At 58.1% G+C, this 49,576-nt stretch carries 53 protein-coding genes and 1 pseudogene; 12 read left to right on the forward strand and 42 right to left on the reverse strand.

Features of this window, described 5'->3' with window-relative positions:
• Both QMC91_RS06895 and QMC91_RS06900 read right to left on the reverse strand, forming a co-directional pair.
• Positions 1 to 1,341 (reverse strand): S8 family serine peptidase (locus QMC91_RS06895; protein ID WP_300237087.1); only part of this gene is annotated, 1,341 nt, incomplete at its 3' end.
• 198 nt (positions 1,342 to 1,539) lie between these two features.
• Positions 1,540 to 2,280, reverse strand: a complete 741-nt coding sequence (locus QMC91_RS06900) for a cohesin domain-containing protein (RefSeq protein ID WP_300237089.1) — start codon at positions 2,278 to 2,280, stop codon at positions 1,540 to 1,542.
• Between the two features lie 419 nt (positions 2,281 to 2,699).
• Here QMC91_RS06900 and QMC91_RS06905 point away from each other — a divergent pair, with 419 nt between their 5' ends.
• A complete protein-coding gene (locus tag QMC91_RS06905; RefSeq protein WP_300237091.1) occupies positions 2,700 to 3,680 on the forward strand; it encodes a DUF1616 domain-containing protein in 981 nt (326 codons plus the stop codon).
• Here the strand turns inward: QMC91_RS06905 and QMC91_RS06910 are convergent.
• Genes QMC91_RS06910 through QMC91_RS06940 form a run of 7 tightly spaced genes read right to left on the reverse strand, consistent with a single transcriptional unit; the run spans position 3,661 to position 9,578 of the window.
• Positions 3,661 to 4,419, reverse strand: coding sequence for a hypothetical protein (locus tag QMC91_RS06910; protein ID WP_300237093.1), 759 nt, complete (start codon positions 4,417 to 4,419; stop codon positions 3,661 to 3,663). The genes QMC91_RS06905 and QMC91_RS06910 overlap by 20 nt on opposite strands.
• A complete protein-coding gene (locus QMC91_RS06915) occupies positions 4,416 to 4,703 on the reverse strand; it encodes a hypothetical protein (RefSeq protein WP_300237095.1) in 288 nt (95 codons plus the stop codon). Before QMC91_RS06915 ends, QMC91_RS06910 begins: the two co-directional genes overlap by 4 nt.
• The gene (locus QMC91_RS06920) at positions 4,703 to 5,938 is read right to left on the reverse strand and encodes a DUF58 domain-containing protein (RefSeq protein ID WP_300237097.1); all 1,236 of its coding nucleotides are present in this window, start codon (positions 5,936 to 5,938) and stop codon (positions 4,703 to 4,705) included. The genes QMC91_RS06915 and QMC91_RS06920 overlap by 1 nt, the downstream gene beginning before the upstream one ends.
• A 3-nt stretch (positions 5,939 to 5,941) precedes the next feature.
• Positions 5,942 to 6,916, reverse strand: coding sequence for a MoxR family ATPase (locus QMC91_RS06925; RefSeq protein WP_300237099.1), 975 nt, complete (start codon positions 6,914 to 6,916; stop codon positions 5,942 to 5,944).
• On the reverse strand, positions 6,913 to 7,722 hold the full coding sequence (locus QMC91_RS06930) for a DUF4350 domain-containing protein (RefSeq protein WP_300237100.1): 810 nt from the start codon (positions 7,720 to 7,722) through the stop codon (positions 6,913 to 6,915). The genes QMC91_RS06925 and QMC91_RS06930 overlap by 4 nt, the downstream gene beginning before the upstream one ends.
• A 3-nt stretch (positions 7,723 to 7,725) precedes the next feature.
• The gene (locus QMC91_RS06935; RefSeq protein ID WP_300237102.1) at positions 7,726 to 9,315 is read right to left on the reverse strand and encodes a DUF4129 domain-containing protein; all 1,590 of its coding nucleotides are present in this window, start codon (positions 9,313 to 9,315) and stop codon (positions 7,726 to 7,728) included.
• On the reverse strand, positions 9,312 to 9,578 hold the full coding sequence (locus tag QMC91_RS06940) for a hypothetical protein (RefSeq protein WP_300237104.1): 267 nt from the start codon (positions 9,576 to 9,578) through the stop codon (positions 9,312 to 9,314). Before QMC91_RS06940 ends, QMC91_RS06935 begins: the two co-directional genes overlap by 4 nt.
• Positions 9,579 to 10,725: 1,147 nt before the next feature.
• On the opposite strand from QMC91_RS06940, the gene QMC91_RS06945 reads away from it, so the two are divergent.
• Both QMC91_RS06945 and QMC91_RS06950 read left to right on the forward strand, forming a co-directional pair.
• A complete protein-coding gene (locus QMC91_RS06945; protein WP_300237106.1) occupies positions 10,726 to 10,977 on the forward strand; it encodes a hypothetical protein in 252 nt (83 codons plus the stop codon).
• A 29-nt stretch (positions 10,978 to 11,006) separates the two neighbouring features.
• Positions 11,007 to 11,204: a hypothetical protein gene (locus tag QMC91_RS06950; RefSeq protein ID WP_300237108.1), complete on the forward strand. Its 198-nt coding sequence runs from the start codon at positions 11,007 to 11,009 to the stop codon at positions 11,202 to 11,204.
• 121 nt (positions 11,205 to 11,325) lie between these two features.
• Here the strand turns inward: QMC91_RS06950 and QMC91_RS06955 are convergent, their stop codons facing one another.
• A complete protein-coding gene (locus QMC91_RS06955) occupies positions 11,326 to 11,934 on the reverse strand; it encodes a hypothetical protein (RefSeq protein ID WP_300237110.1) in 609 nt (202 codons plus the stop codon).
• Positions 11,935 to 12,098: 164 nt separating this feature from the next.
• On the opposite strand from QMC91_RS06955, the gene QMC91_RS06960 reads away from it, so the two are divergent.
• Positions 12,099 to 12,356 carry a hypothetical protein gene (locus QMC91_RS06960; protein ID WP_300237112.1) on the forward strand — a complete coding sequence of 86 codons (258 nt, stop codon included), beginning with the start codon at positions 12,099 to 12,101 and terminating at the stop codon, positions 12,354 to 12,356.
• Between the two features lie 2 nt (positions 12,357 to 12,358).
• On the opposite strand, the gene QMC91_RS06965 is transcribed toward QMC91_RS06960, so the two are convergent.
• From QMC91_RS06965 to QMC91_RS06980, 4 genes are read right to left on the reverse strand one after another with little or no spacing between them, the layout of a single operon-like run.
• A complete protein-coding gene (locus tag QMC91_RS06965) occupies positions 12,359 to 13,153 on the reverse strand; it encodes a protein-glutamate O-methyltransferase CheR (RefSeq protein WP_300237114.1) in 795 nt (264 codons plus the stop codon).
• 37 nt (positions 13,154 to 13,190) lie between these two features.
• Entirely contained in the window at positions 13,191 to 13,667 is a 477-nt protein-coding gene (locus QMC91_RS06970) for a chemotaxis protein CheW (RefSeq protein ID WP_300237181.1), read from the reverse strand.
• Between the two features lie 10 nt (positions 13,668 to 13,677).
• Positions 13,678 to 16,908, reverse strand: coding sequence for a methyl-accepting chemotaxis protein (locus QMC91_RS06975; RefSeq protein WP_300237116.1), 3,231 nt, complete (start codon positions 16,906 to 16,908; stop codon positions 13,678 to 13,680).
• A gap of 20 nt (positions 16,909 to 16,928) precedes the next feature.
• Positions 16,929 to 17,786 (reverse strand): AAA family ATPase, encoded by an 858-nt coding sequence (locus QMC91_RS06980; RefSeq protein WP_300237118.1) that lies wholly within the window; start codon positions 17,784 to 17,786, stop codon positions 16,929 to 16,931.
• A 489-nt stretch (positions 17,787 to 18,275) separates the two neighbouring features.
• On the opposite strand from QMC91_RS06980, the gene QMC91_RS06985 reads away from it, so the two are divergent.
• Together QMC91_RS06985 and ade are read left to right on the forward strand one after the other, a co-directional pair.
• Positions 18,276 to 18,689, forward strand: a complete 414-nt coding sequence (locus tag QMC91_RS06985; protein WP_300237120.1) for a hypothetical protein — start codon at positions 18,276 to 18,278, stop codon at positions 18,687 to 18,689.
• The gene (gene ade, locus QMC91_RS06990) at positions 18,686 to 20,341 is read left to right on the forward strand and encodes an adenine deaminase (RefSeq protein WP_300237183.1); all 1,656 of its coding nucleotides are present in this window, start codon (positions 18,686 to 18,688) and stop codon (positions 20,339 to 20,341) included. Before QMC91_RS06985 ends, ade begins: the two co-directional genes overlap by 4 nt.
• 493 nt (positions 20,342 to 20,834) lie before the next feature.
• On the opposite strand, the gene QMC91_RS06995 is transcribed toward ade, so the two are convergent.
• Together QMC91_RS06995 and QMC91_RS07000 are read right to left on the reverse strand one after the other, a co-directional pair.
• Complete coding sequence (locus QMC91_RS06995) at positions 20,835 to 21,584, reverse strand: heparan-alpha-glucosaminide N-acetyltransferase (RefSeq protein ID WP_300237122.1); 750 nt, start codon at positions 21,582 to 21,584, stop codon at positions 20,835 to 20,837.
• Positions 21,585 to 21,594: 10 nt separating this feature from the next.
• Positions 21,595 to 21,753 carry a hypothetical protein gene (locus QMC91_RS07000; protein ID WP_300237124.1) on the reverse strand — a complete coding sequence of 53 codons (159 nt, stop codon included), beginning with the start codon at positions 21,751 to 21,753 and terminating at the stop codon, positions 21,595 to 21,597.
• A gap of 124 nt (positions 21,754 to 21,877) precedes the next feature.
• On the opposite strand from QMC91_RS07000, the gene QMC91_RS07005 reads away from it, so the two are divergent.
• Positions 21,878 to 22,735, forward strand: coding sequence for a methanogenesis marker 8 protein (locus tag QMC91_RS07005; RefSeq protein ID WP_300237125.1), 858 nt, complete (start codon positions 21,878 to 21,880; stop codon positions 22,733 to 22,735).
• Positions 22,736 to 22,741: 6 nt separating this feature from the next.
• Here the strand turns inward: QMC91_RS07005 and QMC91_RS07010 are convergent, their stop codons facing one another.
• From QMC91_RS07010 to QMC91_RS07020, 3 genes are read right to left on the reverse strand one after another with little or no spacing between them, the layout of a single operon-like run.
• Positions 22,742 to 23,440, reverse strand: coding sequence for an HAD-IA family hydrolase (locus QMC91_RS07010; protein ID WP_300237127.1), 699 nt, complete (start codon positions 23,438 to 23,440; stop codon positions 22,742 to 22,744).
• A complete protein-coding gene (locus QMC91_RS07015; RefSeq protein ID WP_300237129.1) occupies positions 23,404 to 24,411 on the reverse strand; it encodes a hypothetical protein in 1,008 nt (335 codons plus the stop codon). Before QMC91_RS07015 ends, QMC91_RS07010 begins: the two co-directional genes overlap by 37 nt.
• The gene (locus QMC91_RS07020) at positions 24,408 to 24,938 is read right to left on the reverse strand and encodes a hypothetical protein (RefSeq protein ID WP_300237131.1); all 531 of its coding nucleotides are present in this window, start codon (positions 24,936 to 24,938) and stop codon (positions 24,408 to 24,410) included. The genes QMC91_RS07015 and QMC91_RS07020 overlap by 4 nt, the downstream gene beginning before the upstream one ends.
• A gap of 324 nt (positions 24,939 to 25,262) precedes the next feature.
• Between QMC91_RS07020 and QMC91_RS07025 the strand changes: the two genes are divergently transcribed.
• Positions 25,263 to 25,889 (forward strand): superoxide dismutase, encoded by a 627-nt coding sequence (locus QMC91_RS07025; RefSeq protein ID WP_300237133.1) that lies wholly within the window; start codon positions 25,263 to 25,265, stop codon positions 25,887 to 25,889.
• A gap of 114 nt (positions 25,890 to 26,003) precedes the next feature.
• Positions 26,004 to 26,507, forward strand: coding sequence for a regulator of amino acid metabolism, contains ACT domain protein (locus QMC91_RS07030; protein WP_300237135.1), 504 nt, complete (start codon positions 26,004 to 26,006; stop codon positions 26,505 to 26,507).
• On the opposite strand, the gene QMC91_RS07035 is transcribed toward QMC91_RS07030, so the two are convergent.
• From QMC91_RS07035 to QMC91_RS07055, 5 genes are all read right to left on the reverse strand, one after another.
• Entirely contained in the window at positions 26,500 to 26,985 is a 486-nt protein-coding gene (locus tag QMC91_RS07035) for an HDIG domain-containing metalloprotein (RefSeq protein ID WP_300237137.1), read from the reverse strand. The genes QMC91_RS07030 and QMC91_RS07035 overlap by 8 nt on opposite strands.
• On the reverse strand, positions 26,978 to 27,499 hold the full coding sequence (locus tag QMC91_RS07040) for a transcription factor (RefSeq protein ID WP_300237139.1): 522 nt from the start codon (positions 27,497 to 27,499) through the stop codon (positions 26,978 to 26,980). The genes QMC91_RS07035 and QMC91_RS07040 overlap by 8 nt, the downstream gene beginning before the upstream one ends.
• 85 nt (positions 27,500 to 27,584) lie before the next feature.
• A complete protein-coding gene (locus QMC91_RS07045; protein ID WP_300237141.1) occupies positions 27,585 to 28,667 on the reverse strand; it encodes an ATP-grasp domain-containing protein in 1,083 nt (360 codons plus the stop codon).
• Positions 28,664 to 29,188 carry a tRNA (cytidine(56)-2'-O)-methyltransferase gene (locus QMC91_RS07050; protein ID WP_300237143.1) on the reverse strand — a complete coding sequence of 175 codons (525 nt, stop codon included), beginning with the start codon at positions 29,186 to 29,188 and terminating at the stop codon, positions 28,664 to 28,666. Before QMC91_RS07050 ends, QMC91_RS07045 begins: the two co-directional genes overlap by 4 nt.
• Positions 29,189 to 29,193: 5 nt before the next feature.
• Complete coding sequence (locus QMC91_RS07055; protein ID WP_300237144.1) at positions 29,194 to 29,469, reverse strand: MarR family transcriptional regulator; 276 nt, start codon at positions 29,467 to 29,469, stop codon at positions 29,194 to 29,196.
• A 74-nt stretch (positions 29,470 to 29,543) separates the two neighbouring features.
• Here QMC91_RS07055 and QMC91_RS07060 point away from each other — a divergent pair, with 74 nt between their 5' ends.
• Positions 29,544 to 29,936 (forward strand): hypothetical protein, encoded by a 393-nt coding sequence (locus QMC91_RS07060; RefSeq protein WP_300237146.1) that lies wholly within the window; start codon positions 29,544 to 29,546, stop codon positions 29,934 to 29,936.
• Between the two features lie 12 nt (positions 29,937 to 29,948).
• On the opposite strand, the gene QMC91_RS07065 is transcribed toward QMC91_RS07060, so the two are convergent.
• The 7 genes from QMC91_RS07065 to alaS form a co-directional block, all read right to left on the reverse strand.
• Positions 29,949 to 30,665 (reverse strand): UPF0280 family protein, encoded by a 717-nt coding sequence (locus QMC91_RS07065; protein WP_366944386.1) that lies wholly within the window; start codon positions 30,663 to 30,665, stop codon positions 29,949 to 29,951.
• A complete protein-coding gene (locus tag QMC91_RS07070) occupies positions 30,662 to 31,060 on the reverse strand; it encodes a 4Fe-4S binding protein (RefSeq protein ID WP_300237150.1) in 399 nt (132 codons plus the stop codon). The genes QMC91_RS07065 and QMC91_RS07070 overlap by 4 nt, the downstream gene beginning before the upstream one ends.
• Positions 31,057 to 32,565, reverse strand: a complete 1,509-nt coding sequence (locus tag QMC91_RS07075) for a homocysteine biosynthesis protein (RefSeq protein ID WP_300237152.1) — start codon at positions 32,563 to 32,565, stop codon at positions 31,057 to 31,059. The genes QMC91_RS07070 and QMC91_RS07075 overlap by 4 nt, the downstream gene beginning before the upstream one ends.
• A 403-nt stretch (positions 32,566 to 32,968) precedes the next feature.
• Entirely contained in the window at positions 32,969 to 34,237 is a 1,269-nt protein-coding gene (locus QMC91_RS07080; RefSeq protein WP_300237154.1) for a PEGA domain-containing protein, read from the reverse strand.
• Between the two features lie 648 nt (positions 34,238 to 34,885).
• Complete coding sequence (locus QMC91_RS07085; protein WP_300237156.1) at positions 34,886 to 35,485, reverse strand: DUF2179 domain-containing protein; 600 nt, start codon at positions 35,483 to 35,485, stop codon at positions 34,886 to 34,888.
• A 137-nt stretch (positions 35,486 to 35,622) separates the two neighbouring features.
• Positions 35,623 to 36,270, reverse strand: coding sequence for a helix-turn-helix domain-containing protein (locus QMC91_RS07090; RefSeq protein ID WP_300237158.1), 648 nt, complete (start codon positions 36,268 to 36,270; stop codon positions 35,623 to 35,625).
• Complete coding sequence (gene alaS, locus QMC91_RS07095; RefSeq protein ID WP_300237160.1) at positions 36,260 to 39,007, reverse strand: alanine--tRNA ligase; 2,748 nt, start codon at positions 39,005 to 39,007, stop codon at positions 36,260 to 36,262. Before alaS ends, QMC91_RS07090 begins: the two co-directional genes overlap by 11 nt.
• A gap of 178 nt (positions 39,008 to 39,185) precedes the next feature.
• Here alaS and QMC91_RS07100 point away from each other — a divergent pair, with 178 nt between their 5' ends.
• Together QMC91_RS07100 and QMC91_RS10010 are read left to right on the forward strand one after the other, a co-directional pair.
• Positions 39,186 to 39,359, forward strand: a complete 174-nt coding sequence (locus tag QMC91_RS07100; RefSeq protein ID WP_300237162.1) for a hypothetical protein — start codon at positions 39,186 to 39,188, stop codon at positions 39,357 to 39,359.
• A gap of 212 nt (positions 39,360 to 39,571) precedes the next feature.
• On the forward strand, positions 39,572 to 40,330 hold the full coding sequence (locus QMC91_RS10010) for a transposase (protein ID WP_366944387.1): 759 nt from the start codon (positions 39,572 to 39,574) through the stop codon (positions 40,328 to 40,330).
• An 18-nt stretch (positions 40,331 to 40,348) separates the two neighbouring features.
• Here QMC91_RS10010 and QMC91_RS07110 read toward each other — a convergent pair whose 3' ends face one another.
• The 11 genes and pseudogenes from QMC91_RS07110 to QMC91_RS07160 form a co-directional block, all read right to left on the reverse strand.
• Positions 40,349 to 40,672, reverse strand: a complete 324-nt coding sequence (locus QMC91_RS07110; RefSeq protein ID WP_300237165.1) for an SWIM zinc finger family protein — start codon at positions 40,670 to 40,672, stop codon at positions 40,349 to 40,351.
• The gene (locus QMC91_RS07115) at positions 40,669 to 41,379 is read right to left on the reverse strand and encodes a Nif3-like dinuclear metal center hexameric protein (protein ID WP_300237167.1); all 711 of its coding nucleotides are present in this window, start codon (positions 41,377 to 41,379) and stop codon (positions 40,669 to 40,671) included. The genes QMC91_RS07110 and QMC91_RS07115 overlap by 4 nt, the downstream gene beginning before the upstream one ends.
• A gap of 250 nt (positions 41,380 to 41,629) precedes the next feature.
• Complete coding sequence (locus QMC91_RS07120; protein ID WP_300237169.1) at positions 41,630 to 42,655, reverse strand: two-component regulator propeller domain-containing protein; 1,026 nt, start codon at positions 42,653 to 42,655, stop codon at positions 41,630 to 41,632.
• Positions 42,640 to 43,131, reverse strand: coding sequence for a chemotaxis protein CheD (locus QMC91_RS07125; protein WP_300237171.1), 492 nt, complete (start codon positions 43,129 to 43,131; stop codon positions 42,640 to 42,642). Before QMC91_RS07125 ends, QMC91_RS07120 begins: the two co-directional genes overlap by 16 nt.
• A 19-nt stretch (positions 43,132 to 43,150) precedes the next feature.
• A complete protein-coding gene (locus QMC91_RS07130; protein WP_300237172.1) occupies positions 43,151 to 43,765 on the reverse strand; it encodes a chemotaxis protein CheC in 615 nt (204 codons plus the stop codon).
• Positions 43,766 to 43,776: 11 nt separating this feature from the next.
• Positions 43,777 to 45,738: a chemotaxis protein CheA gene (locus QMC91_RS07135; protein ID WP_300237174.1), complete on the reverse strand. Its 1,962-nt coding sequence runs from the start codon at positions 45,736 to 45,738 to the stop codon at positions 43,777 to 43,779.
• Complete coding sequence (cheB, locus tag QMC91_RS07140) at positions 45,731 to 46,765, reverse strand: chemotaxis-specific protein-glutamate methyltransferase CheB (protein WP_300237176.1); 1,035 nt, start codon at positions 46,763 to 46,765, stop codon at positions 45,731 to 45,733. Before cheB ends, QMC91_RS07135 begins: the two co-directional genes overlap by 8 nt.
• A gap of 2 nt (positions 46,766 to 46,767) precedes the next feature.
• Positions 46,768 to 47,130 carry a response regulator gene (locus tag QMC91_RS07145; protein ID WP_300237178.1) on the reverse strand — a complete coding sequence of 121 codons (363 nt, stop codon included), beginning with the start codon at positions 47,128 to 47,130 and terminating at the stop codon, positions 46,768 to 46,770.
• Positions 47,131 to 47,201: 71 nt separating this feature from the next.
• The gene (locus QMC91_RS07150) at positions 47,202 to 48,008 is read right to left on the reverse strand and encodes a CheF family chemotaxis protein (RefSeq protein ID WP_300237185.1); all 807 of its coding nucleotides are present in this window, start codon (positions 48,006 to 48,008) and stop codon (positions 47,202 to 47,204) included.
• A gap of 46 nt (positions 48,009 to 48,054) precedes the next feature.
• Entirely contained in the window at positions 48,055 to 49,116 is a 1,062-nt protein-coding gene (locus QMC91_RS07155) for a hypothetical protein (RefSeq protein WP_300237180.1), read from the reverse strand.
• Positions 49,116 to 49,576, reverse strand: a pseudogene (locus tag QMC91_RS07160) (flagellar assembly protein FlaJ); the annotation flags it as partial. The gene QMC91_RS07155 and the pseudogene QMC91_RS07160, both read right to left, overlap by 1 nt.

Below are 49,576 nucleotides of genomic sequence, written 5' to 3' on the forward strand. Positions count from 1 at the left end.
CGAGGCGCCCTGCCCCGTCCCGGTGAAGGTGAGCAGGGTATCCCACTCTCCGGTCTCCTGGTTGTAAACCTCGACATAACCGTAATCCCAGTCATCCTCGATGTCGTACCAGGAGGTGATCTGGAAGGTGGCCGACTCCACCCCGGTCAGGTTGAACTCCCGTGTCAGGGTGTTATAAAGATAATTGTCTGACCCCGACCACCACACATGGTCGCTTGCGTTGAGCGAGGGGTTCTCTATACGGAGCGTCCAGGTACCCGGAACGAGCGGAGCATCCCCGATGTACTTCACCATCCCCACATAGGTGGGCACCGGAGTATCCCACCAGTCGCAGTCCACACCCGGGTAGACCGTCCCATCAGGCTTCTTCATGGTGACCTCAAGCCCGGAATAGAGCGGTGCCTCCACCTCGACAAACATAAAACCAGGGTCAAACCCATCGTTCGCATTTACAACGGGGATCTCAATCTCGATGCCGGAGGTATTTATGGCCTGGTAACCTCCTCCGTCATCGGAAAACCCGATGCTCCCACCGCTGTAAGATATGACATCCGCCCCAAGTTCCACGGCACGCTCAAAACCGCGGATGATGGTAGAGGTGTTCGCTGTCCCATACGAGTTGAAGACCTTGATCCCGATCAGGTCAGCGCCTGGCGCAACCCCCGTCTTTGTCCCGGATGCACCCGTCCCGGCGATTGTCCCGGCACAGTGGGTGCCGTGACCGTGATCGTCATACGGGTGCGGAAGGCCGTTTACAAGGTCATCCCACGCGACCACCTTACCTGCAAGGTCAGGGTGGTCGGCATAGATCCCGGTGTCAACAACGGCCACGGTCACCCCGGTGCCGTTAACCCCGTTCTCCCAGACCTCGGGCGCCTCGATCCAGTCCACGCCCCAGGCGATATCCTCTGAGGACGTCGACGGTGGGTTTATGTAATCGATCACCTCGCCCGCAGGTTTGTAGAAGTTGATGCCACGCTCGCCCTTCTCCGAAGGGGCGGCGGCATCGATGGTAACAACCCGGTCAGGTACCACCATGGCAACGTCACTTCGGGCAGCGATCTTTTTCACTTCCTCAGGGCTGAGGGTAGCGGCAACGGCATTCACCGACCATAGCGGTGTCACATCTGCAGCGCCCATCTTCTCCAGGGTCGCTATCACGTCTCCCTGAGACTGATCGGCAAATGCCGCAAGTTCAGCAGGCCCCGCGCTGGCGGGGGCCTGCTCTTTCATCACGATTATCACATGCTGCGCCTCACCGGTGAACGGTGCAGCAGACGCAGCCCCTACCAGAAGCAGGGAAAGCAGAATGAGGTGTAGCATAGCACGCACGGCAACCACATCTACGTGATTGAAACACCTTATTGGTATTAAAACATTTCATTCACCGAGCGTGAGCATCTCCACATGGGGCAACCACCATGTTCTTTTAAGAAGCGTTAATTCACCTCAAAAATAGTGCAGCAAACCCTGGCCAGAATACCGGCGTCACTTCCGCATGCACCCCCCCGGGCATTACATTCTATAAAAAGGGTATGGTTATCGTCTGTAAAAGATACAGAGCGCAAACGATATAATAAGGGCAACGACGGTTACAACCGTGGAGAGAGGCACTGGTGCAGGGGTTGCCGCGGTTTCATCACCCTCACGAGTTTCAGTGGTGGTCACCACAGTTCCAGAGGTCACGGTCTCACCAGCTCCGGGTGGCACGGAGGTCACCACAGATGCAGGTGTCTCACCAGTTCCAGCAGTCACGGTGGTGGTCGCCGCAGGTGCCGGCGTGGAGATCTCACCACCCCCACCGCCACCGCTCGTTACCGCCGTCGCTGTGCCGGCAGTAACCCCGCCTGCGGCAACGCTCTCAAACGCGATCGAAGAGAACGCCGGGAAATCGCTCCAGCGGGCATCTTCGAGTGTCAGAGAACTGGACCCACCCCCCGCCACCGAGAAGGCCACCTCCACCACCGCTGTCGGGGACGGTATATTGACCGGGTCAGGGAAGATCACCAGCACCCTGGCCCGCCCCGCTTCGTTTGTGTTTACGGTCATCGAGGCACCGGCATACGCGGGCGCCAGCTGAATCCCGTCAAGAGTCACAACAGCTGGGTCATACCGGAGATCGAACTGAACGCTTGTGGCCTGAGAGATGCCCGAGACCATCACAGGCAACCATGTCCCGTCCGCCGACCCGGAAGGCGCCTCAAGCAGGGATGCCGCCTGCACGCCGCCCACAAGGGAGACGCAGAGTAAGAGGAAGATTGCAATGGTTCTTGTTTGCATGATATAACACCATTGTGCGAGCGTATAAAAAATCTGCTGCTATGAACGAGGCACGTCGAGGATGGATCCAGCGAGCAGATTCACTATCCAGATATGTTCCAGACTCAATTGCGGTTGGAGAACGATGCCTGGGAAAACATAATTACATCACTACCATAGGAGCCCTAGGTGAATGGTCACACAAGAGACGTCTTACACGAAGAGGAAAAGACAGTGGATTCTCGTCGGGAAACCATCCAGAAATCCCGTTCACCCAGCAACAGGTATTCCAGCGTGCCATGCCACCTACCCATGGATAAACCTCCGGCAGGTATACAGTCTCTCCGCGAAGCCACCACAGACACAGACCGCGCAACACCCCCTATCGCTCTCGCAATCTTGATACTTCTACGGCACAAAGAGACCTGAACGAATGACCCATGGACACCCCTGAAGAACAGCCCCTGATCGCACAGGCCGCCGGGGAGATCCCCGGTGACCTGGTCGCGGTCGTCGTCGCGTGCATTGCGACCATACTTTGCGTCTACGTCCCGATTTTAAACGAGAGTTTCCTCCGGATCGTCTTCGGCGTGGCGATGGTCCTCTTCATCCCCGGCTACGCCCTGATCGCCGCGCTCTTCCCGGCGCGGGACGACCTTGACGGTATCGAGCGGGTCGCACTCTCTTTCGGGCTCTCGATCGCGGTCGTCCCTCTCATCGGGCTCGGGTTGAACTACACACCCTGGGGAATCCGGCTCGACCCCATCCTTGCATCGCTTACCCTCTTCACCCTGGCGATGGCCGCCGTCGCCTGGTACCGGCGCCTCCTCCTCCCGCCTGCCGAACGGTTCCGCGTCCCTGCCCGGGAGATGGTTGCTGCCGCTTGGGCCGAACTCTACGACCCCGGGGCCTCCCCTCTCGACCGTGCGCTCTCGGTCATCCTGGTGATCTCGATCGTCGCGGCAGTCGCAACAACGGTCTATGTCATCGTGGTGCCAAAAGAAGGAGAGCACTTCACCGAGTTCTACATCCTGGGGCCGGGTGGGAAGGCCGCCGATTACCCGACCGATTTCCCGGCCGGCTCAATCCAGACGGTGATCATCGGTGTAGGAAACCATGAGTACCGTAACATCACCTACACCATCGAGGCCCTCCTCCTCAACCAGACGTTTGATACCCGTACAAACACCTCGACCATCCACGCCGTCGAACCGCTGGACAGGTTCAGCCTCACCGTCCCCCACAACGAGACCCGTGAGGTTCTCTGGAACTTCTCGGTCGCCTCCACCAACTACAACCGGCTCGAGTTCCTGCTCTTCAACGAGACGGTACCGGACGACTCGGTCACGGGCAGCGACCGGATCAACGCAAGTTACCGCGACCTCCACCTCTGGATCCGTGTCAGGCCCCGGGCCTCGTGATCACCCGGAGCGTCCCCCTCTTCTCATCGACGCTGACGTGCTCGATCTTTGTCGGCTCCCCCGTCCCCAGGGCAACGATAGAGGCGATCAGGCTGCAGACCGGGCAGGCAACCATCGTGCAGCACTTCGGCGATGCCGCCCTGACCGCCCCACAACCAGGCATAAGACGATAGCCAGCGAGGGTGACGACGATACTCTCGCCGTCGCGAACAGCCCTGGTCTCATCCGCAATCTCGAGGAGGTCGTCACAGACCTCGGTTATGCAGGCAAGGAGCCCGGCCACCTCACCCGGGACCTCTAGGGCGTGCTTCTTCCGGAGTCGCTCGAGGAGCGGGGCGCAGGTAGGGGTGATCCGGACGGCACACGACCCCTCCTCTGTTATGAACGAGTAGTCGTCATCGGTTACCGCCGGGAGTCTCTCACCGACAGGGATGACCTGGACAACCGATCCATCCTCACGCGGGACGAACCGGCCGTCACCCTGAACCCCGAGGTCGGCGCAGAGGGTCGCGATATTGACCGTCCCCTGGGCTGGGAGGAGAGCAAATAGCCCGGGGTCCAGGGGTTCGCCCTTGTAGAGCGCGAGCAGGAATACCCCTGCGATGAAACACCCGGTGCCCGCCAGGACAAGGGTTGCCGTGGTGATATCCCCCCTACCGGCGATGGTTGCAAGGATCAGGAGAACGGCGGCCGCGACGATGAGGAGAAAACCTCCCAGGTATGGGTTGTTCCAGTTCATGCCTCACCCCGCGCCATGAGGCTGAGTCGGTAATCGTAGAGGCTGAGAGCGAGGTATCCGCAGACGAGCACGGCTACCAGGACCAGGAGAGCGACAACGCCACCGAGAACAACAGTAGCAGCAAACAGGGCGGTGGCAACCGCATAGACAGGGTAGCCCCGTCGGTCCTCAAGGTACAGTGCCAGAACGATGACCTGGATTATAAATGCAGCGACGATGTTCCCTGCGGCGACGACCAGCACCTCGCCGGCACAGAGGAGAAGGAAACGCCGGTCAACCTCCATCAGATCACCTCCATGGCGTCTACGCCCGGGATTCCAGCGGTCATACCGGCGGGGGCAAAGACAACGACCCGCATGCCCCTGACCTTTGCCTCCCCGACGACCTGGACGAGGTGGCTCCTGTCCCCCGGCGGGAGGAGAGAGTATACGCGGAGTTCCATGGCGTCCGCCAGGGCGAGCGCCTCCCGCACCACTGCCGCAAAAGGTGATCCGCTCTCCCGTACAAACGCCGCCAGGACGGCGCCAGGCCTCTCCCCGCAGGCTGTCTCCCTGCTGATACCCCGGGCGCGGGCCGCAAGAACGGCCGGACCCGGCGCCCGGTAGAGCGAGAGCCGGGGCTCGGTGGGTTCAAGCCCGGCAAGGGCGGAGAATGCATCCCTCACCTCCTCCGTCCGCGGTATGAAACGAACGATCTCCGGGCCGGCAATCACCAGGATGGAACAGCCATCACGGGACGTGATCGCAGCCTCGACTGCACCCGAGACAGCCGCCATGAACCGGACAAAGGTCTCCCGGTCATCTGCCCTGGCCGGAAGGTCAACCAGTATCAGCGGCGCTCCACCTTCAAGCCCGGTCAGCTGCCGCACGTAGTAGGTGCCGCGCCTGGCGGTGATCTTCCAGTCGATCTGCGCGGGGTCATCCCCTGCCACGTAGGGCCGGAACCCTCTGACGCTCTGCCCTGCAAGTGCCGTCCGGCGGTCGACCTCGACCTCCCCGCCTCCAGTCCCCTTACCGCCGCCGTCAACAGACCTCGTCCCCGCCGGAAAGACGCGGATGTACGGGCTACGCAACCTCCGGTCGATAAGGTCACGGGAGAAGAAGGTGTCCCTCGCGGAGACCACAACCCCCCCAAACGAGGTCTCCCCGGGCGCCATTACCCGGATCGTGTAGGTCGCCGTTCGACCGGGTGGATAGAATGGTGGTTCAGCGGTTGCAACCGCCGGGGGGATGTCGCGCAGACGAACCTCCACCCCCTGCGGAATGGTGCAGTCGGCCCGCACCATGACAGTCACGGTCGCCCCCTGCCGGAGGATCGTCCGCTCGACAGTCCGATCGACCGAAAGAGTGTTGATGACAACTGCAAGATCCCGCTCAAACCGCCAGCCACGCCAGAGGAGGAAGATGGCCAGGGAACCGGCGGCCAGGGCCGAGGCAGGATTGGCAACCAGTATCGCGACAACGGTGAGCGCCAGGGCAAGGGCCGCAACGCCCTCTGCCGTCCGGGTCGGCCGGATCATGCCTCAGGACACCTCGACGCTCTCCAGGATCTCGTTGACGATCGAGTCCACCGCCAGGCCGGTGATCGTCGCTTCGCGGGTGAGGAGGAGGCGGTGCCGAAAGACCGGGAGGGCGAGTACCCTGACATCGTCAGGGATGACATAATCCCGACCGTTCAGGGCTGCCAGGACCCTCGAACCCCGGACGAAGGCTATCGATGCCCGGGAACTCGCACCGAGCCTGATGTCGCTGTGCAACCGTGTGGCAGCGACAAGGTCGCGTATGTAGGTCATGACCGACTCATCAATCCGGATCTGCCGTACGGTTTCAGCCATCTCCGCCACGTCCTCTGGGGTGATGATCGGTCTGATCCGGTCGTGGTAGATACTCCAGTTCAGTTCCCCTGCCCGCTCCCGCCGGATGACCTCGAGCTCGTTCTCCGCATCCAGGTGCGTCAGGACGGCGCTGAACATGAACCGGTCACGCTGCGCCTCGATCATGGGGAACGTCCCCTCGGCCTCGTGGGGGTTCTGGGTTGCAATGACAAAGAATGGTTGGGGAAGGGGGTAGGTCAAACCGTCAATAGTCGCCTGGCCCTCGCTCATCGCCTCAAGGAGCGCGCTCTGGGTCTTCGGGGTGAGGCGGTTCATCTCGTCGACCATGAGGAAGTTTGCAAAGATCGGGCCTTTCTGGAGGATAAACTCGCTCGTATTCTGGTCATAGACCCGGACGCCGATGATGTCTGCCGGCTGGACATCCACAGCACCCTGTATGCGCTTGAAGTCGTAGCTGATCAGTCTCGCAATGGTCTTGCAGATGGTGGTCTTCGCCGTCCCGGGGACGCCCTCGATCAGGAGGTGACCGCCGCTGATCATGGTGACAAAGATCGCCCTGATGAGATGCTGGTTCCCGACGACCATCTGGCGGGTGGTCTCCTCGACGGTTCTGTAGGTGTTTGCAATCTTTTCGATGCGTTCGGTCAGGTTGTTGTTGTTCATTCTCTCTTCCTCCCAAACCGCCAGGCAACCGGCAGGATGGCCAGGGCGGCCAGGGCGGCCACGGCCGGCGGTCTCTCCTCTATCCAGGTCAGGGTGTTGATGATCGGGTTTCTGCTGCCGGTTCTGCTGTGGACGGCGTCGATCTGGACCGGCTGAAGGTTCTCTATGAACTTCGTGTTCTCGGGGAGCATGGCATTGATAAATAAGCTTGCATCGCCGAGAACTATGAGGTTTCCCTCACGGGCGCATACAACACGCCGCCCGAAGGTCTCGCCCTCACCCACGTGGCCGTCACCGTCGATGTCGTCCCAGGTAAAGACCGATGTCTCGACGAGAGGTTCGCCACCCTCGACCGCCGCAGGACGGTTGAGGAGGACGGTCTCGACCCCGGCAAAGAGGGTGTCATTCTCGACGACGTAGCCCTTGAAGAGGCCGGGGTGGGCATAATCACGCTCAAGGCTCGAGAGATTCCCCGGCCTGACGCGGATCTCACTTTCCAGGTCAACGAGGAGAGGGTTTGCAGCCCCCTCCTCGTCGGCGATGATGATACGACCACCGCCGTCCAGAAACGCCCGCAGGTAACCGACCTCAGCAGCTGTGAAGGGCCGGTCGGGCGCGAGGATGAGGAGGGTTGAACCGGGGTCGAGGCGCGAGAGGTCGCGGACGTCCTCCGCGGGGAGATTGGATGTGCCGTTCCAGCCGATGTTGTGCCGGCTGAACTCCTCGGTGGTGGTGGTGATGTGGAGGTAGAGTGCACCGCCGGCCAGGAGGAGGACGAGGATGACCACCCAGGTCTCACGCTGCATCAATCACCCCCTCCCGAGTGCTTCCCGCTCCATCGAACGGAGTTCTTCTTCTGTGGGGACCTCTCCTGCATAACGGATCCGTTCGTAGCGCTCAAAGAACGCGGCGTGATCGGGGGCGAGCCTGGCGCACTCCCGCGGCGTCTTTGAGGCGGGGATGCCGAGCCTCTCACGGAGAGCCCGGAATAGGAGGGTTGCGGCTTCCCGCGGCGGGAGGCCTTCGATCTCCACCGACGGAACCGTTTCTGCAATCTCCGGCGGCGGTTCGATATCGGGCTCTTCCTGGACTGGATGTTCCTCCGGCAGGCCCCGCCGCCGGATGTACCAACCGGCACCGAGCGCGGCAGCAATGGCGGCGATGAATGGGAATGGCGAGAGCCCCTCGCCCCTGACCTGGAGGGTCTCAACCTGGCTCCTGGAGGAGTTCAGGGGGTAGCCTGCGGCGTTGAACTCCGCCCGGATGGTGTGCTCCCCCCCCGTAAGGACGAGCGTTCTTGCGTATGTGCCGTTGCCGTCGGTCTCTGTGCTGATGAGCGTCTCGCCGTCCACACGGAGGAGGACCGGAGCCTCCAGGACAGGCCGGCCATCCTCCGTTGTGAGGTTTCCGGTGCAGGCAACGGCCGTCCGGTTCACCTCCACGACGGCAAGGCTGATATTCGTGTCCGCGGCCAGGACGTCGAATGTCGTGACCTCAGAGAAGATGGTAGCCGCGGTGGCGTAGACCAGGTGCGGTCCTGCCAGGACACGACCTATCCTGTAGGGGTATTCGTAGGTAGCGTTGCCATCGAGTGTGGTGTTTCTGGCGATCCTGCTGTCGATGTAGATCGTGACCGGGGTTCCGGGAATACCACCCCCATACGTCCCGTTGATGGTGAGGTTCTCCCCGTAGCGCCCCTCGCGGGGTGTGATGGAGATGGTGAGAGGAGAGCGGGGGGCACCTGAAGATGTCCCGTTCCCTTCCTGCCACTCCTCCGCAGCGCCGACGACCTCATCCAGGACATCAACACTCTCCTCATAGGAGGTAGCGTTCGCGCCGTAACGCGTGGCGATCCTGGCCGTCTCGGGCTCACGGTTCGCGTAGGCGGTGTAGGTCTCTTTCATCTTCTGCCGCAGGGCCTCGCCTTCGTAGATTACCGCCATCCGCTGGTCTCCATCCAGAACCTCAATCTCGAGGCTTTTTAGTTCGTCAAGCCGCTGGCTGTCGTTCAGGAGCGCCGCCATGGCCTCCTGATTCTGCCGGTTGCTCTTCTGGAACTCGGCGATATCGGTCTCCGAGAGGTCGAGTTTGACGACAAGCCGGTCAAACTGGCTGGAGAGTTCCGAATACCGGGCGAGGTCGCGTTCGGCGCTCTCGTAGTCTTTGACCTTGATCGTGAGGGCGAGAGTCCCCGTATGACCCAGGAGTTCATCCATCAGGGGGACGACGGATGCAGCATCGCCCGGAGAGCGTTTCTCGATGGTCGACGGGTCGGCATGGGCGGCGGTCGATATGTTCTCCGCTGCGTAGAGGACGGGGTCGACCGCTTCTCCGGCAAGGAGGAGGATGAGCAGAACGGCTGCCGCCGCCAGGATGATATGGGACGCCCGGGGTCTCATGCAGCAATGATCTCCAGGATTTTCTCTGCGACGATGTAGGCGAAGATAGCAACCTCCACGACGATAAGGTAACCGATGTAGCGCATGTAGCGCGGCCGCGAGAAGGCTCCGTCGATCAGGACGGCGACAACCAGGAGGCCTATCAGCGAGAGAACGAAGAATACCTCAAGGTCAAGCGTCCGATTGAGGATCATAAAGAATGTGACTATGATAAGCCATACCGCAAGCACGGCCGCTGCATAGTATTTCTTCGCACCCGCCATTGTGATAAATTGTGGCGTTTTTGATAGATAATAATATTGAAAACCTTCAGCCCCATGAAGCGAGGATCTTAAAGCAGGGGGGCGGCGACAAGAATTGGGAGAACCCGGTAAACGCTCCCGGCAGAGACCGTCGCCAGAATTCAGTCGATGGTAAAGTAGCAAAGCAGTCCTGCTAATCGCCGGGCAAATTTCACCCCCCCGCGGATAATCGTTGATCCTGATTCGGGGGGTCTGGACCACCACTGGAGCGGGTAGAGGAGGAACACCTCACCAAACATGTAAACGCCCTGCTCAAATCACACCGTGGCTCTTCAAAAGAGAAATGGATACTATCCGGGCAACATGATAACCAGCCCCCTCCAGAACCACCTGGATCTTCAGCCTTATTTTGCCGTTATATCCACACTTCAAGGCTCAAAGATCGCTCCACTTGTAAAACTACACTCGCTCTGTGGCCTGATATTAGATCCTGGTAGTTTAAAATCGGAAACACGGGGGAGACTCCGGAGAAGACCCATGCACGGCCATCCCTGGTTGGTGGGGATGGTCAGCGAAGGCGGTTCGACCTGAATGCAGGAGACAGGGCGATTCTCCATCCGATACACTGTCCTGGAGGGTGTCTTTCCGGATCGTCTCGCTCACGCTCCCCTGAACACGGCCATCCCTGCTATCGCCACCCACTGCCCGCCCCCTCGCAGGGGGCGGGAGGAGGCCGCGATAGCGGCCGGGTGGTGGGGGTGTTCTACATCAAGGGAAAAGAGTGTCTGTGTGACACGAGAATTATGCTATTATTTTCCGGATAATTGTAAAAATACCGCTGTTGTGAGTGTACTTCTGGCGGGGGTGACCATTACACCTGGCGTTAAACAGAAGACGAAGACTCAGAGGGTGACTGAATGGTGAAATCTGGAGGAGTCTGATGGTACTTCATGAGGATGTGAGACAGAGATGGATATTTGAGCCTCCCCGCTATCTGACTCCCGGATGGAAACACTCCTTGAGGAAACACTCGACCGAGGGATGATCCTCCATGAAACTTAAGAGACTCAAAGAAATCGCACACCATCAACGAGATTAGCCGCTTTCGATAGGGAAGTTTTATAACGATCCAGGCAAAAACAAACCCTCACCACGGGGGTGAGAACCGATGTCAGCGAAGAAACCTATCACGGAGAAATACAGCGAGGCCCAGAGGAGGATCCTGCACCACCTCAAGGCAGGGTTACGTGCAGGCAAATACTACTTCAAGTCCAAGTATATCGCACTCGATCTCGGCCTCTCTCCAAAAGAGGTCGGCACCAACCTTGCCATCCTCTCTGAGATCTGCGACGACCTGGATATCAAGCGCTGGAGTTACTCAAACAGTACCACATGGCGGGTGACCCCTCGCCCATCATAATTTAATCCTGAAAAGCTCACTCTTTCTGTATGAAGATCGTGGAGTTTGAGGCAAACATCGAGTTTGTGGCAAACATCAATGAGCACAAGGACTGTCTCATGTCCCAGGACAAGAACTACGAGAACCCGGAAGTGCTCTGGTTCAACATCGACGTCCCGAAAGGTCACGGTGTACGGGCCGGTGACCGCGTCCGGGTGACAGTTGAGAAGATCCAGGACTCCTCGTAGCAGCAGCCACAGGTTATCCTAACCTCGCTCTTTTTGACACCATACCTGATCAAAGGACAGCCTGGCGCACGATTTGACCCCCTTCAAAACCCCGGCAGGCCTCCCGGAGCACTTTACGGCTTTACCCTGTAGCCGGCAGATACTCAGGGAGCGTCTCCAGGGTGATGCGATATGAATCGACATTGTCCACACTTACTATGAGATAAAACTCCTTTCCCCCCCTCTCGACATTTCTGATGATCTTCCCAGGATACTGGAGTTCAGCCCCTTCAACTATCGTCCCGCTCTCAAGTTCAACAAGAGCCATCCGGAAGTGTGCCGCCTCGGGCCTCACCGTTGCAGAGACGCTGCAGTTAAGCCTCCAGACCGAATATGGCACGTAGAACGTCTCCGTGATCCCGCCCATGCTCTCCTCTATATAAGCAAACGGTATGGCCCTGTCAGGTCCCTTCCAGGGGGGGTCGGAACTCCCATACCGGGTAAGGTTCTCCGGGAGGTAGCAGACGGGATAGTCCCAGACGTTAGTGGTATAGGTGATCCTGAACGGTTCAGGCAGAGAGATGGTCGATCCCGGCGTGGGGGTCGGTGTGGTGACGATAGGTGTGGGCGTCGGAACAGGGATCTCCTGGATCCCTGACCCCGGCTCCCCTGTCGGCGGCCGAAAGATGAGTGCTACCGCGGAGACGATGATCAGGGCAGCAATGATACTGAGGAGATCGCCTTTGTCCACAGATTTAAGAGGGTGTAGACATTAAAAAGACCTTCGGGTTTACCACACGGTAGCAACCGATTCGAGCCCCCAGGATTCGGAGCAGTATCAACCTCATCTCAGAATATAGAACGTGAAACGTAAGCGTTAATATCTGGGCCACACCAGCGTCTTGATGGAGGAGCATGGACGTCACTGAAGTGCGCACCTGGGTGATCTTTTACCTGCTATCGTTTGTGGTGCTCCTTGTGGCAACATTCATCACATCCCGGGGCAGCCAGCTCTGGATCAGTCTAATGCTCATCATCATCGTCGTCGGTGTAAACCTCTTCCTGCTCGCCAGCGAGTTAAAGCGCTACCAGGCGAGGAGAGCGTTCCTGGAACGGATCTCAAAGATGGTCAGGGATAGTGAGACAGAAGATGGCTCCGTCCCACCAAGATAGGTTCAGGCGACCTTCCTGAAGATCTTCTGTGCACTGTTATATGGCACAAAAAGGTGTTCAACCTCTCTTCCAAGGTACTCAGTCTTGCCCATGACGTAGTAACCGCCATCAGCAAGTGCAGAGTAAAACAGATGCGTAAGATCGTTCTTCTGCTTCTCGGTAAAGTAGATGGTGACGTTTCGACAGGTTACAATGTCCAGGTAGCGGGCGACCGGCTCCCCTGACATCAGATCGTGCTTACGGAACCTCACAAGGCTCTTGACATGAGGGCGGACCTCGAACGTCCCATCATCATGGCTGATAAAGTGCTTGCGGATCCTCTTTTCATCCACGTTCTCAAGCGCTTTAACATCGTAAACCCCGGCCATGGCTTTCTGGAGAGCAACGGCGTCGATATCCGTCGCATATATTGTCACACCGATATCCTTACGAAGGGCAAGCAGTTCGTGAACCAGTATGGCTATCGAGTAGGGCTCCTCACCTGTGGCACAGCCCGCACACCAGATCTTTATCGAGTCCCTGCGACGTGCAAGATCCGGCAGAATCTCCCGGCGTAGCACCTCGAAAACCTCCGGGTCGCGGAAGAATTTGGTGACGTTTATGGTTAGAGCATTACGAAGGAGTTCATGCTCCTGTGGGTTTGCCAGCAGGTAGCGATGGTAAGCCTCAAAATCAGCGGTGTTTGTAAGGCGCATCCGGGAGAGGAGACGCCGTTTTATGTAGTCTTCCTTGTAGTTCGAGCACTTTATACCGAGCAACCGCTCGATGGTCTTCTGGAGCGAGGCAAAGTCATCCATGGGGCTGTTTCACACTCGTGCCGGCATGCCCGGTCTACTAAGCGCTCTGATAGTTTCCAAGATCGTTGATCACCTTCTGAACATCAAGCCAGATTATGAGATTCTCCGTCTTTGCGCTCTCTGCATCCCCGATCTTGATGATCGCCTTGATGTAGGAGCTGATTGATGAGGTGATGCTATCGTTGATCCGCTCGATCTGATCCTCACGTACGGATATGACGCTATGAACGTCATCGACGATTATACCAACATTCGACCCGCCGGCCACCTCCGGCATCAGTACCACAATCTTCCGGTTCTCAGAATCTCCGGAACCGGGGAGGCCTAGAAGGTTGCGCAGGTCGATTATGTTTGTGATCTCGCCTCTGAGGTTGATGATGCCCGCAAGGTAGCCGGGTGCACGGGGAAGGGGGGTGATCGGCATCATCTCCACGATCTCCCGCGCAATCTTGATGTCCAGTGCATAGTGCTCCTTCCCGAGCTGGAACTCCACCACATCCACGGACGCTGCCATCATCTCCCCCTCAGTTTAACTTGAACTGCATCATCGCCTTTCTGAGCTGCTCGGCCATGCTTGCCAGTTCGTGGGAGGCGCTCCCAACCTCCTCGGTGGAGGCGCTGACCTCTTCAGCGAGAGCTGCCATATCCTCGGTGCGGTCCAGACTCTCTTTGGTCATGTGAGTGAACTCATCCATCTTCTGCATGACACTGTTTGTGGATGTGGCCTGGTCCTCGGTGGCCTTGGTGATCTCGCTGATGCCATGAGCGACGACCTCCACGCTGTCGACGATCCGGTTCAGGCTCGCGATAACCTTGTTGACGCTCTCGATGCCTGCCTGGATCTCCTGGTGGGACGCCTGCATCGACCCGGTAGTCCTCTCGGTGCTCGCCTGGATCGTTCGGATCAGGTCCTCGATATCCTGACTGGCCCGCTTTGATTCGCCTGCAAGGTTCCTGATCTCCCCGGCAACCACGGCAAAACCGCGGCCATGCTCTCCCGCACGGGCAGCCTCGATTGCGGCGTTCAGTGCCAGCAGGTTGGTCTGGTTGGCGATGTCAGCGATCAACTTGACGATGTTGTTGATCTCGCGCATCTGACTGTTGAGGGTGTTGATCTCATCGACAGTCTGTTTGGAGATCCCTTCGACCAGTTCCATCTTCTTTGCCGCAACGTCACCGAGAGAGGCGGCCTCGTTTCCTTCTCTGGCAGATTTTGTGGCCTGTTCCATGACAGTCTGCGATGTGCTTGCAATCTCCTCGATGGAGGCTGAGAGGTCGTTTATATCTTTCCCGATCTCTTCGATCTTCTCGAGCTGACGGCGTGCGTCCTCAGACGACTGCTGTGTTGAGACAGCGACCTGCTCTGTGGCACGGATGATCTCATCGGTACTCTTGCTGACCTCTTTAGTCGTCATATCCACCTGCTCAACCGCCTTTGCCACGTCGGCAAGGACCGCCCGGATGGCTGTCAGGGAGGTGTTGTAATCCTTCTTGACACGATGGAGCGGATCGTCGCTCTCCGCCTCCACAAACGTCGTCAGGTCACCCTTTGACATGGCGGAAAGGGCGTTTCCGAGGGCTTCGGCACTTGCGGCAAGCCGCTCGCTCTCCTTCTTCGCCCTCTCCATCAGTTCTTTGATCTGCTCCTCCCTCTGCCGCTGCTCGGTGACGTTGTTGTAAACTGTAAGAACCGAGTCCAGGTTACCTGCACGGTCAAAAAGGGGGATGTTGTAGCGGTCAAAGATGTATACACCAGCAGGGAACTCTACCACAGCCTCACCGTGACCTGCCTGCCGGGTCCGTATGGTGTCAAGAAGCCCCTGGCCTGACTGGGAACGGTACTTGATTATCTCGTTCACGCGGTGATTTACCACCTGGTCTTCTGTGTAGCCCGAGAGTTTCAGGAACGCCTTGTTTGCCATCCGGAGGGTCGTATCCGGGTTCCAGAGGAGGAGGGGGATCGGGTTTTCCTGAATTATCGCTTCGGTCTGTTTCTGCAGTTCCTTGACCCTCTCCATCTCTTCCTGCTGCTTTGTCCAGTCGTTCCAGACGTAGAAGGCAACATCGATCTCCCCCTTCTCGTCCAGGATGGGGATGGCGTTCAGGGTGAGATACTTACGGACACCGTCAGGCCACTTGACCATGACATCGGTTCTTGAGAGTTTCTTCGTCTCGTAGCAGGCGTAGAAGTGGTCGCCGTCAAGGATGGTGATGTCGTAGTCGTAGAGTTTCTTAGCAAGCGTCTCCTCGCGCGTACCACGCCACATCTTCACATAAGCATCGTTGATATCGATACGGCTCTTGTCCGGGGCCAGGATCGCGATGGCAAGCGGGTTGTGCTTGATCATCGTATCAACGCGGCGTTCAGTCTTTCTGACCTCCTCCTCCTTCTCCTTGAGTTCAGTCCAGTCGTTCCAGACGTAGAAGGCAACATCGATCTCGCCCTTCTCGTCCAGGATGGGGATGGCGTTCAGGGTGAGATACTTACGGACGCCGTCAGGCCACTTGACCATCACATCGGTTCTTGAGAGTTTCTTCGTCTCGTAGCAGGCGTAGAAGTGGTCGCCGTCAAGGATGGTGATGTCGTAGTCGTAGAGTTTCTTAGCAAGCGTCTCCTCGCGCGTACCACGCCACATCTTCACATAAGCATCGTTGATATCGATACGGCTCTTGTCCGGGGCCAGGATCGCGATGGCAAGCGGGTTGTGCTTGATCATCGTATCAACGCGGCGCTGCACCCGCCGCACTTCTTCCTCTTTCTTGCGCTCCTCAGTGACGTCGTTGTAGACGATCAGGACCCGATTCAGTTCGTTCTTCTCGTCAAATAGCGGGATCCCGTACTGCTCCAGGGTATAGATGCCGCTGGGGAACTCGACCGTCACTTCACCATAGACCTGCCCTTTCCCGGTGAGAACTTTCTTGATCCCCTCTCCCGTCTGCTTCAGGACCCTGAAGTCCCGCAGGCTCATGGTGGTGATACGCGATTTATCAATCCCGGTCAGTTTCAGGTATGCCTCATTGGCGATCTGGATCTTCATCGCGGTATCGACGACCAGGATTGGCATCGGGTTCTGCTGGATGATCGTATCGGACTGCCGCTGCAACTCCGCAATGTCTGCAATCTGGGATTTGATCTCCTCCTCCCACTCGCGCTGCCGGGTGACGTCGTTATAGACTATAAGGATGCTCTCGACCGCGCCCGCATTGTCAAGCAGGGGTATACCGTACTGTTCAAGAATACGGGTGCCTGAAGGCAGTTCGACGACGACCTCAGCCTGTACGCGTTTCTTCTCCTGGAGCACCTGTCTGAGCCCGGAGCCCTTCTGCGACTTTATCTTGAAGTCCCGGAGGCTCCGGCCGAGCACCTGCTCCATAGAGATCCCGCTCATCTCGGCGTAGGCGGCGTTTGCCATCTTTATCCTGAACTGCGGGTCGACGACCAGCATGGGCATCGGGTTCTCCTGGATGATCGCATCAGAACCCCTGAGGAGCATATTTGCCTCATCCAGCCGTTTCTTGAGACGCTGCTTCTCCTCCCGCTTCTTCTCGATCAGCGCATTGATCGAGGCGGCCAGCGGCCTGTATGTCTCAGGAATAGCGGTGGTGTCGATATGCGCCGCGTCATCACCGGCAAGCACCGCTCCAATTGCAGCCTCTATTGACGGTGGGACGGCCACCGCCACCTGTTCCTGTCCTGTCATACCCGGCACAACCGGTCCGGTGAATAGTGCTTTTCTTCCAGGTTTCTCGATCATCGATCACACATCCTCAATCTTCATCTATCTTTAAGGCTCTCCAGCGCAGTTGCCACTGCCCGGTAATCTCTGCCAGGTTTGCTCTCAGGTGCATAGTGAGAGATCGGTAGTCCCTTCTGCTGCGCCTCATATATTAGAGGCGAATAATGGACTACAAACACCTGCCTGAACTTCTTTCTCACCTCAGACTCGAACGCCTCAAGCCGCTCCTTCTCTCTCTCCTCCTCAGCAAAGGATGCAGGCGAAAAGATACGCTTCAGGAAGAGCGCAAACCCGCCGCCGGAGTCATCAGATCCTTTCCAGCGCGTCAGGATGGCAAAATCTGCGTTGACATCCTCGCCGATCATCTCCCGGATGTCGCTAAAGATCGTCGATAGCGCTTCCATGCCGTTCAGAGCAAAGGTGCCGGCATCGAGGGTGACGACGGTATGGTCCGCTGCGACAAGACCGTTGATGACAAACTGACCCATGCTCGGCGGTGTGTCGATCAGGATGAAGTCGTAGGTGCCCCGTACCGGGGTGAGCACCTCCCTGAGTATCTCCGCCCGGTCATCTATGCCGTAGAGATAGGGCTCAACTCCCACCAGGTCAAGGGTAGCGGGGGCGAGATAAATCCCCGATGCTGTGGGAAGGATGATATCACCGATCCCCACATCGGGAAAACCCTCAAAGATGCTCATAAAGACGTCATACATGCTCTGCTCGAGGCTTGCGGGTTCGACGCCAAGCCCGCTGGTAGCGTTGGCCTGCGGGTCACAGTCCACCACCAGAACACGTTTCCCATCCTTCTGGAGGTAACCTGCAACATTGAGGCAGGAGGTAGTCTTTCCTGTACCACCCTTATGGTGGGCGAACGCTATAACCGTAATGTCCAGCACCCCTCATTACCTCTTTTGGAACCTGTGATATTAAATCTATTTTTTATAGTATCACAACCATTCCAATACCGGGGCCTTTTTTGAGATATTGTTTCTTATATCGGAGAGATACTGAAATTTTTTTTCCACACGCCCCACCCGGAGCGGGGGAAACTATCTCCATAACATCCCGGAAAAACGAGGAGATGTAAGAGCGCCAGGATCTAAAGAAGAGAAGGTGCCCGGCCTATCATGAAGTGAAAGGGGTTTTTGCATGCTTCAGAAACCAGGTCGCTCACTTCTGCTATACCATACCGGGCCGTAGCCATCCTTTCGAGGAAGCGGACGTCAGGCGATAACCTCCTGGTTTAACTTGCGGGGTGGAAGGGTGCGGAGTGGGAGGTTCCCCGTCGAGAGGCGCGGGGTAGTTCACCACCCACCTCGATCTTCGCTGTTTTTCACAATATTTTTCACAATATTTTTATAACAAAAGCCAGAATTGTGAATAAAATGGATGAGAGTGGATCTGGTGAACCGGGAGGTGGTCGGTTCTCAGGGCATATGTCAGGCAGATATACAGGTCTTCTGATACTGGTGACCCTTGTGGTCCTCGCCACATCGGCAGGCTGCCTTACCACCGCAATAGGGGAGGTGACCTACGACGGCGAGGCCCTGCAGATTGCTGTGGAGAACACCGGTGATCCAGTCGAGAACGCCGTGCTCCAGGTGAAGATCATGGAGGTAGACCACTTTGAGCAGAAAGAGGTCTTCTCCGAAGCGCGGTATATCGATCTCGATACCGGGGAGAATAACTACTCGACCGAGGTAGACCTCCAGCCCGGCAGATACAGGGCCTTTCTGATCATATTCATCGGTAATGAGCGGAGCGCGTCTGTCATCCGCGACCTGGAGGTAACCGTCTGACCCTTCCGGGACTGGCAGCGGCGCGTGGACTCGAGCCTGCGGATGCCGTCTTTACCGGTGCCGAGGTCTTCAACCCCTTCTCCTCCACATTTGAGTGTGCAGACTTTGCGGTGAAAGACGGCTACATCATCGGTCTCGGGGACTATGAGGGGAAGAAAGAGCACGACCTCTCCGGCACCTATGTGGTGCCCGGGCTGATCGACGCCCACGTCCACATAGAGAGTTCGCTCCTTGCACCGGCGGAGTATGCGCGGGTTGTCCTTACACACGGCACAACGACGGTGATCGCCGATCCCCACGAGATAGCAAACGTCTGCGGGGTGGCGGGTATCGAGTACATGCTTGCCGGTGGGGCCCGAACACCGCTCGACATCCTGATCATGCTCCCCTCCTGCGTCCCGGCAACACCCCACGATATGGGCGGTGCCAGGCTTACAGCCGCCGACCTTGCCCGGTTCCGGGGGCGGGAGAGGGTCATAGGGCTTGCCGAGGTTATGAACGTCCCCGGCGTCCTGACCGGGGATGAAGATCTCCGGGCAAAGATGGATCTCTTTGAGGTTATCGACGGCCACGCGCCGTCCCTCTCCGGGAAGGACCTGAACGCCTACATCCATGCCGGCGTCCAGAGTGACCACGAGTCAACGACGCTTTCTGAGGCCCTTGAAAAACTCCTCCGGGGGATGTATGTCATGATCAGGGAGGGCTCGACAGAGCAGAACCTCCGCGACCTCCTGCCGCTCGTTAACAGGTGCACAGCGCCGCGGTGCTGTTTTGCAACCGATGATCGGCATGCCGGGACGCTTGTCCGGGATGGACATATAGACGACTGTATCAGAAAAGCAACCACTTACGGTCTCGAGGTCGAATTGGCGCTCCGGATGGCGACCCTCTCCGCCGCTGAACGGTTCAGGCTCCATGACCGGGGCGCCATTGCACCAGGTAGGCTCGGTGACTTCTGCGTCATTGACGACCCCGACCGCTTCTGCGTCTTACGGACGTTCAAGCGCGGTGTTGAGGTGATCGACCGGGGTTATCGACCGCCAGAGGTTCCAGTGGCTCCAATGCACGCCCGCGTTCCGGTGCAAGATGAGATCCGGATAACCGGGGCGGGGGAGGCGCGTGTGATCGGGGTCGTGCCCGGGCATATCACAACACGCGACCTCCGCTGTCCGGTCGATGCCGCCGCGATCCCGGATACCGGGCGCGATATCCTGAAGGCGGTCGTCACCGACCGTTACCGCGGGCGCGGGTCTGGTGTGGGACTTGTCCATGGCCTCGGGTTACAGGAGGGAGCGATCGCCGGGTCGGTCTCCCACGACTCCCACAACATCGTCGCCGTCGGCGTCGATGACAGAGATATCATCCGTGCCATCGCCGAAGTGGTCAGGCTCGGCGGGGGGCTTGTGGCTGTCTCCGGAAACGAGGTGACAACGCTACCCCTGGAGTGTGCCGGACTGATGTCCGCCCGCCCCTACGATGAGGTTCTCCGGCGGTTGGCGGCAGTCGAGGCGCATGCGGGAGAACTTGGCGCGATCGAGAACCCTTTCATGTATCTATCGTTCCTGGCACTGACCGTCATCCCCGAACTCCGGGTCACGGAGCGGGGGGTCTTTGATGTCGGGGCGTTTTCGGACGTGCCGCTCTTCTGTTGAATGAGATCAGCCCGGATAGGCCTGCCTGAGGGAGGCACAGCGTTTCCCGCTCCCAGGGGACGGGGTTTTCAGGGATGGAGGGAGGCGCTGAAAGAGTTGAAAGGCCTGGGTGGTCGACGCTATGAGAAAACCAGTAACCCGGAACCATGCCCGGACAGGGCAGGTGAAAATTCCTTCCCCACCCCTGTTCTGCGATTCTCCATAGATAAGGTGTCAGGATCCCATCTCACCGGGTTATCCTGCTCCCTACCTGGCACGGTCTTCCAGGTTTATTGCCGCAGACTGCCCGCCCCTCAAAAGAGGCGGGATCAGGCGCGGGTGGTCAAAGATACGAGAGACGCCATCCTCGAGACGCCTGAAAACAGGCGGAACTTCCCTTTTCTGCGGATCTCCCTCATTATGGTGCAGCGGAGGAGGAGAGTCTCCCGGGTTCTCTGCGAAAAACTACCCGTCCCTCCCCCCATCGCATCATGCGTCCTCCACGTCCCCTCCCTCACCCGAAGAACTCCACCGCCCCCGGTGCGAGAACCGCGATCAGAACCAGGATCAGGGGCTGGTGGAGGAAGTAAATGAGGAGCGAGTGCCGACCCAGGAACTCGAACGGTCGTGATACCGCCGGCCCCGGGTCGTTGACCCGAAACCCGCGCCTCCCATCCGTGTAGAATGTATGCCCGCAGGCCATCCCGGCAAGGACGATACCGAACCATGGAAACAGCGGGACGTAGTCCAGACTCGCAAAGGATGCCGGATGGATGCCGAGCCAGAGGAGAGGCCAGGGGCCGTTGACGAGAGTTACGGCGTAACCTGCGATGAAACATGCCACACTCGCAACGACGAGTCTCCTTGCGTCCATCCGGACAAAGAGAGGTGCAAGCAGGATCGAGACCCCTATGAAGTGAAGGATCCCAAAGACGATGCAGACCGAGGGCAGGAGCAGCCAGGTTACACCGGTTATTACCAGACCGCAACCGAAGATGAGCAGACCGCGCCGGATGTATTTAAGCGCGAGATCACGCCCGGCGAGATGCCGCCTGGCGCGGGCATAACTGATCGTAAAGGAGAGACCTACCAGGAAGATGAAAGTCGATGCGGTCAGACGGGCGAGCAGCCAGAGAAACCCCCCGGAGACCTCAAGCGGCAGAACGCCGAAGAAGTTGAGGTCGAAGGCCGAATGGAAGATGATCATCGTCACCACGGCAACACCTCGAGCTAGATCGATCTCCCAGTAGCGCGTCCCGGGCATGGCGTCCCCCTCAGAAGGATCTCCGCCGGACGGGCGCACCGCAATCAGGACAGGTCGTCATCGCGGTTATCTCGCGAAACACCTCTTCTGTCGGCTCGTTGTAGATCCGGGAGAAGCCGCACTGCCGACTGCACTCTATCACGATGAACTGGCTACAGATCCTGCCCACGTCCAATCACCACCCCTGCCGCTGACGTAGCATGAGTTACCTCCATCAAGATGGTGGGGTCACCCGATAAGTAGTTTGACCCCCCGTAGCGCACCATTATTCTCTCCCCGACCCAGATCTCCGTATGAGCAAGCACGACGAACATATCATAGAAGCCATCGGAAGATGCCAGGTTGTGATCCGGAACGGCCAGGTCGTCGAGGTCGGAAGACCCGTCATCCATGACTGCCCTCTGGCGCGGCGGTTTGCCTGCCCTGTCGAGGATATGACACCGGAGGCGATAAAACGCAACATCGAAGCGCGGATCAGAACATTTGGCATGTGTACCCCCGAACGGCAGGTTCTCGCCGGGCCGGACTTTGTCATCTTCGGAGCCTCGGAACTCCTCAGCAGCGCCGTGCGCAGGGGAGACCTGGACGCCGCAGTGATAGTCTCTGACGGGGCAGGGACGATCGTTGCGACGAACCCGGCCCTCATCCAGGGGATCGGCGGCCGGATGTCCGGACTCGTGAAGACATCCCCGATCCCTGAAGTGATCGCGCGGATACAGGAGAACGGAGGGGTGGTCCTGGACACGGCGACCGCCACGATAGACCAGGCCGCCGGTGTCGCGCTGGCAAGAGACCTCGGCCACCGCCGGGTCGCAGTGACCACCGCCGATGCCACAGAGGCGGCGACCATCCGGGAAGGGTTTCCGGAGGCTTTTATAGTAGCCGTCCACACCACCGGGATATCACGAGAGGACGCAGTCGCGCTGGCCGGGGCCGCCGACCTGATCACCGCCTGCGCATCGCGGCATATACGTGATGTGGCTGCAAAGAAGGCGCTCCTCCAGGCAGGCACATCCATCCCGGTATTTGCGATGACACCGGCGGGAAAGAGGATCATCCTCGGGAAGGTGGCTGAGACCGACCAGCAGATCCTGGTGCAGGGGGCGCGCCTCCCGGTGGATGGGGCACAGTCGCCCACCCCGCTCTACTGAGGGGGTCTACCCTTTCCCGGGTATGCTGAGGAATCTTCTGAGTTGTGCAAACTCCGAGAGTATTATATCCGCCCCGACATCCGCCACGCGGCTCTCTCGCCAGTCACCGTAAGCGGCAAACGCGGTCACCATCCCCAGTCGCCGTCCGGGCGCGATGTCGCGTACGGCGCTGTCGCCAACCATCATCGCCCCTCTCGGCGCCACACCAAGTCGGCGGAGGGCGTAGATGAGAGAGTCAGGTTCGGGTTTCCGTCTGCCGGAGAGATCCGGTGTCACGATCGTCTCGAAGTAATCTATTAGCCCGGTCTTCTCAAGCCGTCGCCGTGCCTGGAAAGACTCCGCATCGGTCACAACAGCAAGCCCAATCCCGCCGTCCCGCAGGCTCTGGAGCGTCTCCTCGACGCCCGGGTATGCCTCGACCAGATCGAGTTTGACGTCCTCGTAGATGCGGCAGCAGACCTCGAACGCCTCCCCATCGTAGATCCCGAGATCGTGGAGGTAATCACTTATGTTCTCATGGTCCTCAAACCCGTGAACCCCCCTAAGGAACTGCGAAAAGAGGGTCTCGGGGTCGCCTTCCCCCAGGTAGTCGATCACAGAGCGGCACGCCTCACGCTTTGCTCGAACAAGGTCAAAGAGGGTGTTGTCCATGTCGCAGAGGACAGCCTCTACCGCGTAATGCCGAGTTCTGCAAGTCTCCTGCATATATCAAGTTCCCGCCTGCATGCATGGTATACCTCATCGTCCCGGAACCTGATCTTCAGTTCGTCGATATCGTTACCCTTTCCGCCATACTCACCGAAGATTGTGAACCCGTTGCAGTCTACAAACCCGAAGACGGCAGCGATGTTGAAGAGCAGTCGCCGGAACGCCGGTGCCGTGCAGGTTGTTGCCTCAAGTCTGTATGGGCGGTCAAAGTAGAAATATTCAAGCCCCTCTGTCATGCAGAGGTCGACCATGTAGATGTCGGCGGTCAGGAGAACCGGAAGAGCGTAGCGTTCCTCCTCGAACTTCCGGAGCGCCCGGACGATGTTACGGTCGTTCTCCTCTGCAAGGTGAGTGTGCGGCCCCGACGCCGGGATCTCCGTTGCCCGGTCGCGGACGGAGCGATACTCTTTCAGCGCCAGATAGGCCGCTTTCCGGGAGCGTTTCATCCGTTTGTTCTCAAGTTCTGCGAGATGGTTCCGCCACTCCGGCGCCAGTGCTATCATCTCCTCGATCATCTCTGACCGGTACTTCCGGTTGACGGCATATGAGATCTCGTCGCGGACTGTCTCAACGATCAGGTATGAGGCAGGGTCGATCCCGGGGTTGTTCGATGCAAACCCGTGGTAGAAGAGGTTTGTATCCAGGCCGAAATAGACAGCTTTTTTGAGGCTCCTGTAGGATACAAGCATAGCATCGAAGGCGGCCTGGTTGGTGTAGCGGGCGATGCCGGCTGCAAACACGCACTCCTGAAGGTCGGCATAAGATGGAAGTTCGGCTGCAATCGGTTCATATGCAGCAAGCCAGTCGCGGAAAGTCTCGCGCGTCGCAGGCACCTGAAGCGAAAACCCGGTTCCTTCCGGGCGCGCAACCAGGATCTCCCCCTCGTAGAGCGGGTATGAGAGATGAACCTCGTCGATAAAGTTGATGAGAACCTGGAGTTCGTCCTCCCTTATTATGAGGTCGTTCATGCTGAAATCGCCCCTGCGTCCTCGACGAGGTCGTGGATCCTCTGAACCTGATGCGGGATCATCATGTAGGGCTTTGCGATATCATCGGTGGTCTTCATGGCCAGGTAGTAGATGTGCCGGATATCAACCCCCTCAACAGAGAGCGCGACGAGTGCCCCGGCGACCGTGACCTTCCTGCCGGAGGTTATGTCGATCGCGGCGTCATACCCCTGCTCTATGAAGTCGACTGCGAGAGAGCGGATCGTCTGCCCCGACCGGACGAAATCTGCTTCAGGCAGGATCTCCACCCGGACGGCCGGAGAGAAACCATACCCCTCCGAGACTATACCGACCGCTACCGCCGCGATGGACGCCGCCTCTGCATACGGCTCTTCGGTGACGATAACGACCTGTTCAGGACGCAGGCCTCTCTCCCGCACCACAGCGTGATACGCGTTTACAAGCGCCCATGTCGAGCGTCCGAGAAGCGTTATATAGGCATCGCCGGCGGCGGGTCTCCCGGGGAGGTTCACTGTCTCAAGACTCAACCCCGCTGCTATATAGGCTTTGTCGGAACTGGCCTGATGACGATATCCAGTATAAGAGGCGATGCGTGATGATGACACCCCCAGAACTACGGACTCACCCTGGTAGAGCTATGCGGAGATGTTTGGACACTCAATCCAATCCACACCACCTCCTATCCGAAGAGACGCCATCCGGGGCTCCCGCCAAATTCACGAGATTACCTCCAGTTTAAGTCAGCGCTATGTGCCCGGGCCGGATCATCCAAGTGGGAGGGTAAACAGCGCCGGGCAGCGAGAGCACCGACACCATAAAATAGATCGCCTCCCATCTAACGATCGATAACCATGGCTGTAGAGATGATGACAACCCAACGGAAATACGAACTTCCGCCGCTGCCCTATGCGGCAGACGCACTCGAGCCACAAATATCAAAAGAGCAGATCAGCATCCACCACGACAAACACCACCAGGGCTACGTGACGGGGGCGAACGCCAACCTTGAGAGACTTGAGAAGGCGAGGCAGGAAGGCGCCGAACTCGACATGAAAGCGCTGCTGAAGGAACTCTCGTTCAACATCGGCGGTCATGTCCTGCACACCCTCTTCTGGCCCACGATGGCGCCGGCCGGGAGGGGAGGTGGCGGGACACCCGGCGGCGCCCTTGCCGACCTTATAGAGAGAGAATGGGGTTCCTTCAACCGGTTCAAGGCCGAGTTTACAAAAGCGGCCGCAAGCGTCGAGGGGTCGGGCTGGGCTGCCCTCGCCTGCTGCCCCATAACCGATCGGCCCATCATAATGCAGATCGAGAAACACAACACCAACGTCTACCCCTCGTTCAGGATCCTGATGGTGCTCGATGTCTGGGAACACGCCTACTATCTCGACTACCAGAACAACCGGGGACAGTTCATCGATGCGTTCTGGAACGTTGTGAACTGGGATACGGTAGACAAAAGGCTGGAAAATATCTGAAAAACCCTCTTTTTCCCCGGCAACCTGCATAGACCGCTCCCGAACGGATATGTACCATAACGCACCATGATCGTCATCGGTGCATATATATGCAGCCGGTTACAAGATCATCCCATGTGGGCTGACATCTCACAGGAGTTTGCCGACTCGCCGTCACAGAGCAGGGTGGTTCGTTTCCTGATTGAGAACGGGTTTGGCATAAACGAAGAAGGCCGCATCGTCTGCAATGGCATCGAGATCCCGGCCACACACATAGGGAGGGCTATAGAGACCGACCGCAGGGTTGTCGACGCCACCGCCCGCCGCATCCTTGAGAAACCAGAACTGCGGGAGATCTTTACACGTATGCGGGCCGTGCCCGACCTCTCCGGGGTTGCCGAGGGGCTCGGCCTCTCTGTCATCACGCTCTATCCAAAAGACGCACACCAGAAAGGGATCGTCGGCGCAGCGGTCGGCGTCCTGGTCGATCATGACCTGCCTATCCGGCAGATCTATGTCACCGACCCCTACCTCACAGAAGAGCCAAGACTCGTTATGATCGTGGATGAACCCCGGATCCCGGCATCAGTCTACGAACGCCTGCGTGCGCTCCCGCAGGTGAAAAAACTGGTTATCTGAAGAGTTCCACCTCAAGTCCAAGCCTGTATATTCGCCGTCTCTGCCCCACCGGAAGGTCGATCGCGTGCAACAACCGCTCATCGAGCGTTATAACACGGGTTCCCTTCACCAGGTTGTCCGCGTGGGCAACGATCTTCTCCTCCGCCGTCCGGGGAATGCAATCGCGAGGAAGAAGATTCAACAACGAACATTCGTCGGCCGTCAGCCCGGCACCGATATGCCGCTCGACGATAGCGACGACCGCCTCATCCAGGCCAAAAGACCGGCAGATCTCGGCACCCACTTCGGCATGGTGGATATCGTGCGTCACCCCGCGGCCGATATCATGAAGGAGAGCACCGGCCTCGACCAGGTCACGGTCTATCAGGGGATCGGATGCGTAGGTGAGCGCAAGGTCGCGCACCGCCCGACAGTGCGCGATGACTCCGGGAGAAGATCCCGCCTGCCGGAGGAGGGCGATACAGTCCTCTTCACGCACTCCCGAGGCTCTCCCTGATCTTCTCGACCCTCTTTCTGAGGGCGGCTACAAGAAGTTCGTTGTCGAAGTGTTCAAGCGTGGCGTCACAGTTCGGGCATGTAAAACTCCAGTCTGCCGCGTCTGCAAAGGTGTAGATGACGCTGCAGTCCCTGCACATGTAAAAGTCGTTCGTCTCCTCATAGGCGAGTCGGGCGCCAAGTTTCTCGACCGCATCACGGAGATCTTCCTCGATCACGTCATAAATGCGGTCCAGTCGGAGATGCCAGAGATAGGTGAGCCAGCCGGTCTCGACGTTCTTCAGCCGCCGATACTCGGCAAGACGTTTCTCGTAGAGAGTGTAGAGGGTGTGGCGGACGGTGTTGAGGTTGATCCCGGTGATCTCTGCAAGTTCCTCATCACTGTGTTCCTCATCCCCTGGAAACCTCCTGAGAACCTCGATTCCATCATCTCCGATCATACGCCGTAGGTAAGCGTTGATCGCCGGATCATCCAGCAGTTCGGCTACAGACACCATACTCAAAATCTCTCCCGGTTTAACCGTAAGTATGTGTACACAAAAGTCTTGATACCCTGCATAGTCTCTCCTCCATACCTTAACACTATCCCTTTTGCTCCCCCAGCCGTCTCCTGACGAGCGCGAGTGTCCTATCAAGGTCGACATACGCCTCATCCTCCGATCTACCGCGGCCGTAGACGCTCAGTAATGCCTGACCCTCCTCGAACTCGGCTCCCGGCCAGGGGATGTCAGCGATGCGGGGTGCAAGGTCAGAGAGATCGGCATCAAGCCGCATATCTCGTTTTGCAAAAAGGATCTGCCTGACCGCAACCTGCCGTGCAGGAGGCCGCATTGCCGCTATAACCCCACAGCAGGCGTTCATGTGCATCTCAAAGACGCTCTCTCCTATCGCCATCTCAACGGTATCCAGGGTTGCCTGGAACCGGGGATTGATCTCGATCGCCCACGGCCTCTCGCCTGCCACAAAATCGATCCCGACCGAACCGACAGAACCGCTTGCAGCGGCAATCTTCTCCGCCACAGCGATCATCTCCCCCGCAAGAGGGTGGAAAAACGGGGTGAGCGAGCCTGCAAACCCGTGAGCACTCTCTCCCTCACCCCGCAGGATCTGGCGGTTGACTGCGATGGCCCGCGCACGCCGGCCGTCCGTGATGCAGGAGACGCTTGAGGGGAGACCGTCAACGAGCGTCTGGACGACGTAGGGGACGTCTGGCCAGGCCTCCTCCCAGCGGTGGAGTTCCTCCTCTGTCCTCACAACCGCGTTCCTCCAGCCCCCTGCTCCACGACGCGGCTTGACCATCGCCGGGAACCGCCCATCGGCAAGCGGCGGGACCGGAACGTCCAGCCCCTCAAAGAATCGCTGGATCTCAAGTTTGTCCAGCAGTCGCTCCACCTTTGCGGGAGGGGTTCCGTAGAGGGGGATCGTCGTCCCCACGGTCTCGGCACCCGAGGTGACAACCAGCGCGTCAACCGGGTGTCGGGATGCAAGTTCAACGATCCTGTCAGGGAGGTCGGCGAGTTCATTGAAAGCCAGTGAATCTCTCGTGTACCAGGAGAGGTCCTGATCACAGTAATGATCTACGGCGTAGACGGTATACCCCGCCCGGTATGCCGACTGCGCCACATGCCGCGTCGCAAACCCCGCAACAAGCACCCGCGGCTTCACCGTTCCACCGTCTTCTTACCCGCTTTTGCCGGTTCAATCCGGATCTGCGCGTCCGGGTATTCCCGGTTGAGTTCCTTACCCTCAAAGAGGTGGTCAAGGAATAGAGCAAGACTCGAGATCTCCGAGTGAGGCTGTGTGGTCACCGATACGTTGTAGTCAGCAAGCCCGTAGATCTCGCCCGGGACCTTCTCCGCCCCAACCACGACAAGCACACGGTCAAGGACGCGGATCTCTTCAACAAGATCGGTCATCGGAAGGCCGTACATCGTCAGGTGGACAACACTGCCGCCAGAGGCCTTCCAGTCCCGGATACACTGCCTCCACTTCACACCATCCTCAACGAAGAAGTCACCTCCCCAGCGGGATACCACGTCCAGGATGCTCGTAACCACCCCCCGGTCTTCCGCCGCGAGATACATGCCACGGGCTCCAAGCGCACGCGCTGTAAGCCCGACATGGGTCGTCACCCGCTGGTCGCGTTCCGGGCGGTGACCTATCCGGAGGACTGCTACCTCGGGCATCCCGCTCACTCCTTCTTAGCCCGGATTACACCGTTCTCTATGACGAACGGGAGGTCAACCCTGCTGTGGCGGGACCGACACGCGATCAGCGATTCCTGGATGGAGAGAAGACGTATCCTCCCACCCGACCGCTGTATCAGGAGATAGTGCTCAAGACGTTCGAGCGATGCCATGACCGCATCGGGTTCAAAACCGGTGACAGATATCAGATCTTCGACCGTTATGGTGCCGGTTTGTGGAATCCCGTGATATACGGCCCAATCCAGATCCTCCTCACGCACACCTACTCTTTTTTCCGGCGAGACCGATATAGTTATTCATACACCCGCCGGTCGTATGCAGGGAGGAGTGAGGTATGGTCGATTACATAGAACTTGCAGAACTTGCCGATACCCTGTTTGAGGCAAGCGATGATGACGACGAACTCCTGGCGGAGATGCTGGAGACTCTTGATGAAGAGACGCTTAAAGCGCTCATCTCTTCAGATCTCCTGAACGCCTATCAGGTCTTCTACTACTTCTTCCGGGAGACCCCGGAAGACCTGGCGAGAGAGAGACTCCAGCTCCATGCCGCCTCAGACCTTGCCCGCGGAATCGTCATCGAAGAGGTTGACATCTACGAGGTGGTCTTCCTGGTGGAGAACGGGGAACCGGTGATCCTCATGACCGACGGAGAGACCACACTTGCACGGTTCACCGGCCCGGAGGCCTACGAGAGGATCGGCGTCTACATCGATGAGTCTCTATGAACTTCGTGGACATCAGAACGGCTGCCTGCCAGCGGTGATCAGCCGTTCGTCCACCCTCGCCCGCACGACCGGCGGGAGGTCGCCCCAGCGGATCACCGTATCCCCGATTATGACAAGAACCGCGGTAACACCGGATCCGTCCAGTCTGTCCAGGACAGATGTATCTTCCGCCGTGATCTGGTTGCAGATCGCCGTTGCCCATGCGTCTGCGACGGCGACGTCAGGGGAAAAAACAGTCACAGCATCGGCGATACCGAAACTGAGGGACGGCCCCACCGTCGCCGATGAGGTGCAGACCCCCAGGATCTCGTCCTGCGGCGGGACGCGGAACGCGATCCGCCCGCTCAAAGGCGATCCACCCGCGTAGATCCCGATCGTGACCGGGCGGTCGCTCACCAGGGCGATATCCCCGCCGTTATCGATGAGACCAAACGACGCCCCCACACCGATCATCGCCCCCACACCGGCCATGGCTATGGCGCCCGCCACCGCAGCCATCGGCCCGACACCCGCCTCTGCGGCAGCACTGACCATGCTCGCCGGGGTCTTTGCGGCGCCCTGGGGGGAATACGGTTCGAGCGTCGCCGCAAAAAAGGGGTCGCGGGCGATCTGATCCTCGACCTCCCGGCGGGCGGCCAGCATCCCGGACTTCGCAGCATCGATATGCCCCGGTTCGTCGGCGAGGATCGTCGCGATCGTCTGGCGGAACTCGAAATGCTCCCGGATCATTCCTGCTGTGAGAGAGCGCCGTGCGGGCATGCCGGGACGCATCTGCCGCAGAGGACGCATCGTTCAGCGTTCACGCATAGCCGCCACTCGGGATCGAAGGAAAAAACCTCTTGCGGGCAGACGCTCATGCACGCCCCGCAGTCGACGCACTCCTCCTCGTCCCGGACGATGGCATCAACCACCACCCGGACGGACACACCCATCTCCTCAAAACGCCGCCGGATCAGGTCAGCATCGCCGTCAGGGACGTCCACCAGCACCTCGCCGGCCATCGAGTCAATGTTAGCCTTCTCGACGTTGATGAGGACGCCGGTCTCTTTTACCACACGGGCGATTACCGGTTCCCTGCCGGGGTCGTGCTGACCCTTCCGGGAGAACGACAGCAGGAGTTTCATCTCCACCGCCTCCCCGAGAGCAGTTTACCGAGATCGATAGCAGAGAGGATGCCAACGACCCTGTTTGAGGCATCAACCACTGGCAGCGCGCTGATGTTGTTCTGCTCAAGTTTCTGCGCGGCTATGTCCACAGGTTCGTCGGGCATCGTCCTGATCACGTTCCGCGTCATGATATCCTTCACCTGCCGGAACCGGCCGTCACTAACCACAGCCTTCGAGACGTCGTATGTGGTGACTATCCCGACCAGCAGACCACTGGCGTCCACGACAGGGAGGTGGTTTGTCTCGCCTTTCAGGAGTTTTTTTGCTGCAACCCGGATATCCTCGTCCTCCGTGATGCTGATCACCCGCCGGTCCATGATCTCGCGGACACGGGGGGTCACGGCCGTCTGGCGCATGGGTTTTGACCGCTTTTTCGGGTCGATCCTGCGGGTGGGGAGCGCAAGTTCCATCTTCCCGGTCTCGATCCAGGTCTTGAGTTCACGCGCTACCGCCCGCGCACGCCGGTAACTGGATAGAGGTGAGGTTCTGACGGTCTCACCGCCGATCTCGACCGATCCGCTCTTCAGGTCTGCATAACTAACCCTTGCAAGCGACGGCCGGTCACGCCGGGGTGTGCCGTAATCGATGATATCTGTCAGGATATCCTCATCACGGACGGCGGTGCTCCGGACAACCTCCGTATCGAGAACCGGTATGGGCACGCCGACACCGATATAAAGCGTCACCCCGTAGCCGCTCATGACCGCGGCACGCAGGAACTCCTGACGCATCTCTTTTAAGTCCCCGGTAACCATCAGGGTTCCAAACCCGGTGCCCGCTGAGTGCTGGGTGCCCTCCCCGATGATCATCCCCCTGGCACCGCCGAGGAAGATCGGAACGCCGCTCCCGATGACCCTGAAACCCGGGTCGTTGACGAGGGGCGAGAGGGTTCCTGCACCGGAGTAGGAGACGTTACCACAGTGGGGAAGGAGGGTGCCCATGTAGGTGTGGAGCGTCCTGTCCGTTGCGTTCGTCGCCGCGTTGTAGCGCTGGTAGGCGTTTCGCGGGTTCACCATGATCGCCTGGTTCATGTCCTCAAGCAGAAGCTCCGTGGTTATGCTCCTGCGAGGGTAACAGTCGGTACCGTGTGAGGTTGCCCGAAGTTCTACGGTGCTGCCGGAGACAAACTCCTCCAGAACATGCGCACCGCCGTAGGGGCGGTCATGGGTCTCGGACTGCTGGGTTGCACCAAGGTAGGCGTCGACCGCCGCTATTCCGGCGTATGCCTCCACGTCGTTTAGCCAGACGCGCTCCATCCTGATGGGGGGGTCGGCGTGCCCGAAGTTGAAGAAAGCACCGGAAGAGCACATCGCTCCGAACGTCCCGGTCGTTACGACATCGACCTCCTCCAGTGCCCCTTCCTCTCCCAGTTCGTCGACTATTGCCGGCATCTCTTCGGCGGTGACAACACGTGCACTGCCTTCGCGTATCCGGGCATTGATGAGATCCAGGGACTTTTCCATGAACGTATATTCATTCTGGAATATTTATAGGTGTTGATTATTACTTGTGGTAATCAGAAGGGTATCAAACCGGCACCTTCGAGCCGTGACCCGGTTTTACGACCTATCGCGGGACGGACCCCGGAGGATCTTCATCGCCGCAGACCGACCTTTCATCTGTATCTTGTTGTGACCGGGTTTTTGAGAGGAAACTATGCCGGAGAGAGGAGAGTGCACTTCGCCGGTTCCTGGTTAGACCCAAAGAGAGATCTGATCTTGCGTCCCGGTCACGGTTTCCCCTGCCAATCACCACCCACTGCCCACCCCCTGCGAGGGGGTGTTTTCCGTAAAAGGCGTTCACCGCGGGCTATTTTGATCGTTGCGCGAATATCAACGTGAAAAATTGAGTGTTTTGTGAGGAGGTTCAGTCACGCCGGCGCAGGGCGACCAGGAACACGATGAGGGCGAGCGCGCCTATCGCAGCAAACGGCGCTGTCCCGGTACCTGGCGTCTGGATGGGCGAGAGCGAGGCCGATACTGAAGAGGTACTCCCGCCACCTAACTCCACCGTTGTCGAGTAGTCGTTGTAACCTGCGAGTGCCAGTCTGACCTGATGGGTTCCGGTTGGAATGCCGTCGAGGGTCAGGGGGGTGACGCCCCGGTAGACGTTATCGATGTAGACCTGGGCACCGCCGGGCGAGGAGGTGACCGAGATCGAGCCCGTTGTGGTCGATTGACCGGGCTGGAGCGTCGCGGTGACGTGACTTGTGGTTGCAGCACTGACCACGACCGACGTGGTGTAGTCCTGGTATCCGGAGAGGGACGCCCTCAGGGTATGGGTGCCAGGATGGACGTTTGATATCGTGTAGACCCCGGCCGAAGGTGTTCTGCCCTGGTATTTCTCGTCCAGGAAGATATCAGCCCCTGGCGGGTAGGAAACCACGTCAATTGCCCCGGGGGTCTCGGAGGGGATCGGCGAGAGGCGGGCGTTGATGGAACTGGTCACGCCCGGACTCACGCTCAGGCTCGACGTCCAGTCATAGTAGCCGGCCAGATCGAGTTCGATCGTGTGTTTCCCGGCAGAGACGGTCGTGAGGGTCAGGGGGGTGACGCCCCTGTAGTTCCCATCCATATAGACGTAGGCACCGGATGGGCTGGATGTGACCTTGATCGAGCCATACCGTTCAATCGGCGTCAGCGTGAACTGAATGCTCGATTGCTGCCCCGACCTGACCGTAACAGTGGAGGAATCGGACTGGTAACCCTGGTGCTCGGCCTCAAGGGAGTAGGTACCCGGGGATAGGTCAGGGATCGTAAGCGGGGTTACACCCTTATACTGCCCGTTTAAGTAGATCGCAGCGCTTGATGGGCTCGACGTGACGTAGATCGAACCGGCGGTCTCAACAGGTTGAAGTGTCACGTAGACGTCCGCAGTCTCCCCTGCCGCAGGACTCGTCGGGAGGCTGCCGGTGTAGGTATGGTAGCCACTCTTCTCGACCCGGATTGTGTTATATGGCGTTCCGGTTGCATAGACCGGGACATCAAGCGATCCCCCGTAGGTTGTGCCCTGGTAGCGGCCGTCAAAGTAGACGTCGGCACCGTCGATGTTGCAGTGGACGCGATACCATCCTTCATCCCCACCGATCTGAGCCGATACAGCAGGGACGGCGGCGCATATAACGAGTAGCGCCATTCCGATTATAAAAGATCTCATTACAAACCGTCTCCGATGGATGGTTAGCGGTTGTCGGCTTTTTTACGGATAACCCTTCCTATTTGATCCTTCCTCTCTTCCAGTGTTCATGATATACACCAGATATCCAATCAGATCGGACATAAGCCACAGGCCACCAGGGGTGGTCAGCGAATACTGTTCCCGGTAACACGTCAAGACAGGGGCAGGGGCGTTCCGCCCCTTCCCCGTCAACCCCTCCCAAAAGGGTGATTCTCCCTTCGATACAGTGTCCGGGAATGCATCCAGAGTATCACAGCGAGACTCTCCCCCTGGCACGGCCTTCCCTGGCAATCACCCCGTTCTGTGCCCTCACCCCCGAGGGGGTGGAGAAAGCGAACCTTCGCTTATGTGGAGTTACTGAACCATGGTGCTCCGGGAGCAGAATATCTGTCGCGATGCCCGGGCAGGTGAGGGTAGGGTCTCGCAAAGCAGATCTGAACGGCCTATTTACGAAAATTGTGCTGGTATCTCTGAATAATTGTAAAAATACCGCTGTTGTGAGTGTACTCCTGCCAGGGGTGACCATTACACCTGGCGTTAACCAGAAGACGAAGACTCAGAAGGTGGCTGAATGGTGAAATCTGGAGGAGGCTACCGATCCTGTGCTCACTTCCCTTTCCGGATGAACCTTCCGAGGCGGAACGGCGTTGGACCTGGCACAGAGGCCGGAAAAGTGCCTTCCGCCGCTCGCCGGACGTCCTCGATCGAGTAGAACGCCCTGGGGTTAAACTGATGGATAGCGTTCTCCACATCGCGAAGATTCTTCCTTCTGATCACAGAGAATATGACCTTGCTCGGGCCCAATTTTCCCTGGGCGTCTATAACAGTCACTCCGTATCCGGCAGCCCGGAGGTAGTCGATCAGGTTGGTAGCGTCCCTCTGGGTGATAATCCGGACGAGCGCAAGCCCCATCGCCAGTCGCTCTTCAATGATCATCCCGATGTAGTTTCCGGTAGCAAAACCCGCCGCGTATGCAAGATAGTTGATCGGATTTGTGAGATTCTGAAATATCTGGCCTATGGCGACGATCCAGATGAAGATCTCGATGAATCCGAGGAGGGGAGCGACCGTCTTCATCCCCCGTGAGACGAAGATGATCCGCATCGTCCCTATTGTGACGTCACAGATGCGCGCGAAGAATATGAAGATCGGGACTATGAAGAGGGAGAAGAACTCCGGGTCTATCCCGAGGGCGCTACCGATCATGGATCATGGTTTGATAATCTGGTGATATAGTCATACCCCCGTTGCAGCCAGTTCTGGCATAAAAATCCCCGGACCAACACATTCTGAAAAGATCCTCTGTAATATGCGCGAAAATACGTGGGGTTCGGTCCCGCCCATCACCGGGTTTCGTCTGACATATCCTGCTCCTTCTCCAGACGCTCACGGTAGCGCCGGGATGTTCGCCACCAGTAGAATACCTCGTATACCAGCAGCGCGAGCAGCACCACGCAGGCGCCGAAGAAGAATCCCATCACCAGGTCGTGAACCGGCGGTGCCACAGCAGCACCGGTTGCCGGGACATCGAACGTCGAGACCTTCTCACCCGTCTCGGTCGCAGCCCTCTGGAGGAGGGGTTCTGCATCGGGGGACGGCGGCAGGAGAGCAGGGAGGAGGACCCTGAGCCCGACTGTAGCAAGGACTATCAGCGCAAATAGCATCGTGTACTTCTTTAAGACCGACCGGAGATCGCTTACCGGCGGAGCGATGATGAGCACCTGTTCCGTGAGCCCATAGACCTTAACCTCGCGCCCCTTCTCGCTCCAGCGGGTATCGACGACCTCGAGAAGCCCGGCCTCGAGAAGGTTCTCGATGTGGTATGTGGCGGTGGTGATCGGGATCTTCATCTGCCTGGCAACCTCTGACGATGTCAGGGGCCCTGAACTGAACGCCTGTATTATCGCGTTTGCCGTCTGGCTTGCCATTGCCCGGGCGATCTTCTGCGCCCGTTCATCGCCCGGCTGAAGAACTACAACCTCATTCGCCATGTAACGCTTCTAAAATCATCTCGCGGCCGTGCCTGAGCGCTTCTTCAAGCCTTGAGGTGTCAGGACCCGCACCCTGTGCAAGGTTTGGTTTACCCCCACCTTTTCCGCCGAGTATACCGCATGCCTCCCGGACGAGATCGGCAGCATTCACCGCCTGGTTGCCGGAGGTCGCCACCACCCTCGCACCACCGTCGACCGACGCGATCAGCGCCACCCCCCCCTCATCGGCCACCGACGTGGCAAGCGCGACGAGTTCCTTTGGGGTTGCATCGATCCGCCGGACAACAACCCGGACGCCGTCCACGACCTCGCCCTCAAGGTTCTGCCTCTCGAGTTCAACCACCCTGTTGCGGAGGCGATCGATCTCCTTTCTCTGTTCCTTCCATTCCGAGAAGAATCGTGCCACCGTCACTGGCAGGTTCTCGGGCTGGACGCTCAGGACGTCAGCAGATGCCCGGAGAAGTTTTTCCATATTTTGCACGGCGCGCACTGCGGCTAGACCGGCCGAAAAGACCAGCCTCTCGACACCGTCCTGAATGTGCTCTACGCCAATGACCCGGATCAGCCCGATCTCACCGGTAGAGCGGACATGCGTCCCCGCACACGCCTGTACGTCGCTACCGACCCTGACTATCCTGATCTCCCGGCCCGGTGGGACGCCGCCCTGGTAGAGGTCGAAGCCGTACTTGCGCTCGGCCTTTGTCCTCTCCTCCACGCTGATAATGACCGGAAGATCGGCCATGACCATACGGTTCGCCTCGATCTCGATCTTCTGGAGTTCTTCAGGCGTGATATGCTTGTAGTGCTGGATATCCAGGCGCGAGACCTCGCTCCCTTTCTGAGCGCCGGCCTGGTGGACGTGTGCGCCGAGCACCTTCTTTGCGGCATACAGAAGGACGTGTGTCGCTGTGTGGTGGCGCATCAGCGAGAACCGGCGTTCCTCGTCCACCATGCCCTTCACCCGCTCTCCTCGCTTGAGGGTGCCACCTGTGACACGGTGGAGGATCACGTCGTCGAGTTTTCTCACCTCTTCCACCCGCACCACGTTATCGGGTGTTACCAGAGTCCCCGTATCGGATGGCTGGCCGCCACCCTCAGGGTAGAAGAGTGTCTGGTCGAGTACCACCATTCCATCGAAGTAGTCCAGCACCACCGCCTCGAACTCGACCTCGGTGGTGAGATCGTAGTAGAGTTTCTTGGTTGGGGGCAGACTCGCTGCCCGCTCGCGGTAGGGCGCCAGAGTGTCCTCCACTTTAGAATCTTTCTGAGATTCCAGGTGCTTCTGGGCGATCAGGGAGTAGAAGTTGTCCGGGATCTCGACCACTGCACCCTCGGCGGCAGCGACCTCTTTTACCATCTCAGGCGGAATCCCGTGCGAGTCATACAGCGTGATAACCTCCTGGAGAGGGACCCTCGAACTCTTTGCCCTGTAGTTCCTGGCGATCTTCTGGACGATCCGCGCCCCACGTTCGAGGGTGCTGGAGTAGCGCTCCACCTCGTTCTCCACGATCTCCATCACAACGTCCACGTCCTGCTCAAAGTTATCCTTCCCCACGATCTCCATCTGCGCCTCCACCAGGTCAGCGAGTTCCTCGTCCATTGAGAGGTCGTTCATCATCCGCAGCGTCCGCCGGAGCACCAGTCGCGCAAGGTAACCCTCACGAACGTTCGAGGGGACGATGCAGTCGCCAAGCATGTAGGCGAGACAGCGGGTGTGGTCGGCGATCGCGTAGACCTTCTCGATCGGAGTGACAATCCGCTCCAGGCGCTCCACCGGCACATTGATGGCCTCGGCAACCTTCCGTCGGAGTTTGTGGAGGTTCGTCCCTGAGATATCCATCACGCCGGCGAACCTGGCGCTGAGCCCCATTATCTTTGCGAACTCTGGGTTATCGAGGAGGTTCTCCAGGTGGGCCGACTGCATCAGTCGACTCACCATATCCGGAAATACAGCGTCGTAGATCGTCGGTGAACCCGTCGATGCCCAGACGAACCTCTCGAGCCCGTAACCGGTATCCACGATCCTGAGTCGGATGGGGTAGTAAAGTTCCCCACCCACCTCTACGGGAGGCTGATTGGTCTTCTGCCGTCCGAGGTTCATGAATACCAGCGTCGCGACCTCAAGCCCGCCGGTGAGCACCTCCACGGACGCACCGGCGTTTCCGCCGCCGTACCAGGGGTGCTCCTTGTAGGTGACGCGGGCAGGGTTGCCACCGATCGAGGCGATGAACTCGTCGCAGAGGGCGACGGTCTCATCTTTCCAGTAGATCTGTTTCTCGGGGGTGTTGAAGGCGTGGTGCGCCATCATCTCAAATAGCGTCAGATGACGACCTGACCTTCCGACAGAGTCAAGGTCGTTTAAACGGATGCAGGGCTGGGAGATGGTCAGCGGGTTTGCTGGGGGGGGAACGACCCCGCTTGTTACAAACGGCTGGAAATCTGCGATGGATGCAATGGTCAGGTAGATATCGTCCCTCCAGCGTGCGGCGACTGGATATCGTTCGAGGCGTGTGTGACCATGCCGCTCGAAGAACGAGAGGAATGCTTCCCGCATCTCATTAACTGTGTGGGGTTTAAAGACCGGGTTGCCGATGAAGTCGTATGTCACGCAGGGGGAGTCTCCACAGAATTCCTGCTCGGGGTCCCGTGTCCAGAAAGCTGATCCGCAGGCCTTGCAGACCTTCCGCACAAACCCCTGTGACCGGAAGTAATCGAGCGTATATTCATCCTCGAGCATTGAAAATCACGCAGCGTAGATATGTAGGGTTGTGACCGATATAGTTGTTCGTATGCGCTGTTCAAGGTTTCCACTCTCTTTGCGCAAGGGGGCCCCCCCTTTAGGGTGGGGAGGAATTGCGCGTTTCACCTCCACTAATACGATATATAGTTATACACTTAGTGATACCAATAGATCGATGCTTATCCAGAAGACCGTGCAGATAATCATCGAACCAGATCCAGATCTCCGTGAAACGCTTGATACGTTCACTGAAGTCTGCAATCAGATTTCTCCAACTGCATATAATTCTGGCAAGCCTCTCAATGCTCTCCGTCTTCACAAAGCAGTCTATGCAACGACAAGGGTGTAATTTCGAGCCAACTTACATGTACTGCTATCAGGCTCACTGCCGGGGCATATGTAGCGGCTCGAAAAAATGGGCATCAGATCAGTCGCCCGTTTATATGGAAGACTCCACGCGCTCTCTTTCTCATTGGGAAAAAAGGGCGGGACGCATCCTTCAGAAAGGATGGAACTCTGTCGATATGGACGGTTGCAGGTAGAAAGCATCTCAAATACTCCGTGCCACTAGCGTTCCAGGAAACTCTCGCGTCGGCTAAAGAGATCAATAGTGTTGTCGTTACAGTTCGCGGAGGCCGTCTCATTGGTTATGTTGCTATAACAGTGGAAGTCCCGGACATGCCAGGAATCGTCCCGGCAGGTGTAGATCTCAACGAGACCAACGCTATCGTTGCAGTAGACGCCGATGGAAGAACTCTGTTTATCACGGGGCTGCACAGAAAAGTGCTCACCATCAGAACGCGCAAGACCGTTTCTCGGCTTCAGGTCAAACTTGAAGCGAAGAAGGCAGAGGGAAAGAACACAAGAAGTGTTGTTCGTGTCCTCAAACGGCTGTCGCTCAAGAGATCGCGGCGAACCCGGGACTTCTGTCATTGTGCGTCCAGGCATCTCATTGAATGGGCTCCTCAGAACTGCGTGCTCGTATTCGAAGACCTCTCGTTCTCGAATAAGAGAAAGAAGTCTAAGAAACGTTCCAAATCTTTGAATCGCCGTCTTTCTGTGTGGCCCGGAGGCATGATTCGAACCTTCGCTACCTACAAAGTAGCCGGGAAAGGCATCGCCGTTGGAATTGATCCTGCGTATACCTCTCAAATATGCTCTCGATGTGGGTTGCCTGGAAACCGTTCTCGTCATTCTTTTACCTGCCCGCACTGTGGTCACACCGATCACAGTGACATCAATGCCGCGATCAACATTCGGAACCGCTTTACTGTCCTTCGGGACAGTGGGGTGTTGTCAACCACCCCTGAAGCCTCTTAGGGAGGCGAGCCCCGCCCTTCAGGGCGGGGTAGTTGACGTATCCTGATACCACAGGTCGTAGGATTCATACAGTCCCGTTCTTTCGGCGATCCTCACCGCAAGTATATGCCAGCATTCCCGTCCTCTGAAGAGGAAGTCGCTGCAGGTGCAGAAATCGTCCTCGACAACATACTCGCTGCTGCGCCCGACCACGATGAAAAAGTCAAGGTAGCGTTTTACCTGACCCTCATCAACTGCCATAAGTGCCTTTCGACCACGCTCTCCGTAGACGCGCTCGATGCAGGTGCGCAGTTCCGGTGTCAGCGCCCCCTCTCGCTCGATATCCTGCCATATATCACTCATGGAACTATCGCTACATCTGGTGGATCCGGGATATAATGCCAGCCCATGTGGGATGCAAGGGCTTCCATGGCCGGTGCCTCGAGGGCGTAATGGGTGGCTTCAAGGCAGGGGATTGGCGATGCACGGGCAACGCTGTGTTTTAACTCCGCCGAGAGGAAGGCTTCTGCCCCAAGATCTACGGCCTCCTGGATCAGGTCGGGGTCAAACCCGGCACCACCGACGACCGCGAGTCGCCGGATCAGACCTACCTCGCCGTAGACCCGGATCCCTCCACCGGGGAGGAGGCGGGCGATCCCTCCCGGGTCAAGAGAGCAGTTGCCGACGATGCCGGTGGTCATCCGTTCTGTTCCTGATAGCCCGAGCCGGGATGCCAGGACGTCGTTTACACCGCCTTCGGCACGGTCGAAGTTTGTGTGGATCACGTAGAGGTTCATACCGGCAGAAAGGAGGGCCGAGAGGAGGCGTGATGTTGCCCCCCTGATCGACGTTACCGGTCTCCAGAGGGGGGTGTGGTGGACGACCAGCATATCCGCACCGGTGCGTACCGCGGCGTTCACAACCTTCTCTGTGGCGTCGAGTGCACAGCAGACCTCTTCGATCTCGTCTCTCCCCTCGACAATGAGACCGATCCTGCTTTCATCATACTCTTCGGCAAGGCTGGATGGTGCAACCTCCTCCATTGCAGCGATGAAGTCCTTGATATACATATGATTATCCCTACGATCTCGTGGGATAAAAGGGTAAACGAGTGGGGAGGCTGACCTGGAAATCCACCTCCCGGCCGCTACCACGGCCTCCTCCCGCCCCCCCCGGGGGCGGGCAGTGATCTGCGATAGACCCGGATGGCCGTGCAAGGGGGAGGGTCGCACCGTAACGCTGGAGACATCCTCCAGGGCACTGTATCGATGGAGAATCGCCAATCAGGGGAGAGGGATAGAACAGGCGCCGCCTCCCCCGTTACAGCACCTGAATTGTCGGGTATCGCTGGAGCGGTGGGATGTAGCCAACGTGGCCGGGAACAACAAACCAGCAACGCCCGTAAGCATCGACGAAGAGTCTCTTGACAAAGTTTTTCCGGATACCATCACTCGACGTCAGATGTAGCACGACGCCGGAAGAGTTCAACCCGTATATGCCGTTATCAGATGCAATGAGAAGCGTCCCATCACGTGTTGCCGCGACATCGTTGATCCTTACCGGAAACGTGTTCAGGTCTGAGGCGTTGAGAACACGGGTGACCCCCCCATCAGGAGAGTAATGGAGAACTGTTGTGCGGTTGAAAAGGTAGACCCCACCGAAGGGGTCGACCCGCACCCCGGAGATTGTGAGTAGCGGATCGTCCCCAAAAAAGACCTGTTCAAACCGGAGATTGCCTTTTCGATCTTTTAGCACCCAGACGCCCTCGTTCTCAGAATCGATGACCAGCGCATCGCTCCCGGCATCGACCACCATGCTCACAACGGTATAAAACCCTGCTCCCTCGGGTCCACCGGGTTTATACCACGTCCAGACACCGTCATGCCAGTGATGCAGACCCGCACTCCCGGTGGCGACCCAGACCTCGTCATCCCATCGCCTGATACAGTTGATGTTCAGGTTCTTGAGGTGATCCTGGTCCTGGATTGCACGATATCCCGTCCCGTTCCCCATCTGCAGCCCGCAGGAATACCCGAGCCAGAGGTGACCATCCGGGTCGAGGGCAAGAGCGGTCACCATGTTGTCCAGCGGTTCGAGAAAACCGTAGTCTGTCTGGCGAGGGTTCCTGGCGTTGACCGAATACCACGTCCCACTTGCAGTGTAGATGGAGAGACCCTCGGCGGTCGCAAAGATGACATCCCCGTACCGCCCATTGATCACGTCCTTGACGTCCGCAGAGGCGATGGAGGAGGCGTGGTCAGGAGCCGCGATATATATACCAGAAGATGGTGGAATAATCAGGAGAGATGCCAGAAGAAGATGGGCTAGGATCAGACCTGGCTGCATGTTCCATCCGCCCTCTTGATGACGAGGCGGCCTTTCCCCTCGGGCCAGAAGTAGACCGAGCGACCGACCTTTCCGCCTGTCTCCTCGTAGTCGATCCTGATCCTCTGTTTCTGCAGATTCTCCTTAACCGCAGCAATGTTCCGTTCGCCGATGTTCAGCGAGTTCGCCGAGAATACAAACATGCTCGCACCACCGACGACAAACGCAGCGATCGTGTTTCTGGTGCATCCCTGGCTCTCCATCTCATCGAGAAGGACATTCGTGGCAGTATCCGCAAATTTGCCAGGACGATCGACGCTCCCGCGGCTTTCGGGAAGCATTATGTGAGCGAGACCCGCAATCAAACGCCGCCGGTCATACAGGATGAGCGCGATGCAGGAACCAAGCCCGATCGTTGCCATCGGATAGTTCCCAACACGGTGTTCACCGAGCCCCAGGATAACTGCCGTCTCCTCTCCAAAAAAATCGTTCTCCATGTTATTATCCGCGGGCCGGCTAGGAGGGTGGTTCCATCAGCCGTTCCAGCATCCGGAACAACTGATCGGCAAGTTCTACATTAGGGAGCATGTAGATGCTCCCATAGACAGGGGGCGCCTCGCTCATGAGCTCGGTGTTGAAGATCAGGACACTGTTCACATCGGTGGTCACCTGGGCAACGATGGACTCAAAAGCAGCATGCGCCATATCGATGGCCAGCGCTGGTGGCGAAGGCAGCATAACTATCCCCAGCAGTTCGGCGGTTGCATCCAGGAACGCCGATATCATGATGTTCCCGATCTCGATCGCAGCGCTCTGATCCATCTCGTTGATCTCGCGATCGGTATCGCCCATACCAAGCATCTGATTTGTCAGCTGGATGATCGTCTGCCGGGGCATGCTGACAACGATATAGCCGCCTTCCGCGATCTCACCCTGGATCTGGAAGACAACCATGGCAGAGATCTCGTTACTGATATACTTGTGGAGGTCGGCGATATCGATGGCCAGTACCTCCGGCACCGTCATCTCAACCGGGCTCATCAACATCTGTGACAGACTCGTCGCCGCGTGCGCCGCGCCGATGTTCCCGAACTCCGTCAGCGCGTCTTTCCAAACAGGATCAAGTTCCATGAAAACCTCTCCTAAATCATTGTATTTACATCGAGTACCGGCACAACATCACCGTCCCCGGGTATGGTAACACCGCTGATACCGCGGCAATAGCCTGCGATCCTCGAGAGCGGTTTCACCACAACCTCTTGCTGGCCATCAACATAATCGACGACTATGCAGCACCTCCTGCCATCATTCTGCAGCACGATCAGTGTATCGCCCTTCTCCGCCCGGCCGAACATATCCTCCAGACGATACAGCGGAAGGGTCTGATCACGTAGCAGGATCGCATCGGAGTTGCCGATCCGATGGATCGCCTCCGGCTTTGCATGTGCCACCTCGACAACGTTGCTCACCGGGATGGCACACCGCCTCCCGTTGATACGCACCATCATGACATCGATGATCGCCATCGTCGGTGGCAGAACAAGCTCGAACTTAGTTCCTCTACCAGGCTCGCTCTCGACCTTGATCGTGCCCTTGAGCGACTCGATCGTCTTCTTAACCACATCAAGCCCGACTCCCCTGCCACTGATATCGTTGATGACGTCGGACGTGCTGAACCCCGGTTCAAATAAGAGAGCAATAAGTTCGTCCTTCGTTGCGCTGGCCGCCGCCTCGGGTGTGAGAAACCCTTTTTCAACGGCCTTCTTCCGGAGTTTCTCGGGATCGATGCCCGCACCATCGTCTTCGACGTTTATTATAACGTTGTCCTTGTCCCTGCGGGCTGTCAGCCGTACCAACCCCTTTACAGGTTTGCCCGCGGCTTTCCGGGCCTCCGGTGTCTCTATACCGTGGTTCACAGCGTTCCTGATGATATGCAGGAGCGGGTCCGAGAGCCCATCCATCATGCTCCTGTCAAGTTCGGTCTCACCGCCCTCAACTATGAACTCAACCTCCTTCCCATCATGGTTTGCCACGTCCCGCACTACCCTCGGGAAACGGTTGAATATACGCTCAAGCGGCATCATCCTGATCCCCATCATCAGGTTCTGGAGGTCGGAGACCGAACGCCCGATCATGCTCAGAGCCTCGTCGAACTCCTTGATACCATGCTTCTTCGCGATCTGCTCGAGCCTGCCGCGATTGATAACCAGATCCTCCACCAGGTTCATCATCCGGTCAAGCCGCTCGATATCGACACGGATATTCTTGATCTCCCTGATCTTCTCGGGCCTTGCCGTCTTCTGCACCTGCGGTGCCGGCGCCCGGGGGGACTCCGGCGTCTCTACGGGTTCATGGGCATCCATACTCTCTGCCGCCAGATACGATTCCAGCGGAGAGAGTGCAAGAAGAGATAGTTCCGTGCCAGAAGCAATCGTACGAAGCGCGTCCTCCCCTGCATCGCTCTCGACGACAACCTCAAACGTTCCGTCGAAGATTCCATCCTCGATCTTATCGCGGGAGGGAGTCGTCGAGCGGATCTTCCCGATATCTTCCAGGTTCTGCAGGAGCAGCATCGCTCTTACGTCCTTCATGGTGCTTGTCGGGTCGACAGCGACCTTCATCCTGTAGACCGGAGAACCCCCCACCTCTCTGGAGGGTTCGCGTGGGGGTTCTGGAGGGGATGTGGGAGAGGGAGGGATGAGGTCTTCGACCGGCGATCCCTCCTCGGCAAACGCCATAAGTTCCTGCACCAGAGGCCCGGACTGCTCGTCTGATGGGTTCTCCCCGGCTTCGATGGCATCAAGCATTCCCTCAATCACGTCGGTGCAGGTGAGCAGAAGGTCGGTAAGCGACGGGCTCACCTCCAGCCCGCCGTTACGGATGAGTGAGAAGACGTCTTCCATCGAGTGACAGAGGTGCTCCATTGCATCAAAGCCCATCGAAGCGGCCATCCCCTTGAGGGTGTGCGCCGACCGGAAGATCTCGTCGATGGCAGTCTGCTGGTCCTCCCCACTCTCAAGGGCAAGGAGGTTGTTCACGATGTTCTCATGATTCTCCCGCGACTCTTCGACAAACAGCTTCCGGTATACCTCTTCGTCAAACATGATCCACCTCAACCTGACCGACCGCTCGCGTGATCTCGCGCGCAAGGTTCTCCAGCGGAACAACCCGGTCGACACAGTCTCTTGCCAGGGCGGCACGCGCCATCCCGTAGACAAGACAGTCCTCTTCTGCACAAACCATCGTGGTTCCGCCAGCCTTCTTCACAGCAAGCGTCCCTTCACCACCGTCGCTCCCCATTCCCGAGAGGATAACAGAGACCGTTCTGGGGCCAAAGACATGCGCTGCTGAGGTAAAGGTCGTATCGACGGCGGGGCGGACAGCATGGACCGGTGGGGCGGTCGAATGAACTATCCGACCGTGGACACTCCCGGTGCTCGATGCAACCCTTGATATGACGCTGTGGACGCCGGCTTTTGAGACCAGAACCGCCCCTTCCTCAAGGTTATCACCATTCCGGGTCTCCCTGACCTGCAGGGCCGAGACCCGGTTCAGACGTTCAGCAAGCGATGCCGTGAACCCCTCGGGCATGTGCTGGGTTATGACAACAGCAGCAGGAAGATCGGGCGGCAGCCCCGAGAGCAGGACGTCAAGCATCGGAGGACCACCGGCCGAGGACCCTATCACCACAATCGTCTCCGCATCCTTCCGTCTGATCTCAGGATGTTTATCTACTGTCGGGAGACGAAGGAGGTTTCTGATCTTCTGAACAAGTTCTTTCTCGATGCCTCGAACGTTGGGGACATCCTTTGGCTTGAGCATGAAATCGTCCGCCCCGAGGCGCAGTGCCTGGTGGGTCATATCGGCGTTACGGGACGTCAACGTGCTCAGTACCAGGACCTTCGGTCTCCTGCTCTGACTCTGCAGGTTTTCAAGCACCTCAAGCCCGCCCATACGGGGCATCTCGATATCCAGCGTGACAACATCGGGGTTTAACTCCGCAATCTTATCGAGAGCATCGATGCCGTTCACCGCTGTCCCGACGACCTCGATCCCCGGATCGCTTTTGAGCAGGTCGCGGAGTATCGTCCGGATAAAGAGCGAGTCGTCGACGATCAGAACCCGTATCATGGTCACGCACTTAGAACGTTCTTGACTTCTTCGAGGACCTTTGGAGCCTGAAACGGCTTGACTATGTATCCTTTTGCACCGCTCTTGACGGCAAGCTTGACCATCTGCTCCTGGCCGACCGCCGTGCACATTATGACCTTTGCGGAGGGGTCTGTAGCCCGGATAGCCTTGAGTGCCTCTATCCCGTTCACCTTTGGCATGACAATGTCCATTGTGACCAGGTCCGGTTTGAGCTCCTGATACTTTGCGACCGCCTCCGCTCCATCCGCCGCCTCACCAACGATGTCGTGCCCGCCGGAAAAGAGGATGTTCTTTAGCAGAGTCCTCATAAACATAGTATCATCGACGATCAGAATCCTTCCCATCGAACACCACTCATTCTTTATTTGTGAAAAAAAGGTAATATATATTTGCGTGAATGGCCTGTCCTGCACCATCACTCCATTGGCGATTTTAATGATTCTGAGATATACCTGACACCTTTTGGGGTTAATTGAACCTCTTTTCTGACGTAGAGCACCTCGGCCATACCTGTGGATATGAGTTTATCGTAGATGGTATCGAGGTCTCTGTGCGAGAGTTTGAGCATATTCTCGATGGCACTTGAGTCCATCCCGCTGTAAACAAGCATTGCCACCTGGCCGGTCATGGGATCCAGGTCCTCGCTGACCTCGGTGTCGCTCGTCGCCTCTTTGAGGAAGTTATAGAGGACCTGGAGCGTCGTCAGCGGGCAGAGGACAAAACTTGTCACGACCTCGTTCTCGACAAGGTGGTCGATCTTAACAACGTCCAGGTCCTTCCCCTGGATCTCCCGCGATGTGAGTTCGATGCTTGCCACCTCATCGAGGGGGATGCAGACCTGCTTCTCCTGGCTGACAAACCAGATCCCTGTCTTCATGACGGCGATCGCACCCTTCTCCCATCTGGCATCCTGTATGAGGACGCCACCACGGATTGCAGGTGACATGAAGAAAGCGTTCAACCGATAGGCGCTTGCCTGTGTAATGATGAACTTCTTTAAGACGGTAAGAACCTTCTCGACCGACGCGATCTGGTAGACCGTCTCGCCGTCACCGCCGACGGCGACAATAATCTGGTTCTTCTTCTCCTCCAGATCGACAACCGACCTGTAGGGGATCTCCCGGTCAACAGGCGCCTCGATACGGAAACGGTCCTCTGCTATGCCAACCTTTGTCGGGACCCACCTGCCTTCATGTTCGACCTTTGCCGGGACCATCTTCATCATCGCGTCCGTCACCTACCATATACCAGTATCTCGCAGGATGGTATCACCGTTGTGATCGGAGTGCCTCAAGAATCTCTTCAAGCTCCGCCGCCAGATCTTTCGCCGGAATTTTCTCCCCCCCCAAATCCCGCAGCAGGCTGATATCCTCGACAAACTTCTTCCTCCGTCTGTCAGCCTTCAGTGTGGTGATCAGAGAATCCTCAACCGTGCCACCGGAGGCAAAGGAAACTATATCAAAATCCTCTTTCTCCTCCCCCTTTTCTTCCTCCACCGCGGCCTCATCCTCCTGGGCAGGTTCCTCCTCTTCTTCCTCTTCTTCGCCCTCGACCTCGATCTCTATCTCCTCGGGGTTCAGTTCGTCGAGCGTGGAGAGTTCGTCTCTCAGTATACTGATGTCCGGGATACCCTCATCGACAGGAATTTCCGGGACCTCAGCTGATATCGGAGGAAGAACGTTAACCCCGGCACCACCCCCCGGTGCCTCAATGTCGGTCTGGTGGGTCTTCAGGATCTCAGATACGGCATCCATATCCTCTGCGGACAGGAGGGATACATCCTCCGGCGAGAACGAACCCCCGAGGTCGGGGCCTTCGCCGTCGAGATCGAGATCGGCAAGCGAGTCAAGGTCAAGGTCTGCAAGCGAGGCCAGAGGGTCTGTCACGCTCCCGTCGGGTTTCGGGGTAGCGGGGGTCGGGGATGGAGCATCCCCCTCGACCGCCCGGTCGAGCATGGTATCGATCTCCCCGGCACGCTCCTTCTTCTCGCTATCTGATGACCTGGCATGGGCGATCGTCTCCCGGATCGAGGCTGTGAACGTCCCGAGCATGCCGGAGAACCGGCCTTTTTTAGCAGGGGCAGGCCTCTCTTCCGCTGCAGTCGATGCGCCGGGCTTCTCCTTCTTCTTCCTCCACCCCAAAAACGTGGCTCGTAGATTTGAGGGTTTCAGTTCTGCAAGGTTGAGCGCCCCGGTGACCAGAAGCGCAAGGAAACCGGCGAGCACGGTGACCGCAACGACAACCTCGGGGGTGGCATCGAAGAGGATGATCAGCGAACCGGTGCCGACGGTTATAAGGAACAGGAGCGGGCGACGGAGACTCTCTCTCACTATCCCACCCCCACAAGTGCTGGAATGGAGAAGAAGATGCCCACGACGATCGGTGCAATGATGTATATGATACCTGTGGCCACACAGAGCACGCTCGTGAAGAAGTAGTAGAGGTAGCGGTCACCGCCCATAACAATCTTACCGGCAAGGATGTTTGCAACGGTCAGCAATAAGAGGATCGTTACCACGTAGGTTCGCATGATGTCTTCAGGGAAGTTCACAAAGAGGTTCATGGACATCCCCATGGATACCCCAACACCAGAAGGGGTGCCCCCCGAGAGGGCGCTTGAGGCCTCGGAGAAGTAGTTCATCACATCTGTAACGGCATTGGACATCGAGAGAAGGATCTCAAAAAGGAAGACAAAGATGGCGATCATTGCAGCGTGCATGGGCACGAGAAGGACGACGAAACCCTTCACCATCATGTCGCGTTTGCGCCGGAGCAGCACCTGCTCGAGCA

The sequence above is a fragment of the Methanoculleus sp. genome, assembly GCF_030019085.1.
Classification (GTDB): domain Archaea; phylum Halobacteriota; class Methanomicrobia; order Methanomicrobiales; family Methanoculleaceae; genus Methanoculleus.

What these genes read in the sequence shown, in the direction of transcription:
- alaS (WP_300237160.1), bottom strand. Translation starts at nt 39,007, where the DNA reads ATGCTCGAGGATGAATATACGCTCGATTACTTCCGGTCACAGGGGTTT.
- QMC91_RS06945 (WP_300237106.1), top strand. Translation starts at nt 10,726, where the DNA reads ATGTCAGCGAAGAAACCTATCACGGAGAAATACAGCGAGGCCCAGAGG.
- cheB (WP_300237176.1), bottom strand. Translation starts at nt 46,765, where the DNA reads ATGATACGGGTTCTGATCGTCGACGACTCGCTCTTTATCCGGACGATA.
- QMC91_RS07100 (WP_300237162.1), top strand. Translation starts at nt 39,186, where the DNA reads ATGCTTATCCAGAAGACCGTGCAGATAATCATCGAACCAGATCCAGAT.
- QMC91_RS07080 (WP_300237154.1), bottom strand. Translation starts at nt 34,237, where the DNA reads ATGGCGCTACTCGTTATATGCGCCGCCGTCCCTGCTGTATCGGCTCAG.
- QMC91_RS07005 (WP_300237125.1), top strand. Translation starts at nt 21,878, where the DNA reads ATGAGCAAGCACGACGAACATATCATAGAAGCCATCGGAAGATGCCAG.
- QMC91_RS07115 (WP_300237167.1), bottom strand. Translation starts at nt 41,379, where the DNA reads ATGTATATCAAGGACTTCATCGCTGCAATGGAGGAGGTTGCACCATCC.
- QMC91_RS07110 (WP_300237165.1), bottom strand. Translation starts at nt 40,672, where the DNA reads ATGAGTGATATATGGCAGGATATCGAGCGAGAGGGGGCGCTGACACCG.
- QMC91_RS07125 (WP_300237171.1), bottom strand. Translation starts at nt 43,131, where the DNA reads ATGGAGAACGATTTTTTTGGAGAGGAGACGGCAGTTATCCTGGGGCTC.
- QMC91_RS07090 (WP_300237158.1), bottom strand. Translation starts at nt 36,270, where the DNA reads ATGGCGAATGAGGTTGTAGTTCTTCAGCCGGGCGATGAACGGGCGCAG.
- QMC91_RS06925 (WP_300237099.1), bottom strand. Translation starts at nt 6,916, where the DNA reads ATGAACAACAACAACCTGACCGAACGCATCGAAAAGATTGCAAACACC.
- QMC91_RS06915 (WP_300237095.1), bottom strand. Translation starts at nt 4,703, where the DNA reads ATGGAGGTTGACCGGCGTTTCCTTCTCCTCTGTGCCGGCGAGGTGCTG.
- QMC91_RS07015 (WP_300237129.1), bottom strand. Translation starts at nt 24,411, where the DNA reads ATGAACGACCTCATAATAAGGGAGGACGAACTCCAGGTTCTCATCAAC.
- QMC91_RS06970 (WP_300237181.1), bottom strand. Translation starts at nt 13,667, where the DNA reads ATGGCAGCGTCCGTGGATGTGGTGGAGTTCCAGCTCGGGAAGGAGCAC.
- QMC91_RS06960 (WP_300237112.1), top strand. Translation starts at nt 12,099, where the DNA reads ATGGACGTCACTGAAGTGCGCACCTGGGTGATCTTTTACCTGCTATCG.
- QMC91_RS07010 (WP_300237127.1), bottom strand. Translation starts at nt 23,440, where the DNA reads ATGCAGGAGACTTGCAGAACTCGGCATTACGCGGTAGAGGCTGTCCTC.
- QMC91_RS06950 (WP_300237108.1), top strand. Translation starts at nt 11,007, where the DNA reads ATGAAGATCGTGGAGTTTGAGGCAAACATCGAGTTTGTGGCAAACATC.
- QMC91_RS07040 (WP_300237139.1), bottom strand. Translation starts at nt 27,499, where the DNA reads ATGGTGTCTGTAGCCGAACTGCTGGATGATCCGGCGATCAACGCTTAC.
- QMC91_RS06910 (WP_300237093.1), bottom strand. Translation starts at nt 4,419, where the DNA reads ATGAACTGGAACAACCCATACCTGGGAGGTTTTCTCCTCATCGTCGCG.
- QMC91_RS06905 (WP_300237091.1), top strand. Translation starts at nt 2,700, where the DNA reads ATGGACACCCCTGAAGAACAGCCCCTGATCGCACAGGCCGCCGGGGAG.
- QMC91_RS07025 (WP_300237133.1), top strand. Translation starts at nt 25,263, where the DNA reads ATGGCTGTAGAGATGATGACAACCCAACGGAAATACGAACTTCCGCCG.
- QMC91_RS07150 (WP_300237185.1), bottom strand. Translation starts at nt 48,008, where the DNA reads ATGAAGATGGTCCCGGCAAAGGTCGAACATGAAGGCAGGTGGGTCCCG.
- QMC91_RS07135 (WP_300237174.1), bottom strand. Translation starts at nt 45,738, where the DNA reads ATGTTTGACGAAGAGGTATACCGGAAGCTGTTTGTCGAAGAGTCGCGG.
- QMC91_RS06930 (WP_300237100.1), bottom strand. Translation starts at nt 7,722, where the DNA reads ATGCAGCGTGAGACCTGGGTGGTCATCCTCGTCCTCCTCCTGGCCGGC.
- QMC91_RS06935 (WP_300237102.1), bottom strand. Translation starts at nt 9,315, where the DNA reads ATGAGACCCCGGGCGTCCCATATCATCCTGGCGGCGGCAGCCGTTCTG.
- QMC91_RS07085 (WP_300237156.1), bottom strand. Translation starts at nt 35,485, where the DNA reads ATGATCGGTAGCGCCCTCGGGATAGACCCGGAGTTCTTCTCCCTCTTC.
- QMC91_RS07050 (WP_300237143.1), bottom strand. Translation starts at nt 29,188, where the DNA reads ATGCCCGAGGTAGCAGTCCTCCGGATAGGTCACCGCCCGGAACGCGAC.
- QMC91_RS07065 (WP_366944386.1), bottom strand. Translation starts at nt 30,665, where the DNA reads ATGATCCGGGAGCATTTCGAGTTCCGCCAGACGATCGCGACGATCCTC.
- QMC91_RS06975 (WP_300237116.1), bottom strand. Translation starts at nt 16,908, where the DNA reads ATGATCGAGAAACCTGGAAGAAAAGCACTATTCACCGGACCGGTTGTG.
- QMC91_RS07030 (WP_300237135.1), top strand. Translation starts at nt 26,004, where the DNA reads ATGTGGGCTGACATCTCACAGGAGTTTGCCGACTCGCCGTCACAGAGC.
- QMC91_RS07060 (WP_300237146.1), top strand. Translation starts at nt 29,544, where the DNA reads ATGGTCGATTACATAGAACTTGCAGAACTTGCCGATACCCTGTTTGAG.
- QMC91_RS07120 (WP_300237169.1), bottom strand. Translation starts at nt 42,655, where the DNA reads ATGCAGCCAGGTCTGATCCTAGCCCATCTTCTTCTGGCATCTCTCCTG.
- QMC91_RS06965 (WP_300237114.1), bottom strand. Translation starts at nt 13,153, where the DNA reads ATGGATGACTTTGCCTCGCTCCAGAAGACCATCGAGCGGTTGCTCGGT.
- QMC91_RS06900 (WP_300237089.1), bottom strand. Translation starts at nt 2,280, where the DNA reads ATGCAAACAAGAACCATTGCAATCTTCCTCTTACTCTGCGTCTCCCTT.
- QMC91_RS07145 (WP_300237178.1), bottom strand. Translation starts at nt 47,130, where the DNA reads ATGGGAAGGATTCTGATCGTCGATGATACTATGTTTATGAGGACTCTG.
- QMC91_RS07075 (WP_300237152.1), bottom strand. Translation starts at nt 32,565, where the DNA reads ATGGAAAAGTCCCTGGATCTCATCAATGCCCGGATACGCGAAGGCAGT.
- QMC91_RS06995 (WP_300237122.1), bottom strand. Translation starts at nt 21,584, where the DNA reads ATGCCCGGGACGCGCTACTGGGAGATCGATCTAGCTCGAGGTGTTGCC.
- QMC91_RS07130 (WP_300237172.1), bottom strand. Translation starts at nt 43,765, where the DNA reads ATGGAACTTGATCCTGTTTGGAAAGACGCGCTGACGGAGTTCGGGAAC.
- QMC91_RS07070 (WP_300237150.1), bottom strand. Translation starts at nt 31,060, where the DNA reads ATGAAACTCCTGCTGTCGTTCTCCCGGAAGGGTCAGCACGACCCCGGC.
- QMC91_RS06940 (WP_300237104.1), bottom strand. Translation starts at nt 9,578, where the DNA reads ATGGCGGGTGCGAAGAAATACTATGCAGCGGCCGTGCTTGCGGTATGG.
- QMC91_RS06985 (WP_300237120.1), top strand. Translation starts at nt 18,276, where the DNA reads ATGGATGAGAGTGGATCTGGTGAACCGGGAGGTGGTCGGTTCTCAGGG.
- QMC91_RS06920 (WP_300237097.1), bottom strand. Translation starts at nt 5,938, where the DNA reads ATGATCCGGCCGACCCGGACGGCAGAGGGCGTTGCGGCCCTTGCCCTG.